This is a genomic window from Pseudonocardia sp. N23 (assembly GCF_002583555.1).
In the GTDB taxonomy this organism is placed as follows: domain Bacteria; phylum Actinomycetota; class Actinomycetes; order Mycobacteriales; family Pseudonocardiaceae; genus Pseudonocardia.
This window is the reverse complement of sequence record NZ_BEGX01000114.1, coordinates 300953-358623: the sequence shown is the minus strand read 5'-3', so window position 1 is coordinate 358623 and position 57671 is coordinate 300953. Positions and strand designations below refer to the sequence as shown.

General features: G+C 73.4%; 49 protein-coding genes, 2 tRNA genes and 1 pseudogene. 17 read left to right on the top strand and 35 right to left on the bottom strand.

Annotation, left to right across the window (positions count from 1 at the left end; genetic code table 11):
• Nucleotides 1–2 precede the first annotated feature (2 nt).
• Entirely contained in the window at nt 3–3464 is a 3462-nt protein-coding gene (locus TOK_RS26075; protein WP_098960597.1) for a lipopolysaccharide biosynthesis protein, read from the top strand.
• A 210-nt stretch (nt 3465–3674) separates the two neighbouring features.
• Here TOK_RS26075 and TOK_RS26070 read toward each other — a convergent pair whose 3' ends face one another.
• The 7 genes from TOK_RS26070 to TOK_RS26040 all read right to left on the bottom strand — a co-directional run bounded on the left by TOK_RS26070 (nt 3675) and on the right by TOK_RS26040 (nt 10625).
• Entirely contained in the window at nt 3675–4487 is an 813-nt protein-coding gene (locus TOK_RS26070; protein WP_098960596.1) for a polysaccharide deacetylase family protein, read from the bottom strand.
• Between the two features lie 24 nt (nt 4488–4511).
• Nucleotides 4512–5573: a glycosyltransferase family 2 protein gene (locus TOK_RS26065; RefSeq protein WP_098960595.1), complete on the bottom strand. Its 1062-nt coding sequence runs from the start codon at nt 5571–5573 to the stop codon at nt 4512–4514.
• Nucleotides 5570–6139 (bottom strand): acyltransferase, encoded by a 570-nt coding sequence (locus TOK_RS26060; RefSeq protein ID WP_098960594.1) that lies wholly within the window; start codon nt 6137–6139, stop codon nt 5570–5572. The genes TOK_RS26065 and TOK_RS26060 overlap by 4 nt, the downstream gene beginning before the upstream one ends.
• A 73-nt stretch (nt 6140–6212) precedes the next feature.
• The gene (locus TOK_RS26055) at nt 6213–7322 is read right to left on the bottom strand and encodes a DegT/DnrJ/EryC1/StrS aminotransferase family protein (protein WP_098960593.1); all 1110 of its coding nucleotides are present in this window, start codon (nt 7320–7322) and stop codon (nt 6213–6215) included.
• The gene (locus TOK_RS26050; protein WP_098960852.1) at nt 7319–8440 is read right to left on the bottom strand and encodes a DegT/DnrJ/EryC1/StrS aminotransferase family protein; all 1122 of its coding nucleotides are present in this window, start codon (nt 8438–8440) and stop codon (nt 7319–7321) included. Before TOK_RS26050 ends, TOK_RS26055 begins: the two co-directional genes overlap by 4 nt.
• A gap of 8 nt (nt 8441–8448) precedes the next feature.
• On the bottom strand, nt 8449–9489 hold the full coding sequence (locus TOK_RS26045) for an NAD-dependent epimerase/dehydratase family protein (protein WP_253258642.1): 1041 nt from the start codon (nt 9487–9489) through the stop codon (nt 8449–8451).
• Complete coding sequence (locus TOK_RS26040; RefSeq protein WP_098960592.1) at nt 9486–10625, bottom strand: Gfo/Idh/MocA family protein; 1140 nt, start codon at nt 10623–10625, stop codon at nt 9486–9488. The genes TOK_RS26045 and TOK_RS26040 overlap by 4 nt, the downstream gene beginning before the upstream one ends.
• A 276-nt stretch (nt 10626–10901) precedes the next feature.
• Here TOK_RS26040 and TOK_RS26035 point away from each other — a divergent pair, with 276 nt between their 5' ends.
• Both TOK_RS26035 and TOK_RS26030 read left to right on the top strand, forming a co-directional pair.
• Nucleotides 10902–11960 (top strand): glycosyltransferase, encoded by a 1059-nt coding sequence (locus TOK_RS26035; protein ID WP_098960591.1) that lies wholly within the window; start codon nt 10902–10904, stop codon nt 11958–11960.
• A 14-nt stretch (nt 11961–11974) separates the two neighbouring features.
• Nucleotides 11975–13048, top strand: coding sequence for a GNAT family N-acetyltransferase (locus TOK_RS26030; protein ID WP_098960590.1), 1074 nt, complete (start codon nt 11975–11977; stop codon nt 13046–13048).
• 18 nt (nt 13049–13066) lie between these two features.
• Here the strand turns inward: TOK_RS26030 and TOK_RS26025 are convergent, their stop codons facing one another.
• The 6 genes from TOK_RS26025 to TOK_RS26000 all read right to left on the bottom strand — a co-directional run bounded on the left by TOK_RS26025 (nt 13067) and on the right by TOK_RS26000 (nt 21615).
• Nucleotides 13067–14026 carry an NAD-dependent epimerase/dehydratase family protein gene (locus TOK_RS26025; protein WP_098960589.1) on the bottom strand — a complete coding sequence of 320 codons (960 nt, stop codon included), beginning with the start codon at nt 14024–14026 and terminating at the stop codon, nt 13067–13069.
• A gap of 9 nt (nt 14027–14035) precedes the next feature.
• Nucleotides 14036–15211 (bottom strand): GNAT family N-acetyltransferase, encoded by a 1176-nt coding sequence (locus tag TOK_RS26020; protein ID WP_172457790.1) that lies wholly within the window; start codon nt 15209–15211, stop codon nt 14036–14038.
• Nucleotides 15212–15445: 234 nt separating this feature from the next.
• A complete protein-coding gene (locus TOK_RS26015; protein ID WP_098960587.1) occupies nt 15446–16621 on the bottom strand; it encodes an FAD-dependent monooxygenase in 1176 nt (391 codons plus the stop codon).
• A gap of 499 nt (nt 16622–17120) precedes the next feature.
• Nucleotides 17121–17834 (bottom strand): phosphatase PAP2 family protein, encoded by a 714-nt coding sequence (locus TOK_RS26010; RefSeq protein WP_098960586.1) that lies wholly within the window; start codon nt 17832–17834, stop codon nt 17121–17123.
• The gene (gene pepN / locus TOK_RS26005) at nt 17831–20407 is read right to left on the bottom strand and encodes an aminopeptidase N (RefSeq protein WP_098960585.1); all 2577 of its coding nucleotides are present in this window, start codon (nt 20405–20407) and stop codon (nt 17831–17833) included. The genes TOK_RS26010 and pepN overlap by 4 nt, the downstream gene beginning before the upstream one ends.
• Nucleotides 20408–20514: 107 nt before the next feature.
• Nucleotides 20515–21615, bottom strand: coding sequence for a class I SAM-dependent methyltransferase (locus TOK_RS26000; protein WP_253258641.1), 1101 nt, complete (start codon nt 21613–21615; stop codon nt 20515–20517).
• 104 nt (nt 21616–21719) lie between these two features.
• Between TOK_RS26000 and TOK_RS25995 the strand changes: the two genes are divergently transcribed.
• The gene (locus TOK_RS25995) at nt 21720–22259 is read left to right on the top strand and encodes a dTDP-4-dehydrorhamnose 3,5-epimerase family protein (RefSeq protein WP_098960584.1); all 540 of its coding nucleotides are present in this window, start codon (nt 21720–21722) and stop codon (nt 22257–22259) included.
• A gap of 21 nt (nt 22260–22280) precedes the next feature.
• On the opposite strand, the gene TOK_RS25990 is transcribed toward TOK_RS25995, so the two are convergent.
• The 4 genes from TOK_RS25990 to TOK_RS25975 are packed head-to-tail and all read right to left on the bottom strand — an operon-like array spanning nt 22281 to nt 26223.
• Nucleotides 22281–23189 (bottom strand): NAD(P)-dependent oxidoreductase, encoded by a 909-nt coding sequence (locus TOK_RS25990; RefSeq protein WP_098960583.1) that lies wholly within the window; start codon nt 23187–23189, stop codon nt 22281–22283.
• A gap of 1 nt (nt 23190) precedes the next feature.
• Nucleotides 23191–24216 (bottom strand): NAD(P)-dependent oxidoreductase, encoded by a 1026-nt coding sequence (locus TOK_RS25985; protein WP_098960582.1) that lies wholly within the window; start codon nt 24214–24216, stop codon nt 23191–23193.
• Between the two features lie 58 nt (nt 24217–24274).
• Nucleotides 24275–24928, bottom strand: coding sequence for a PIG-L deacetylase family protein (locus TOK_RS25980; RefSeq protein WP_098960581.1), 654 nt, complete (start codon nt 24926–24928; stop codon nt 24275–24277).
• Nucleotides 24928–26223, bottom strand: coding sequence for a class I SAM-dependent methyltransferase (locus TOK_RS25975; protein ID WP_098960580.1), 1296 nt, complete (start codon nt 26221–26223; stop codon nt 24928–24930). Before TOK_RS25975 ends, TOK_RS25980 begins: the two co-directional genes overlap by 1 nt.
• A gap of 252 nt (nt 26224–26475) precedes the next feature.
• Between TOK_RS25975 and TOK_RS25970 the strand changes: the two genes are divergently transcribed.
• Nucleotides 26476–27102 (top strand): DsbA family protein, encoded by a 627-nt coding sequence (locus tag TOK_RS25970; protein ID WP_098960579.1) that lies wholly within the window; start codon nt 26476–26478, stop codon nt 27100–27102.
• A gap of 76 nt (nt 27103–27178) precedes the next feature.
• Here the strand turns inward: TOK_RS25970 and TOK_RS25965 are convergent, their stop codons facing one another.
• Nucleotides 27179–27613 (bottom strand): CBS domain-containing protein, encoded by a 435-nt coding sequence (locus TOK_RS25965; RefSeq protein ID WP_098960578.1) that lies wholly within the window; start codon nt 27611–27613, stop codon nt 27179–27181.
• 228 nt (nt 27614–27841) lie between these two features.
• Between TOK_RS25965 and TOK_RS25960 the strand changes: the two genes are divergently transcribed.
• Both TOK_RS25960 and TOK_RS25955 read left to right on the top strand, forming a co-directional pair.
• Nucleotides 27842–29266, top strand: coding sequence for an aldehyde dehydrogenase family protein (locus TOK_RS25960; RefSeq protein WP_098960577.1), 1425 nt, complete (start codon nt 27842–27844; stop codon nt 29264–29266).
• A gap of 156 nt (nt 29267–29422) precedes the next feature.
• Nucleotides 29423–31045 carry a serine/threonine-protein kinase gene (locus tag TOK_RS25955; protein ID WP_098960576.1) on the top strand — a complete coding sequence of 541 codons (1623 nt, stop codon included), beginning with the start codon at nt 29423–29425 and terminating at the stop codon, nt 31043–31045.
• Nucleotides 31046–31068: 23 nt separating this feature from the next.
• On the opposite strand, the gene TOK_RS25950 is transcribed toward TOK_RS25955, so the two are convergent.
• The 5 genes from TOK_RS25950 to TOK_RS25930 form a co-directional block, all read right to left on the bottom strand.
• On the bottom strand, nt 31069–32970 hold the full coding sequence (locus TOK_RS25950) for a S9 family peptidase (RefSeq protein ID WP_098960575.1): 1902 nt from the start codon (nt 32968–32970) through the stop codon (nt 31069–31071).
• The gene (locus TOK_RS25945) at nt 32971–34752 is read right to left on the bottom strand and encodes an N-acetylglutaminylglutamine amidotransferase (protein ID WP_098960849.1); all 1782 of its coding nucleotides are present in this window, start codon (nt 34750–34752) and stop codon (nt 32971–32973) included.
• A gap of 20 nt (nt 34753–34772) precedes the next feature.
• Nucleotides 34773–37334 carry a carboxylate--amine ligase/circularly permuted type 2 ATP-grasp protein gene (locus TOK_RS25940; RefSeq protein ID WP_098960574.1) on the bottom strand — a complete coding sequence of 854 codons (2562 nt, stop codon included), beginning with the start codon at nt 37332–37334 and terminating at the stop codon, nt 34773–34775.
• Nucleotides 37335–37561: 227 nt separating this feature from the next.
• Nucleotides 37562–38332, bottom strand: coding sequence for an MBL fold metallo-hydrolase (locus TOK_RS25935; RefSeq protein WP_098960573.1), 771 nt, complete (start codon nt 38330–38332; stop codon nt 37562–37564).
• A 387-nt stretch (nt 38333–38719) separates the two neighbouring features.
• Nucleotides 38720–40168 carry a hypothetical protein gene (locus tag TOK_RS25930; protein WP_216362106.1) on the bottom strand — a complete coding sequence of 483 codons (1449 nt, stop codon included), beginning with the start codon at nt 40166–40168 and terminating at the stop codon, nt 38720–38722.
• Between the two features lie 433 nt (nt 40169–40601).
• Between TOK_RS25930 and TOK_RS25925 the strand changes: the two genes are divergently transcribed.
• Nucleotides 40602–41180, top strand: coding sequence for a DUF937 domain-containing protein (locus TOK_RS25925; protein WP_098960572.1), 579 nt, complete (start codon nt 40602–40604; stop codon nt 41178–41180).
• A gap of 164 nt (nt 41181–41344) precedes the next feature.
• Here TOK_RS25925 and TOK_RS25920 read toward each other — a convergent pair whose 3' ends face one another.
• On the bottom strand, nt 41345–42013 hold the full coding sequence (locus tag TOK_RS25920) for a DUF429 domain-containing protein (protein WP_098960571.1): 669 nt from the start codon (nt 42011–42013) through the stop codon (nt 41345–41347).
• A 17-nt stretch (nt 42014–42030) separates the two neighbouring features.
• Between TOK_RS25920 and TOK_RS25915 the strand changes: the two genes are divergently transcribed.
• Both TOK_RS25915 and TOK_RS25910 read left to right on the top strand, forming a co-directional pair.
• A complete protein-coding gene (locus TOK_RS25915; protein ID WP_098960570.1) occupies nt 42031–42504 on the top strand; it encodes a ribose-5-phosphate isomerase in 474 nt (157 codons plus the stop codon).
• Between the two features lie 3 nt (nt 42505–42507).
• The gene (locus tag TOK_RS25910; RefSeq protein WP_098960569.1) at nt 42508–43344 is read left to right on the top strand and encodes an Fpg/Nei family DNA glycosylase; all 837 of its coding nucleotides are present in this window, start codon (nt 42508–42510) and stop codon (nt 43342–43344) included.
• Nucleotides 43345–43554: 210 nt separating this feature from the next.
• Here the strand turns inward: TOK_RS25910 and TOK_RS25905 are convergent, their stop codons facing one another.
• Nucleotides 43555–44340, bottom strand: coding sequence for a hypothetical protein (locus tag TOK_RS25905; RefSeq protein ID WP_098960568.1), 786 nt, complete (start codon nt 44338–44340; stop codon nt 43555–43557).
• A 375-nt stretch (nt 44341–44715) separates the two neighbouring features.
• Complete coding sequence (locus tag TOK_RS25900) at nt 44716–45714, bottom strand: hypothetical protein (protein WP_098960567.1); 999 nt, start codon at nt 45712–45714, stop codon at nt 44716–44718.
• A gap of 111 nt (nt 45715–45825) precedes the next feature.
• Between TOK_RS25900 and TOK_RS32960 the strand changes: the two genes are divergently transcribed.
• Nucleotides 45826–45996 (top strand): hypothetical protein, encoded by a 171-nt coding sequence (locus TOK_RS32960; RefSeq protein WP_172457788.1) that lies wholly within the window; start codon nt 45826–45828, stop codon nt 45994–45996.
• 58 nt (nt 45997–46054) lie between these two features.
• Nucleotides 46055–46219, top strand: coding sequence for a hypothetical protein (locus TOK_RS32955; protein ID WP_172457787.1), 165 nt, complete (start codon nt 46055–46057; stop codon nt 46217–46219).
• On the opposite strand, the gene TOK_RS25895 is transcribed toward TOK_RS32955, so the two are convergent.
• Nucleotides 46189–47124 carry an RNA polymerase subunit sigma-70 gene (locus TOK_RS25895; protein ID WP_098960566.1) on the bottom strand — a complete coding sequence of 312 codons (936 nt, stop codon included), beginning with the start codon at nt 47122–47124 and terminating at the stop codon, nt 46189–46191. The two genes, TOK_RS32955 and TOK_RS25895, sit on opposite strands and share 31 nt — an antisense overlap.
• A gap of 44 nt (nt 47125–47168) precedes the next feature.
• Nucleotides 47169–47903 (bottom strand): DUF899 domain-containing protein, encoded by a 735-nt coding sequence (locus TOK_RS25890; protein ID WP_098960565.1) that lies wholly within the window; start codon nt 47901–47903, stop codon nt 47169–47171.
• A gap of 103 nt (nt 47904–48006) precedes the next feature.
• On the opposite strand from TOK_RS25890, the gene TOK_RS25885 reads away from it, so the two are divergent.
• Complete coding sequence (locus tag TOK_RS25885) at nt 48007–48330, top strand: hypothetical protein (protein WP_098960564.1); 324 nt, start codon at nt 48007–48009, stop codon at nt 48328–48330.
• Between the two features lie 20 nt (nt 48331–48350).
• On the opposite strand, the gene TOK_RS25880 is transcribed toward TOK_RS25885, so the two are convergent.
• A complete protein-coding gene (locus tag TOK_RS25880) occupies nt 48351–49124 on the bottom strand; it encodes a helix-turn-helix domain-containing protein (protein WP_098960563.1) in 774 nt (257 codons plus the stop codon).
• 53 nt (nt 49125–49177) lie between these two features.
• Between TOK_RS25880 and TOK_RS33575 the strand changes: the two genes are divergently transcribed.
• Together TOK_RS33575 and TOK_RS33570 are read left to right on the top strand one after the other, a co-directional pair.
• Nucleotides 49178–49936, top strand: a complete 759-nt coding sequence (locus TOK_RS33575) for an MFS transporter (RefSeq protein ID WP_216362105.1) — start codon at nt 49178–49180, stop codon at nt 49934–49936.
• A gap of 12 nt (nt 49937–49948) precedes the next feature.
• Complete coding sequence (locus TOK_RS33570) at nt 49949–50350, top strand: hypothetical protein (RefSeq protein ID WP_216362104.1); 402 nt, start codon at nt 49949–49951, stop codon at nt 50348–50350.
• Here TOK_RS33570 and trpS read toward each other — a convergent pair.
• The 3 genes from trpS to TOK_RS25855 form a co-directional block, all read right to left on the bottom strand.
• The gene (gene trpS, locus TOK_RS25870) at nt 50344–51384 is read right to left on the bottom strand and encodes a tryptophan--tRNA ligase (RefSeq protein ID WP_098960562.1); all 1041 of its coding nucleotides are present in this window, start codon (nt 51382–51384) and stop codon (nt 50344–50346) included. The genes TOK_RS33570 and trpS overlap by 7 nt on opposite strands.
• A gap of 166 nt (nt 51385–51550) precedes the next feature.
• Nucleotides 51551–52264, bottom strand: coding sequence for an alpha/beta hydrolase (locus TOK_RS25865; protein ID WP_172457786.1), 714 nt, complete (start codon nt 52262–52264; stop codon nt 51551–51553).
• A gap of 613 nt (nt 52265–52877) precedes the next feature.
• A tRNA-Pro gene (locus TOK_RS25855) sits at nt 52878–52954 on the bottom strand.
• A gap of 272 nt (nt 52955–53226) precedes the next feature.
• Here TOK_RS25855 and TOK_RS25850 point away from each other — a divergent pair.
• Both TOK_RS25850 and TOK_RS25845 read left to right on the top strand, forming a co-directional pair.
• Nucleotides 53227–53300, top strand: a tRNA-Gly gene (locus TOK_RS25850).
• A gap of 900 nt (nt 53301–54200) precedes the next feature.
• Nucleotides 54201–54578 (top strand): DUF488 family protein, encoded by a 378-nt coding sequence (locus tag TOK_RS25845; protein WP_098960559.1) that lies wholly within the window; start codon nt 54201–54203, stop codon nt 54576–54578.
• 125 nt (nt 54579–54703) lie between these two features.
• Here TOK_RS25845 and TOK_RS25840 read toward each other — a convergent pair whose 3' ends face one another.
• The 3 genes and pseudogenes from TOK_RS25840 to TOK_RS34465 all read right to left on the bottom strand — a co-directional run.
• Entirely contained in the window at nt 54704–55930 is a 1227-nt protein-coding gene (locus TOK_RS25840; protein WP_253258639.1) for a CdaR family transcriptional regulator, read from the bottom strand.
• 261 nt (nt 55931–56191) lie between these two features.
• A pseudogene (locus tag TOK_RS35535) lies at nt 56192–56341 on the bottom strand (DUF3040 domain-containing protein); the annotation flags it as partial.
• 240 nt (nt 56342–56581) lie between these two features.
• A partial coding sequence (locus TOK_RS34465) for a cbb3-type cytochrome c oxidase subunit I (protein ID WP_253258638.1) occupies nt 56582–57671 on the bottom strand: 1090 nt, incomplete at its 5' end.

Below are 57671 nucleotides of genomic sequence, written 5' to 3'. Positions count from 1 at the left end.
GAGTGGCACTCGGGAAGCACCGGGCGAGCATCGCCACCACGCGTGAGGCGACGAGCGACCCGGACATCTCCACGCTGGGCAGCACCCTCAAGCGTGGCGCCATGCTGTCGGCGCTCGCACTCGGCCTGGTGCAGGTCGTCTCGTTCGTCCAGACGCTGATCCTCGCCCGCATCCTCGACCCGGAGCAGATCGGCCTCTACGCGGCGGGCACCGTCCTGATGGGCTTCCTCCTCGGGTTCTCCGAGGGTGGCCTGCGCGGTGCGCTGATCCAACGTGAGGGCGACGTCGAGGACGCCGCCGACACGGTCTTCTGGGTCACCTTCGTCTCCGGTCTCGGGCTGGCCCTGCTGTCGCTGGCGACGGCGCCGCTCGTCGGCATGGTCTTCAAGAGCGATGTCGCGGGCACCATCGCCGCCGTCTCCTCCGGGGCCGTCGTCCTGCACGCGCTCACCAACGTGCCCGACGGCCTCATGCAGCGCCGCTTCAACTTCAAACGGCGTCTCATCGTCGACCCCACCCGTGTGCTCGGCTACGCCGTCGTCACCATCACGCTCGCGGTGCTCGGTTTCGGCGTGTGGTCCATGGTCATCGGCAACTATGTCGGCATCGCGATCTGGCTGTTCCTGAGCTGGCGCTACGCCCGCTGGCGCCCCGGCGTCGGCAAGTTCTCGTTCACGCTCTGGCGCCAGATGGCCGCCTACGCGGCCCCGTTGCTCGTCGAGGGCATCGTCGAGCGGGTCCGCACCGCCGCCGAGACCGCCCTCATCGGCCGCCGCCTCGACGCCAACACCCTCGGCCAGTACCGCTACGGCGTGACCCTGGCGCAGCTGCCGTCCCTGGTGATCGTCCAGATCGGCTCGTACGTCCTGTTCCCGGCGTTCTCCCGGCTGCAGTCCGACCCGCCCCGCTTCGCCCGCGCCTTCGAACGCGCCCTGCAGGTCACCTGGGTCGGTGCCGCGCCCTTCGCCGGGCTCATGATCGCCGTCGGTGAACCCGCCGTCGTCGTGCTCCTCGGCGAGAAGTGGCGTGAGGCCGGCGTGGCGCTCATGGTCATGGCCGGCTACGGCGTCGGGATCGCCCTGCAGGCGGTCGGCAGCGAGGTCATCAAGGCCGTCGGCGCGTCCAAGATGCTCAACTGGACGACCGCCACCAGCCTCGTCCTGGGCATCGGCACGCTGGTCGCGCTGCTCCCGCTCGGCCTCATCGGCGTCGGCATCGCCATGTCGATCACCGAGATCGCCGTCGGCATCGTCGTGCTGATCCTGTCGCGACGCGTCGTGAAGTTCTCCGTCGGACGTCTCGCGTGGATGCTGGTCCCGCCCGCGATCGCCGCCGCTGTCGCCATGGCGGCCACGTGGTGGCTCGACCGCAACACCTTCGGCGCCGACGAGCACGGCGTCATCCTCGGCATCCTGCTACTCGTCCTCGAGACGATCATCTTCGCGATCATCTACCTCGCGGTGCTCACGGCCATCGCCCCGAAGCTCGGCCGCTCCATGATCGGCGCGGTCATGAACAAGGTCCGCCGCGGCGGTGGCGACGAGGACGGCGACGAGGACGACGACGAGGACGACGACGCCGGCGTCGGCGCGGGCCCCGGACCCACCGGCCCGGACCGCGAGCTCGTCGGCGCGGGCGCGGCGCCCGGTGCGTCCGAGATGACGATCCAGCTGCCACCGATGACCGCCAGCGGCATGATCGGGCTCGCGCGCCAGGTCATCTCCGAGGGTCTCGACGACGCGACCGTCCAGATGCGGCTCATCCAGCCGATGCCGACGGTCAAGTCCCGCAACCGCAGCGAGCGCAAGCTCCCGCTCGCTCCGCTGCCGCAGCGCACCTCCGCCGACGACGGTCGCAACGCCACCGACGAGACGATCGTCATGAAGGCCGTCACCGTCGACGGAACGCCCGTCGAGCCGGCGGAGACCGGCGGCGCCGAGCGGACCGTCGCGACGCCGGCTGCCGCCGGTGTGGACCTCTTCTCCGCCCCGGACGACTCGGTCCGAGACGCGACGGTCACCAGCGACGGACGCCGGTGGAGCGGCACCCTGGAGAGCCTGCGCCCGACGGGCGGCGATCGCGCGGACGGTGCTGAGGGCGCTGCGGACGCGGGTGATGCCGCGGCCTCGCTGCCCGCCGATCCCGAGGCGACCCAGGCCCAGCCGCCCGCCCGCGCCGATGCCGAGGCCACCGCGGTCACGCGCTCGGTGACCCCGACCGACCCCGCCCCGGCGCCCCCGGGGGCGGCGACGTCGGGTCGCGACGACGCCCCTCGCCGCCCCTCGCCGCGGCCGCGGCCCACCCCGCTGCCGGAGCCGTCCGCCGCGCAGCCGCCAGGCGACTCGTCGGCCACCACGAAGGTCCCCGCCGCCGGTTCGGCCGGGGGCCCCGGAGCCGGAACGACCGGTGCTCGGGCGAGCACCGGCGGTCCGGCGCCCGCGAAGGCCTCGGGCGGCCCCGCATCGTCCAGGGCCCCTCAGGCCGCCACGAACACAGCCCGGCCCGGCAGCCCGGGGCCGGCGGCCGCCGCGCAGTCCGGTCCGGGGACGACGCCCGGCGCAGGAACGCCGTCCGGCACCGGAACGCCGCCCGCCACGGGCGCGCAGCCTGGGAGCGGCGCGAAGCCCGCCACGGGCGCGCAGACCGGGAGCGGCGCGACGTCCGGTGCGAGCGCACAGCCGGCGTCGACGGGAAGCCCGTCGCCGACGGTGAACCCCGTGAAGCCCGGCGCAGGCACGTCGTCGCAGGCGAAGCCCGCGCAGGGCACGCGGCCACCCGGGGAGCCCGGACCGGGGACAGCACAGCAGACGACGCCCGGAAAGGGCACGCCGCCCGCGAAGCCCGCATCCTCGGGCGCCCGTCCCACCGGTGACGGCAGGACGGGGACGGGCCCGACGACCGGCGCCCCCGCCGGTTCCCCCGCGAAGCCCGGTCCCCTCGACGAGGAGACCCGGAAGCTGACCGCCCGGCCGCCGCAGGCGCCGACCAGCAAGGCTCCCCAGAAGCCCCGGGGCACCGGGGGGCCGGGTACGAACGGGGCCGGCGACAAGGGCGCCGGCGCGAACGGCCGGCCCTCGAACAGCGCGAGTGGCAGCGGTCCGGGTACGAACGGGTCCCCGGGCGACGCCCGGCCCCCGCGCCCCGCCGACCCCCGGCAGCCGGTGCCGTCCGGCTCGGGGGCGAAGCGCCCGGCACCCAACGGCGCAGGCCCGAACGGCGCAGGCCCGAACGGCGCAGGCCCGAACGGGGCACAGCCCAAGAGCCTCGGCCCCAACGGCACGCCGCCGAGGAACACGAACGCAACGCCGGCGACCGGCGGGAACGGGTCGGCTCCGAAGGGTGCGAACGGTTCGGGACCCGGGGGAGGCGACAGCCGCGACGACCGAGGACCTGCCGCGCCGCGCCGCCCGTCCCCGCGGCCCCGGCCCCGTCCGACACCCTCGGACGGGAGCTCCTCGTCGTAGTCCGCGCACCGCTCGCAGCTCCCCGGCCGTCCCGCTGAGCGGATCCTCCGAGTTCGACCTGAGCTGGTCCCGGCGGCGTGCGGACCAGCCTGGTGTCGAGTGCGGCGGGTGGGGGAAGGTGGGTGTCGCGGTCGTCCCGGCGACGGGGCCGCACGCGCGAGTGCCCGCCTCGAGCAGGCGAGACGGGCACCCGGGCAGGTCAGGAGTGGTCTAGTACCACTCCTCCCAGCGGTCGTAGGCGCCGCCGAGGGCGGCGCGGAAGATGCGGTCGTCGTCGAACCGGGTCACGAAGGTGCGGGGGACCGTGCCGGTGGGGCGGCGGTCCATCGACTGTGCGTAGACCGTCGTGTAGCCCGCGTCCGCGGCGGCCTTCCGGGCGGCTTCGGGCCAGTCGCGGGACTGCCCGAAGGGGATGGCGAACTCGGCGGTCTCGATGCCCAGGCGGTCGCGGAGTGCCTTGCGGGAGCGCTCCAGCTCGTCGACGGTCTCGGTGACGGTGAGCGTCGCGAAGTTGGGGTGGGTGACCGAGTGGCTGGCGATCGTGACGCCGCGCTCGGCGAGGCCCCCGATCTCGTCCCAGTCGAGGTAGTCGTCGTGGCCCTTGTCTCCGTCGGCGAGCCCGCTGCAGACGAAGGCGGTCCACGGGATGTCGAGGCGGCGCAGCAGCGGCTCGACGGTCGTGAGGATGCTGCGGAAGCCGTCGTCGAAGGTCAGCGCGATCCGCCGGTCGCCGGGGGTGGGGTCGACGGGCTCGGCGACCAGTTCGGAGGCGGTCACGAACCGGTAGCCGGCGATCTTCGCCATCTCCAGCTGGCGGCGGATGCGCTGCAGGGAGACGTCGTTGAGACCCATCTTGGGCATGCCGACGGTGTGGTACGCGAGAATTCGGCTGGTCGGTGGCTGCGGCGCCCGGGTGCGGGCGATGGCCTGACGCTCGGCGTAGGCGCGGCCGAGGGCGGCGCGGTCGCGGGCCATCTCGGTCCGCCAGGCCAGCGAGTCGCGGACGCGCTCCTGCAGGCTCACATCTCTCCGATCGTGAAGGGGTGGTCAGACGCCGCGGTGCAGCTGCACGCGGTCGCGGGTCTCCTGGCGCAGCTTGCGGCGGGCCGCGGCCACGATGGGCGGTCGCACGACGGCGGCGAGCCGGGGCCCGAGCGTGTGCCGGCGGCGCAGGGCGCGGCCCTCAGGGCTGCGGATCGCGGCGCTGCAGGTCTCGCGGGCGAACTCGGCGAGGGCGTCGGCGGTGTCGCCGAGGGGGATGTTCTTGTCCTCGGCCCGGTCGAGCCGCATGAGGGCGTCGCGGGCCAGGGCGCGGCGCATGCGCCGGCGCAGGCGATCGGCGTCGGGGAGCAGGTCGGCGCCGCGGTCGAGGACGGCGTCGAACGCCAGCAGCCGCATCCGCAGGTCCTCGAGGCCGTGGTCGGACTCGAGGTACGTCGACGACATGTTCTTCTCGTGGACGCGGGTGATCGACTGGTCGACGCCGGCGACGAAGCCGATGTCGGCGTAGAGCGCCATCCGCAGCCACATCTCGAGGTCGCTGGTGTGGAGCATGCGGGGGTCGTAGCCGCCGACCTGCTTCTGCAGTGCTGTGCGTACGACGACCGACGGCGAGAAGACGGGGTTTGTGCCCGACGCGCAGCGCCTCCGCAGCCAGCTGTGGCCGGGGTAGACGATCGGGCGCCAGCGGCCGGTGCGCAGCACGGGGCGGCCCGGGTCCTCGGGCTCCCACATCTGCGAGTTGCCGTAGGTGAGGCCGACGCCGGGGTTGTCCTCGAGGAGGGTGGTGGCGCGCTGCAGGGCGCCGGGGGCGAGCTCGTCGTCGGCGGAGATGAGGAGCGTGTACGGCTCCCGCGCCCACTCGATGACGCCTTCGTTGAACGTGGCGATGTGGCCACGGTTCTCGGGGTGCACCTCCACCGACACGCGGGGGTCGGCGGCAGCGAGCCCACGGGCGACGTCGGCGCTGCCGTCGCCGGACGCGTCGTCGATGATCAGCACCCGGACGTCGACGCCGTCCTGGGCGAGGACGCTGCGTACGGACGCGGGCAGCAGTGCCCCGTACCGGTAGCAGGGGATGACGACGTCGACCTTCGGACCCTCGCTCATGCCGGGACGAGCCCCCTGTCGCTCTCGCGGTAGCGCTCGCCGCACTCGGTGCAGGCGAGCTCGCTGTCGAGACGGGCGCCGCAGCGGCAGACCCATCCCTTGTGGACGGCGGGATTGCCGGCGACGAACGCGTGCGCGGGGACGTCGCGGGTGACGACGGCTCCGGCCGCGGCGAACGCGTACTCGCCGATCTCCGTGCCGCACACAACGACCGTGCCCGCGCCGAGTGACGCGCCCCGGCGGACCATCGTGGTCACGAGGGCGTCGGGGCCGACCTTGTTGGCCGCCCGCGGCCGCAGGTCGTTCGTGAACAGCACGTTGGGGCCGAGGAAGACGTCGTCCTCGCACGTGACCCCGCGGAAGACGAGCGTGCCGTTCTTGACGGTGACGTTGTCGCCGAGGGTGGCGCCGTCCTCGACGAACGCGCAGTCGCAGATGTTGCAGTCACGGCCGACGACGGCGCCGGGCAGGACGTGGGCGAATGCCCACACCCGGGTGCCCTCGCCGACGTCGTCGCTCTCACACAGCCCCTGCGGGTGCACACGCACCCCGGCAGCCGTCGTCATCGCTCGTCCTCGCCTGTGCTCGGTCGGTGCTGCACGTGGGCGCCGTGCCCACTGTTCGCTCGCCGGCGCTCGCTCACTGGGCGACGGCCTTCGCCAGCACCTCGACGACCCGCTCCTGCTGCGCTGCGGTGATGCCCGGGAACAGCGGCAGCGAGAGGATCTCCCCGGCGAGGGTCTCCGACGCCGGGAAGGCGCCGGCACCCTGACCGAGGTGGGCGAACGCGCCGGTCAGGTGCACGGGCGTCGGGTAGTGGATGCCTGCGCCGATGCCCCCGGCATGCAGGTCGGCGAGCACGCGGTCGCGCTCGGCGACGCGCACGACATAGAGGTGCCAGACGTGCTCGTTGCCCTCGGCGGTGACGGGGGCGACGACACCGTCGACGTCGGCCAGCAGGGCCGCGTAGCGGTCGGCGGCGGCGCGGCGCTGGTCGTTCCACTCGTCGAGGCGGCGCAGCTTGGCGGACAGGACGACTGCCTGCAGCGCGTCCATCCGGCTGTTGAAGCCCAGGACGGTGTGCTCGTACTTGCGGGGCGAGCCGTGCTCACCGAGGAGCCGGACGGCGACGGCGAGGTCGGGGTCCGACGTCAGGACCGCGCCCGCGTCGCCGTAGGCGCCGAGGTTCTTGCCCGGGTAGAAGCTGGTCGCGGCGAGCACGCCGAGGGTGCCGGCGGACTCGCCGTTGCGCTTCGCGCCCTGGGACTGCGCGGCGTCCTCGACGATCGGGACGTCGCCCACGGCGGCGCGGATCGCCTCGACGGGTGCGGCCTGGCCGTAGAGGTGCACCGGCAGGATCGCTTTGGTGCGCGACGTGACGGCCGCTCCGGCGGCGGCGGGGTCGAGCAGCGCGGTGGTCTCGTCGCAGTCGGCCAGCACGACGGTGGCGCCGGTCCGGGCCACGGCCTCGGCCGTCGCGATGAAGGTGTTGGCGGGCACGACGCACTCGTCGCCGGCACCGATGCCGAGTGCGCGCAGAGCGAACTCGATGGCGTCGGTGCCGTTGCCGACCCCGATGCAGTGCGTGGCGCCGATGTAGTCGGCGTAGGCGGCCTCGAAGTCCTTGACCGCGGCACCACCGACGAACGCGGTGCGGGCGAGGATGGCGGCCCAGCCCTCGGCGACCTCGTCGGCCACCTGGGCGTGCTGGGCGCCGAGATCGACGAGGGGAACGGGAGTGTCGGTCACGATGCTCCAGTCGGGACGGCGAGTGCGGCGGTCAGCGAGCCGACGACGTGGTCCTGGTCGGACTCGGTCAGCTCGTGGTGGAGCGGCAGGATGATCGTGCGCCGCGTCAGGTACTCGGTCACGGGCAGCGGGACGTGCGGGTGCCCGGCGTAGGCGGGTTCGAGGTGCGACGCCACGATGCCGCGCCGCCCGGAGATGCCGGCGTCTGCGAGGGACTGCAGGACGTCGATCGAGTCTGGCGCGCCGTCGGGCAGCCGCACCCAGTAGGACTGGAAGTTGCTGGTCCCGAACTCGGGGTCGGCGACGGGCCGCAGCCCGGCGTCGGCGAGCAGGGACGCGTAGCGGGCGGCGAGCGCGCGCCGCTGGGCGACCATGCCGGGCAGCCGGCCCAGCTGGACGAGGCCCATCGCGGCCTGCATGTCGGTCATCCGGTAGTTGAACGCCGTCTCGAGGTAGGACTCGATCTTGACGGTGTTCCCGGCGGCGTGCCGGTCGGCCGCCGACAGCGACATGCCGTGTTCGCGCAGCCGGCGCAGCCGCGCGGCCTGCTCGGCGTCGTCGGTGGTGACCATGCCGCCCTCACCGGTGGTGAGCAGCTTGCGGGGATGGAACGACCACGCGGCGAGCGTGGCGCCGGTGCCGACGGGCGCACCGCGCAGCGTCGAGCCCGCGGCGCACGCGGCGTCCTCCAGGACCGGCACCGAGCCCGCGACGGCGCGCAGCGCGGCGATGTCGGCGGGCTGGCCGCCCTGGTGGACGGCGAGCACGGCCTTGGTCCGCGGCGTCATGACCGCCGCGACGGACGCGGGGTCGAGGTTGCCGTTGGACTCCAGCACGTCGGCGAAGACCGGTGTGGCGCCGACGTAGCGGACGCAGTTGGCCGTCGCGACGAAGGAGAACGACGGGACGACGACCTCGTCGCCCGCGCCGATGCCCAGCACGTACAACATCAGGTGCAGGCCGGTCGTGCAGTTGGAGACGGCAACGCCGTGCCCGGCACCCACCGATGCGGCGAACGACTTCTCGAACTCGGCCACCTTCGGCCCCTGCGCGACCCACCCGGAGCGCACGACGTCGGCGACAGCCGCCGCCTCCTCCTCACCGAGGAGGGGCTTCATGACGGGGATCACGCGGGCGCCCCCGCGGCAGTCGCGGTGGATGTCACTGCGGTCTCGGCGCGCCACCAGGCGACCAGGTCGCGCAGGCCCGGGATCAGCTCGATCTCGGGACGCCAGCCGAGGTCGCGCTCGGCGGCGGAGATGTCGGCCAGGCGCCGGGTCACGTTGTTGACCTTGCGCTCCGGGCCGAACTCCGGCGCCAGGTCGGAGTCCATCGCGGCGAGCAGCGCGTCGGCCAGGCCGCGCAGGCTGGTCTCCTCGCCGCTGGCGATGTTGTAGACGGTGTCGGTGACGTCGGCGCGCGCGGCGAGCAGGTTGGCCCGCGCGATGTCGTGGACGTGCACGAAGTCCATCGTCTGGGTGCCGTCGCCGAAGATCAGCGGGGTCTCGCCGCGGGCGACGCGCTCCATCCAGCGGATCAGCACCTCGGTGTAGACGCCGTAGGTGTCCATCCGCGGGCCGTAGACGTTGAAGTAGCGCAGCGCGACGTAGTCGAGGTCGCGCATCGACTTGAAGCTGCGCAGCATGCCCTCGTTGAACGCCTTCGCGGCGCCGTAGAAGGTGTCGTTGTTGTACGGGTGGTGTCGCTCGGTCGTCGGGAACGACTCGGCGAGCCCGTAGACCGACGCCGACGAGCTGGCGACGATCTTCTTCACGCCCGCGTCGGCCGCGGCCTCGATGATGTTGAAGGTGCCGTCGACGAGCGACTCCAGCGCGGTGCGGGGCTCCTCGGCGCACTGGGTGATGCGCAGCGCGGCGAGGTGGAACACGACGTCGACGCCTTCGGTGAGCGAGGTGACGAGCGCGCGGTCGTTGATGTCGCCCTCGACGACGCGCAGCCGCTCGTTCGCCGCCTCCGCCGCGCCGGCCAGGTTCTCCCGGCGGCCGCGCACGAAGTTGTCGACGACGATGATCTGTGCCGCGTCGGCCGCGACCAGCTGGTCGACGATCGCCGACCCGATGGTGCCCGCGCCCCCGGTGACGAGGATGCGCTGACCCGCGAGCGGCTGGCCCACGTTCTTGTCGGCGCTGTTCTTGTCGGCGCTCACACCGTCACCTCTCCGCGGCCGCGCCGCGATTCGTCGATCGTGGCGGCGGCCGCGCCGCCGATGGGCTGAACGGTCCGCTCGCGGACGATGTCGGACACCGGGATGTACGCGCCGTCCTTGGCCAGGCTCGTCGCCGCGGCCTCGAGCAGCGCCAGCACCCGCAGGCCGGCGCGGCCGTCGGTGAGGGGTGCGCGGTTCTCGTTGATCGAGTCGCGGAACTCGACCATCACGCTGCGCAGGGCCTCGGTGTTGGCCAGCGCGGGGGCGACGGTGTCGCCGGTGCGATAGGAGACGATCGTACGGCCGCGGTTGTCCGGGCCGAGCGTCGCCGGGTCCGAGGTGTCGACGCCGCGATCGTGCACCGACAGCCGCTGCGTCGGGTTGAGGTCGTCCCACACGATCATCCGGTTCGACCCGCCGACGATCATGGTGCGGATCTTGGTGGGGGACAGCCAGTTCACGTGCACGTGGGCGAGCGCCCCGTTGGACAGCTGGATCGTGAGATGCGCGACGCACGCGTGGCCCGCACCGACCGGGTCGGACCCGTGCGCGGAGACCGCGACGGGGAACAGGTCGTCGGGCAGGATCGTGTCGAAGATCGACAGGTCGTGCGGGGCGAGGTCCCACAGCACGTCGACGTCGGGCTGCACCAGCCCGAGGTTGATCCGCACCGAGTCGAGGTACTGCAGATCGCCGAGCTCACCGCTGCGCAGCCGGTCGCGGATGTAGCCGACCGGCGAGGTGTAGCAGTAGGTGTGGTCGAGCATGAGGATGCGGCCGTGCCGGTCGGCCGTCTCGACGAGCGCCTTGCCCTCCTCGAACGTCGGCGCCAGCGGCTTCTCGACCAGCACGTGCTTACCGGCCTCGAGGGCGGCGGTGGCGACGGCGAAGTGGGTGGCGGCGGGGGTGGCGATGGCCACCGCGTCGACCGCGGGATCGGCCAGCACCTCGTCGAGCGACGGGGTCGTCGTCACCGTCGAGTACTCACCGAGGACGGTGCGGGCCCGGTTCTCGTCGATGTCGCACAGGTACCGCAGCCGCAGGCCCGGCGTCGCCTGGGCGTTGCGGACCAGGTTCGGCCCCCAGTACCCGGCTCCGACGACGGCGATCCCGATCTGTGGGTTTTCGGTGGTCACGTTGGTCCTTCCTACGCCAGGCCCGGTCCAGGGAGCGAACGGGGTCCGGGGTGGAACCCCCGCCGTGCGGCGTCGGCGTCGACGGTCCAACGATAGGGTGAGGGTCGGAGATGCCGACCGGCGGGCCGCACGGCCCGGCGCCGTCGTCTTCGCCCGCAGCGGTGACCCGAGGCCGCACCGGCGGGCCCGGGCGTGTCGCGGATGCCGCGGGACCCCCGGGTCGCTCCCCGCTCCCGCCGGTGCATCCCGCCGGGTCCCGCCACGAGCTACGGAGGAATGTTGGGACTCCCGACGGTCGACGTCGCCGTTCCGTGCTACCGGTACGGCGCCATGCTCCCCACGGCTGTGCGCAGTGTTCTCGACCAGGAGGGCGTCGAGGTCCGGGTCAGGATCATCGACGACGCGTCCGGTGACGGCAGCGCCGACGTGGCGCGTGAGCTCGCAGCCGCCGACCCGCGCGTCGAGGTCGTCGAGCACGAGGTGAACAAGGGCCACATCGCCACGTTCACCGAGGGCGTCATCGACTTCCCGACAGGCGACTACACCCTGCTGATGTCGGCCGACGACGCGCTGACGCCCGGTGCGCTCCGCCGTGCGGCCGACCTGTTCCACGAGCGCCCCGACGTCGTGCTGGTCTACGGCAATGCCGTCGACTGGGACGGCTCGGACCCGCTGCCGCCCGCTCGCACGGGCCCGGCGCGCCACGTCGTGCACGACGGCCGGGACTGGCTGCGCCGCCGGTTCGCCGTCGGCGCCAACTGCGCGGCGTCGCCCGCGGTGATCACGCGCACGGAGACGCAGCAGAAGGCCGGCGGGTACGACGCGGCGTGCCTGCACACCAGCGACTTCGAGATGTGGATGCGGCTGTCGCTCTACGGCTCGGTGGGTTTCCTCGCCGACGTCGACCAGGCCTACTGCCGCGGCCACGGCGAGAACATGTCGGTGCAGTACGAGGAGCGCAACGCGGGCGTCGGCGACCTGCGGATGCGGTTACTGGCTTGCACGGTGCTGCTGGACAAGGCGGGGGACATGCTGCCCGACGCCGACAGGCTCGACCGCACGGTCCGCCGCCGGCTCGCCGCCGACGCCCTGCTACGCGTGTCCCGGTCCTACGACAAGGGCACCCATGACGACGAGGCCAACCGCCAGCTCGTCGAGTTCGCCAAGGAGACCGTCGACGACGTCGCGTCGCTGCCGGAGTGGCACACCCTCAGGCTGCGCACGATGCTCGGCCCGAAGGTGTCGCACGCGGTGAGCCCGCTCGTCGTCACCGCGGCGGGCCGCCGGGTCCGCCAGATCTGGCGCGATCGCCGGCTCGATCGCGCCGGCGTGTGAGGCGGATCGCCCCGATGGATCTCACCGACCGTGCGCTTGCCGAGGAGTGGGACGACCTCGCGGCGCGCACCGCGTCCACACCGTTCCACCGGCACGGCTGGTACGCCGCGTGGTGGGGGTCGTTCGGCCCGGCCGCGGGCCGGCTGGAGATCCTCACCGCGCGCCGCGACGGCAAGCTCGTCGGGGTGCTGCCCGTCGTCGACCGGCACGGTGTGCTCGGCGCCCCGGCCAACTGGCACACGTTCGTCCACGGGCCGCTGGCCGAGGACGACGACGCGGCCCGTGAGCTGTGGTCGCGCTACCTCGACCGGTGCCGCTTCACCGCGCATGTCGAGCACCTGCCGGCGGCCGACCGGGCGCAGCTCGTCGGCGTCGCCGAGGACCGCCGGTTCACCGCGGTCCCGGACACGATGCAGCGCTCGCCCTACATCGCGATCGACGGCTCCTTCGACGGCTACGCCAGGACCCGTGACACCCGCTGGCTGCGCCAGCTGGAGTCGCGGCGCCGCAAGCTCGACCGGGCGGGGGAGCTCGGTCTGGAGGTCCACGACGGCTCGGCGGGTGCGCGCGACCTCGACCGGGTCCTCACGGAGCTGTTCCGCGTCGAGGCGCTGGGCTGGAAGTCCGAGGCCGGCACCGCGATCGTGTCGCGGCCGGACACCCACAGCTTCTACGCGGCGCTGGCCCGCTGGGCGGCGAGCGCGGGCCTGCTGCGGGTCGCCCTGCTGACCCTCGACGGCCGCACCATCGCCGCCGACCTCGCCCTCGAGGACGAGCGTTCGCACTACTTCCTCAAGACGGGGTTCGACCCGGAGCTGCGCACGCTCGCGCCAGGGCTGATCCTGCGCCGGGACATGGTCGCCCGGGCGTTCGAGACCGGTCTGGCGACGTACGAGTTCCTCGGCTCGGCCGACCGCTACAAGCTGGACTGGACCGACACCGTCCACGAGATCGACGAGGTCAGGCTGTACCCGCGCAGCGCGGGCGGGCTCGCGGCCCGCGGCGCCCGCCAGGGGGCACGCGTGGCCCGACGGGCGGCCGTGGAGCTCACCAGGCTCGCCCGCCGGTCGCCGGAGCAGCCGGAGTAGTGGCCACAGCCGCCCGGCTCACGCGCCGGGTGTGACGGTCCGGACCCAGTCGAGGGTGGCGCGCAGGCCCTGCTCGAGTGGCGTCGGCGCGTCGAGGCCCAGGTCGGTCCGGGCGCGGGTGACGTCGAGGCAGCTGCGCTGCACCTCGCCGGCGCGGGCCTCGACCAGCTCGGCGGTGAACGCGCCCGGCGCGAGCCCGGCCGCGGCACCGACGGCTGCGACCAGCTCCAGGACACTCACCTCGGTGCCCGTGCCGACGTTGTAGCGGTCGAACCCGGGCACCTGTGCGCGGGCGGCGGCGAGGTTGGCGGCGACGATGTCGCCCACGAACACGTAGTCGCGGGTCTGCGAGCCGTCGCCGAAGACGGTGGGCCGGCGGCCGGTGAGCACCCGGTCGCAGAAGATCGCGATGACGCCGGCGTCGCCCGCCGGGTCCTGGCGCGGCCCGTACACGTTGCCGTAGCGCAGCGTCACGGTCTCGAGGCCGTGCGCGGCCCGGAACCAGGCGGCGTACTCCTCGACGGTCCGCTTCGAGAGCCCGTAGGCCGACAGCGGTTGCGCGGGCTCGGTCTCCGGCGTCGGCACCGTGGTGGTCTCGCCGTAGATGGCGCCACCGGTCGAGGTGTTGACCACCCGCTGCGCCCCGGCCTCCAGCGCGGCGGACAGCACGTTGATCGAGCCGACGACGTTGGTCGTGGCGTCGAGGGCGGGTTCGCGCATCGAGACGCGCACGTCGATCTGCGCGGCGAGGTGGAACACGACCTCGGGGCCGAACGCGGTGACGGCCTTGGTGACGGCGGCGGCGTCGCGGACGTCGACCTGCTCCAGCCGTGCCCCGGCGGCGAACGCCGCGGCGAGGTTGCCCTCGGAGCCGTGGCTGAGGTCGTCGAGGACGAGCACCTCGTCGTCCGCGGCGACGAGCCCGTCGACGAGGTTGGACCCGATGAACCCGGCACCGCCGGTGACCACTGCGCGCACGTCGGCAGCCTACGAGGACGCGGACCCGGACCCGTCGGCGGCCGGAGGAGCGCAGGGGTCGGCCGAACGGTTGGCACGGCCCACGGAGCCGCCCAGCGCCCGCACGGTGGCGACGGGGCGGTCGGCGATGCGTCCCGCCACCGACCCGGCCCTGCGCCCGGCCTTGGCGCCGAGCCCGGCCAGCCGCGCGGCCCGGCCGCCGACGGTGGGCGGGAAGAGGCGGACCTGCTCGATCGCGCGGGTCTCACCGGTCCAGCGCAGCTTCTCCTCCGACGCCGACCCCATGAACTCGAACGTCGACAGCCCGCGGGAGAAGGAGCGCTCGATGAGGTCGTGGGCGAGGATGAAGCCGGGCCCGGCCGAGCGGAACTCGGGATCGATGCCCATCTTCAGGCCGTAGTGCGACTGCCCGTCGACGAGCGCGAGCTCGGCGGCGATCGTGCGGCCCCCGAGGGTCAGCAGCGAGACCTCCAACAGGCCCGCGGGTGCGGCCCAGCCGACGATCGAGCGGTAGAAGCGGTGCGTCGAGTCCTGGGCGACGATCGAGGACCCCTGCTCGGCCTTCCAGCCGAGGTTCTCGATGCGCAGCAGCTCGCGCAGGGCGCCGTCGACGTCGCCCGGGTCGGTGTGCACCCGCAGCGTCAGCTCGCCGGACTGCTCCAGCTTGCGGCGCCGTGAGCGGATCCGGCCGAGGAACTTGGAGCTCAGGCCGCTGCGGTAGGTGTCGAACGTGCCGTCGAGGGCCACGAACGGTGAACGCTGGATCATCGTCCGGCGCACCCGGCAGCCGCGGTCGGTGGCGAGGCCGGCGACGTGGTCGGCGTCCTCGGTGCTCAGGTGCCCGATGTCGGCCGACAGGCCTGCGGCGCTGATCGCGCGGTCGACCAGCGACGACCGTGTCGCGGCGTCCTCGGCGAGCGGGCCACACAGGAAGCTGTGCCAGTTGTCCAGTGTGGTGACACGGCCCCAGCGCCGGGTCACGGGCAGGACACCGGCGAGGCGCCCGTCGCGGCGGACCTGGACGAGGCGGACCGTGCTGGTGCCGAACGCCGACCACCACGCCCGGTACCACCCGGGGCGCTGGAACGGACCGGCCCCGACGCGGTCGGCGAGGTCGTCCCACTCGGCGAGCAGGGCGTCGTCGGCGAGGACGGCGGTCGGGGCGGCCACGAGCGCGGCGGTCACCGTACGTCCACGACGCGCTGGGCGCAGCCGGACCCCGCGGTGCGGCACGGCGTCGGGAAAAGGCCGGTCAACGTCTGGTGGAGCGGCAAGCCTGAACTCCTCGGTCACGAGAGCGGATGGCTCGCTTTTCGCTGTGCCGTGCATCCGGCGTTACCGCGGAACGCACAGCCCACACACAGGATCGACCACCGCGCAGACCTGTGCGTCGAACGGTTGAGGTGACGGGTGGTCGGGTCAGCGGCCCCGCAACGCGTGCAGCGCGGCGCGGGCGGGGCGGGCGACCGGCGCGGCGGCGGCCGCGCGGCGCAACCGTCCGTAACCGAGGTAGGCGGCGGGGAGCCGGCGCACCATCGGGCGGCGCCGGTTGATGAGCAGGCGGGCGAAGTCGGCTGCCGGGTGCGCGATGTGGCGCTCGACGTCCTCGAACCAGCGGGCGCTCCCGCGGGCCTCCTGGACCAGCGGGGCGATCTCCGCGGTGCGGCGCAGGCCGTAGGCGGCGAGGGCGGCGGGGACGGTGTCGTGGCGGGCGATCTCGGCCGCAAGCGCGATCGAGTCCTCCAGGGCCAGCCGGGTGCCGGAGCCGATCGTGAAGTGCGTCGTGTGGGCGGCGTCGCCCAGCAGGGCGACGTTGCCGTCGTACCAGCGCTGGTTGCAGACGGTGCGGAACCGCAGCCACGGCAGCGTCTCGCCGGTGCCCTGCGGCGCCCGCAGCGCGTGGCCGTCGAGCTGCTCGGCGAACAGGCCGGCGACGAGGTCGAGCGCGTCGGCGGTCGCCATGGTGTCGAGCCCGAGCGCCGCGTGGGTCGCCGCGGTGGTCTCCACGACGAACGTGCTCGCCCTCGCGGTGTAGCCGTAGGCGTGGGCCCACAGCCAGCCGTGCTCGGAGCGCACGAACGGGAAGGTGAAGGAGTCGAACACCTTGCCGGTGCCCAGCCACACGTAGCGGTTGTCGCCCGCGGAGACCGTGGTGCCGAAGTTGCCGGCCGAGCGGACGGCGCTGCCCACCCCGTCGGCACCGACCACGACGTCGTACCCCTCGAGAGCGGCGGGGCAGGCCTCCTCGCCGAACCGTACGTCCACACCGACATCGCGGGCCCGTGCGGTGAGGAGCTCGCGCAGCTCGGCCCGGCCGGTGCTGTGCCCGTGCCCGCCGAGGTTGACCGGTCCGCGGCCCTGGACGTCGATCACCTGGTCGCGCCAGGTGAACGCGATGGTGCGCAGGGCGTCGGCCGTCGGGGCGTCGGCCGCGGCGAGATCGTCGAGCAGGTCGTCCCAGAACACGACGCCCCACCCGTGGGTGATGCCCTCCGGGGACCGTTCGAAGACCGTCACGTCGACACCGGGCCGTTGCGCGGCGAGGATTGCGAAGAACAGCCCGCCAGGGCCCCCACCGATGGTTGCGATGCGCACGCGGTGACGTTAGGAGATCACGGAGGGTGATGGATGTGGGCTGAGGTCGTACCTGTGGTTGCCGGCTCTGCTCTCCGGTAACCCTTTGCGTCGCGAGGCCTTACATCGATCGGACCAAGGTCGGTGGTATGACAGTGGCCGAAGCGGACAACCCGGTACAGGGTGCAAGTCCGTCACGGAGTGTGAATCCGGTCCGTCCGGGGCCGACACGCCGAGTGGTCGCGAATCTCGTGCCGCGCCGAGTCCGCACGATCGTGCGCCGCACGGGTGGCGAGCTGCGCTCGGCGGTCACCAAGGTGTCGCTCGTGGGCGCTGTCACCGCGCCGCGCCGGCCGCGGATGGCGTCGCTCGTCGCGAGCACCCTCCTCGTCCCGGAGGCCCGCAGGCCGTCGTTCCGGTCGGCCCGCCACCGTCGTCGAGGCCGCGGTGTGGCACACCGCCGGCCCGCTGTCGTTCGGCTGGCATCCGGCGTCCGGCCGCGGCCCACACGACCTGACGGTCAGCCCGGTCCCTCGCCCGCCCGTCGGGCCAGCAGCCGGTCGGCGACCCGGTCGATCAGCAGCCCCACCCCCAGCACCGCGACCAGCGCCGTGCACGCGCCGCCGACGGTGTCGGTCGGGTAGTGCACGTGCTGGACGACCAGCGCGGTCGCCATCGTCGTCGCCACGACCAGCGTGAGCACCACGACGATCAGGGTCCGCGCCGCCGTCGCGCGAACCGCCGACGCCAGCAGAAGTGCCACGACCAGGGCGAACGCCGTCGCCGCCCCCGTGTGACCGCTCGGGTAGGCGTCGGCGCCGTCGATCGTGCGCCCGATCAGCGGCTTGAGGACGACCGACGTCAGCACCCCGGTCAGGGCGGGCCCGAGCAGGGCCAGCAGCGCGATCCGCGGCCGGCCCACCGCGAGGCAGACCGTCGCCAGCACGACGACGAGCACCGCCATCGACGTCACGTCGCCCAGCGCGATGACCACCGGGAAGGAGCCCGCCCGGCCGGCCCGCACCATCTCCAGCGCGAGCTCGATCCGCTGGTCGAGGGCACTGCCGTAGTCGTGTCCCGCGACGAGCACCGCGCCCACGACGAGCACGACGAGCGCGGGCACGATCACGGCCATCGCGATCACGTCCATGGGGCGGGGCAGGACGGACCGGTCCCAGCGCAGGGTCTCCACGGCCTCCCGCGCCTCGGACCGGAGCCGTGCCGCCCCGGTCACGACCGGTCGAACTCGCGGGCGGCCAGCGCCCGAACGATCCCGGCCCGGCCCTCGGAGACCAGGCGGCGCAGCGCGGGTGGGTGCGACTCGTCGGCGAGCCAGGCGTCGGCCGCGTCGACCGTCGACTTCTCGACGGCCCACGAGGGGAACAGCCCCAGCACGACCGACTGCGCCCGCTCCGAGGTCCGCCGCTCCCACACGTCGGCGACCTCGGCGAAGTAGCGCTCCGCGTAGGGCGCGAGCAGCGGCCGCTGGCCGGGGTGGGCGAAGCCGCCGATGATCGCCTCGTTGACGGCGTTCGGGATGTCGTCGTCGTGCACTGCGCGCTCCCACGCCGTGGCCTTGGCCTCGGCCGTCGGCACCAGGGCCCGGGCACGCTCCGCCTGGCGGCGCCCGGTGGAGGTCGGGTCGCGCTCCAGCTCCTCGTCGATCTCGGTGCCGGACGCCTTGCCGTGCGCCGCGAGGGCCTGCAGCAGCCGCCACCGCATGTCGGTGTCGACGCTCAGCCCTTCCGGGACGTCGACGTCGAGCAGCCAGCCACGGAAACGCTCCAGCGTTGCGTCGTCGAGTACACACGCCGCCAGCGAGTTGACCACCGACAGCTGCGCGTCCGACCCGGGAGGCGCGGTGTCGAGACGGAACCGCAGCGAGTCGACGAGCAGCGGCCAGCCGCGGTCGGCGGCCCAGCCCTCGTCGGCGTAGGACGCGACGGACGTCTGCGCCTGCATCAGCAGCCGCTGCACGACACCGATCTCGGACTCCGAGCCGAACCCGCCCGCGACGAGCGCGACGAAGTCGCGGGCCTTCAGCTCGGCCTCGCGCGTCATCTCCCAGGCCGCCGACCAGCACAGCGTCCGCGGCAGCGGCTCGGCGATGTCGCCGATCCGGTCGACCAGCACCGTCAGCGAGTCGGGGTCCAGACGCAGCGCGCAGTAGGTGAGGTCGTCGTCGTTGACCAGCACGAGCTTGCCGCGCGGCACCCCGATGAGGCCGGGGACCGGGGTGCGTTCGCCGGTGACGTCGACCTCGACGCGGTGCGTGCGGACCAGCCGGGGGCTGCCCTTGGCGTCGTCGTCGCGGGGCTCGTCGTCGTAGACGCCGACGGCGATCCGGTGCGTGCGCAGCTCACCGGCACCCGGGCGGGCGCCGCCCTGCACGACCTCGAACCGCACGATGCGACCGTGCTCGTCGACGTCGAACGACGGGCGCAACATGTTCAGCCCCGTCGTGCGCAGCCACTGCGCGCCCCAGTCGGACAGGTCGCGCCCCGACGCCTTCTCCAGCGCGCCCAGCAGGTCCTCGAACGTGGCGTTGCCCCACGCATGCGCGGTGAAGTAGGCGCGCAGGCCGGTGAGGAACGCGTCCAGGCCCACGTAGGCGACGAGCTGCTTGAGCACCGACGCGCCCTTGGCGTAGGTGATGCCGTCGAAGTTGACCTCGACAGCCTGCAGGTCGGGGATGTCGGCGGCGACCGGGTGCGTCGAGGGCAGCTGGTCCTGGCGGTAGGCCCAGGACTTCTCGACGTTGGCGAACGTCGTCCACGCATTGGTGTACTCGGTGGCGTCGGCCTGGCAGATCACCGACGCCCACGTCGCGAACGACTCGTTGAGCCACAGGTCGTTCCACCAGCGCATGGTCACGAGGTCGCCGAACCACATGTGGGCCATCTCGTGCAGGATCGTCTCGGCCCGCCGCTCGTAGAGGAACCGGGTCACCCGCGACCGGAAGACGTAGTCCTCCAGGAACGTGACCGCACCGGCGTTCTCCATCGCGCCCGCGTTGAACTCCGGCACGAACAGCTGGTCGTACTTGCCGAACGGGTACCGCACCCCGAAGTTGCGGTGGTAGAAGCCGAAACCCTGCTTGGTCTCGGTGAACATCCGCTCGGCGTCCATGTGCTCGGCCAGCGACGCCCGGCAGTAGATGCCCAGCGGGATGTCCGGGCCGTCGCCGTCGGAGTAGGTGTCGGTCCACACCGCGTACGGGCCCGCGATCAGCGCGACCAGGTACGTCGACATGATCTCGGTCGTCGCGAAGCGGTGCACCCCGCCCTCGACGCTGTCGGCGACCGCGTTGGACACGACCTTCCAGCTCTCCGGAGCCGTCACGGTGATCGTGTAGCGCGCCTTGAGGTCGGGCTGGTCGAAGCAGGCGAACAGCCGCTTCGCGTCGGCCGTCTCGAACTGGGAGTAGAGGTACACGCCGTCGTCGACGGGGTCGACGAACCGGTGCAGGCCCTCGCCGGTGTTCATGTAGCGCCCGGTGGCGACGACCGTCAGCTCGTTGTCGGCGGCCAGATCGGGCAGCGCGATCCCGTCGTCCTCCCGGTAGCCCGAGACGTCGAGCGCGGTGCCGTTGAGCGTCGCGGACGTCACCGACTCGCCGACGAAGTCGATCCAGGTCGAGCTGCCCGGCTCGCGGCCGCGGAACCGGACGGTCGTCGCCGACGCGAACGTCGTCTCGCCCGGGGCGCCCGCGCCGTCGGTGAGGTCGAGATCGACGGTGTAGGAGTCGACCTCGATCGCGGATGCGCGCAGCTCGGCGTCGGCACGGGTCAGGTTGGGCGGGGCCATGCGGTCTCGGGACTCCTCCGGGGGGCGGATCGGACGGGTGCGATCCAATCACGGAACCGACGCGGCGTCGCGCGCGATCCGACCCCGCTCGCCGGCCGGGGACGCGGTCAGAGGGTGGCGTCGGCAGGCACCCAGCGCCCGCCCGCGGCCTCGACCTCCGGCAGCGCGGCGCGGACCTCGTCCATGAGGTCGGGGACGAACAGCACCACGACGCCGGGCGTCGCGGCCACCAGCTCGTCGGGCGGTACGACGGGGATCGCGGATCCGGGCATCCGGCAGCCGTGCTTGGCGGGGGAGGCGTCGGCGACGGCGGTCAACGTGTCGGGCCCGATCCCGGCGATCCGCAGCAGCGCCACGGCGCGCGACGCGGCGCTGTAGCCCATGACGCGCCCACCGTCGGCGACCGCGCGGTCCACCGCGGCCCGCAGAGCCGTCGCCGAGGTGCCCACCGCGTCCTGCAGCGCCGCCGACCGCACCGGGTCGTGGACGCCCGCGGCCAGCTCGGCATCGACGACCCGGGACACCGACGGTCCGGCGCTGCCCCCGCGCCGTGCCGCGAGCAGTACCGTGCCGCCGTACAGCGGGAAGGTCCAGGCGTCGGTGACGGTGAGCCCGCGCTCGGCGAGCATCGCGACGGCCGTCGGCGTCGAGTAGTAGGCGAAGTGGCCGTGGCGCACCGCGTTCCACTGCCCGTGGCGCAGGATCGCGGCGAGGCTGTGGAACTGGAACAGGAAGACGCCGTCGTCGGCGAGGCGGGCCAGCAGCCCGTCGAGGGCGGCCGCCTGGTCACGGGCGTGCATCAGCCCGAACGACCCGTCGACGACCACGTCCGCGCGCTCGCCGGCGGCCGCCGGGTGGATGCCCAGCCCGGCCAGCCCGGGCAGCCACGACCCGCCGTGCGGGGTCGGGCCCTCCACGACGGTTCCCCCGGCGGGCAGCAGCCCCACCGCCGCGGCGGCGGCGACGGCGTCGCGGCGCTGGTCGGTCAGTGCCCGGGGCTCGATGCCCTCCGGCTGCTCGGGGACCTCGTCGTCGTCGGGCAGCTGGGCCAGCCCACAGCCGGCGCAGAGCCAGAGCCGCAACGGGAACAGCGGGTCCGGTCCGGGCTCGTCGACGGGCGGGAAGTACTCGGACGCGGGTTGCGCACCCAGGTCGAGGACGAGGTCACCACGGTCGCCGCCACACCATCGGCACACGATCAACGGCACGTGGCCCGTCCCTTCACTCCGGCGCCCGGCGTCGGCCGGACACCGGATCACTCGGTGCCCGACCCCACCGTGTTACCGGCGTACCGGTGGAGCAGAGTGGACCCGTGGACGTTCGCACCTGCGCAATCGAGGGCGTGCTGCTGTTCGTGCCGACGCCGTTCCGCGACGACCGTGGCCTGTTCACCCGCACGTTCGACACCGCGATCGGCGCGGCGCACGGTGTCGACCTGGGGCCGGCCGCGCAGGACAGCCAGTCGCGGTCGCGGCGCGGCACGGTGCGCGGAATGCACGGCCGCCACGGTCGCGGCGAGGCCAAGCTCGTCCGTGCGGCCCACGGCGCGGTGCACGACGTGCTCGTCGACGCCCGGCCCGGGTCCCCGACTTTCGGCACCGTCGCGTCGTTCCTGCTCGACGACGAGGGCTTCCACCATCTCTACGTCCCGGCGGGCCTGCTGCACGGCTTCCAGGCGCTCACCGAGGTGGCGGACGTCTGCTACCGCATCGACCGTCCGCACGAGCCGTCCGAGGACGTCTCGGTCGCCCACGACGACCCGGACCTCGCCATCGCGTGGCCGCAGCCGGTCACGGCGATCAGCGACCGGGACCGGGCCGCGGGGTCGTGGAAGGCGCTCGTCGCCGGCTGACCGGGAACGGCTCCCGGGCGCTCAGGAGGCGGCGGCGCGCAGGGCCGCCGCGGTCATCCGGAGGCCGTCGTCGATCGACACCGTGGCCTTCCACCCGAGCAGCCGCTGCGCCGGTTCCAGGACCGCGACGTGCTCGGTCTCGCCCTGCCGGTCGGGCAGCGCCCCCCACAGCGGTGCCACACCGGTGGCGAGGTGGTCGAGGAGGCCCTCGACCATCTCGCGGTTGGACCGCAGCTCACCCTGGCCGAACTCCAGCTCCGAGCCGGCGGGTGCGGTCGCGGCCCCGAGCATACCCTCGATGACGTCGGCGACGTAGACCCAGTCACCGCGTCGGCGGCCGCTGGACAGCCGCGGCCGCTCGCCCCGCAGTGCCGCGGTCCCCGAGTAGGGCAGCAGCTTCGACGAGGCCTGGCCCGGACCGAAGACCTCGGTCGGGCGCACCATGACGACCGAGCACCCGAAGCGCTCGACGTAGAGCCGGCCGTAGGCGGCCATCGCGGCCTTCGCGGCGGCGTACGGCGACGCGGGCGGCAGACCCGTCTCCATCTCGTCGGACGTCGAGATGAGCACGACGCGGTCGGCGAACCCGCGCTGGGCCGCGTCCAGCAGCGCGATGCTGCTGGCCAGCAACGAGTGGAACGTCGGCCACACGAGACCGGGGTCCGGCGCGCCGGACACCCGGCCTCCCAGGTGGTAGACGACGTCGGGACGCACCTCCCGCAGCACCGCGGCGAAAGCGTCGGTGTCGACGAGGTCGCAGCCGACGTGCCGGACACCGTCGCCGAACAGGGGTGTTTCCGACCGCGCGAGTGCGACGACCGTGGCGCCCTCGCCCGCGAGCCGCCGGACCAGGTGTGCGCCGAGGAACCCCGCCGCCCCCGTCACCAGGACGGTGCGGCCGCTCCAGCACCGGGGGGCGGACGGGTCCATGTCAGCCCACCGGGCGCAGGGTCGCGTCGAGCGTGCCGGCGGCCTGCCGGTCGGCGAGCACCGCGAGGCGGGTGAAGCGGCGGTCGAACGCCTCCTGGGTCAGGCCGTGGGTGCGGTAGGCCTGCGCGAGCTCGGCGGCGCCGTCGGCGACCGACCACTCGGCCCGGAAGCCGGGCAGCAGCTTGCCGATCTTGGTGAAGTCGACCCGGTAGGAGCGGGGGTCGCCGCCGGTCTCGCCGGTGATCAGCAGCTCGGCCTCGGGGATCACCTTCGCGACCTCGTCGGCGATGTCGCTGACCTGGACGTTGTTGGCGGTGCTGCCCACGTTGAACGCCTCGCCGCGCACGACGTCGGCCGGTGCGGCGAGCGCGGCGACGACGGCACCGGCGATGTCGCGGGCGTGCACCAGCGGCCGCCACGGCGTCCCGTCGCTCATCACCCTGATCGCGTTGGACAGCAACGCGTGCCCGACGAGGTTGTTGAGCACGATGTCGGCGCGCAGCCGCGGCGAGAACCCGAACGCGGTGGCGTTGCGCAGCGAGACCGGCACGAAGTCGGCGTCGGCCAGGTCGACGAGGTCGCCCTCCACACGGACCTTGGACTCCGCGTACGGGGTCACCGGCCGCATCGGGGCGTTCTCGTCGAGGATGTCGTCGGTGCCCGACGCGCCGTACACCGAGCAGGTCGAGGCGTAGACGAAACGGCCGACGCCGGCGTCCTTGGCGAGCCGGGCGAGCCGCGTCGACGCGTGGTGGTTGATGTCGTAGGTGTGCTGCGGCGCGAGCGAGCCGAGCGGGTCGTTGGACAGCGCCGCGAGGTGCACGACGGCATCGAACCCGGCGAGGGCGTCGGCATCGACGTCACGCAGGTCGACGGCGATCCCCGTCGGGTCGGCGGGTGCCGGGCCGAGCACGGACGACGCGTAGAGGCCCGAGTCGAGCCCGACGACGTCGTGGCCGGCGTCGGTGAGGATCGGGGCCATCAGCGTTCCCAGATAGCCCAGGTGGCCGGTGAGCAGGACGCGCATCGCGCGGTTCCCCCTTCGGGAGTCGTTCGGGGTCGATCAGGAGTCGATGGGTCCGGGGTCAGTCCGCGCCCGGGGCGCCGACGACCATCCGGGTCGTGTGGAAGCCCTCGGCGTAGCGCCGGCCGCACTGCACACCGCGGATCCGGGCCAGGCCGCGGAAGGTCTCGTCGTCGAACCAGTGCCGCGCCTTCTGCGACGGGTAGTGCTCGTGGAGCAACCGCACCTTCTCGTCGACGACGTCGCCGTCGAGCGGCCACAGCACCGCGGGCTGGGCCAGGTCCGGTTCGGTCTTGAGGATCTCGTAGCCGAGGATCAGGTGGTCGCGGAAGACGGTCGGCGCGAGCCGGGCGAGCTCGCGGTGGTCCTGGTGGTCGTCGTGGCGCGAGGTGCACAGCACCAGGTCGGGCTCGCAGCCCCGCCGGAACTCCTCCAGCGCCTCCTTGGCCCGGTTCCAGTGCGCGGGCAGCCGCCCGTCGGGGACGTCGAGGATCGTCACCACGAGGTCGGCACCGGGGCAGAACGCGGCGAGCGCCGCGCGCTCCTCGTCCTCCCGGGCGGTGTCGGCGCCGGACAGGACGAACGCCCGAACCCGCAGCCCCGGCGCCGACCGGCACAGCGACAGCACGGTGCCGCCCGCGCCGATGGCGATGTCGTCGCAGTGCGCCCCGAGCACCACGAGCTCGTCGAGGACCCCCGGCTGCAGGCCGCGCATCAGGACGGCGCGCCGGGGTCGACGACCTCCAGCGCGGGGATCGGGAACACGAGCTTTCCGCCCCATTCGCCGACGACGGGCGCGAGCTGCGCGGTGATCTCCTCGCGGAGGTTCCAGGGCAGCACGAGGACGTAGTCGGGCCGGTCGGCCTCGATGCGCTCGGGGGCGTGGATCGGGATGCGGGTGCCCGGGGTGAACCGGCCGTGCTTGTACGGGTTGCGGTCGACGGTGTAGGCGAGCAGGTCGGGCCGGATGCCGCAGTAGTTGAGCAGCGTGTTCCCCTTGCCGGGGGCGCCGTAGCCGACGACGGTCTTCCCCGCGTCGGCGGCGTCGATGAGGAACCGCATCAGGTCGTTGCGGATGCGGGAGACGTCGCGGGCGAAGCCCTCGTGGCCCTCGACCGTGTCCAGTCCGGCGGCGGCCTCGGCGGCGAGCACCTCGGCGACGGCGGGGCCCGGGGTGGCACCCAGCTCCGTGGGCCGGGCCCACAGCCGGACCGACCCGCCGTGGGTCGGCACGAGCTCGACGTCGACCAGGTCGAGCCCGCCCGCTGCGAGCGCCCGGCGGGCCGTCGCGACCGTGTAGTACTGGAAGTGCTCGTGGTAGATGGTGTCGAACTGGCGCAGCTGCACCAGCGTCAGGAGGTGCTGCACCTCGACCGACACCCAGCCGTCGTCGGCGACCATGGCCCGCAGACCCTGGGCGAACCCGACGACGTCGGGGATGTGGGCGAAGACGTTGTTGGCGACGACGAGCCCCGCCTGCCCGTGCTCGGCCCGCACCCGGGCACCCGTCTCGGGGGACAGGAACGCGGTCAGCGTGGGCACACCCTTCTCCCGGGCCGCCTCGCCGACGTTGACGCTCGGCTCCACCCCCAGGGCGCGCATGCCGCGCGCGACGACATGTTGCAGAAGGTAACCGTCGTTGCTCGCCGCCTCGACGACGAGCGAGCCCCGACCGAGACCCGCCCGTTCGACCGCGGCGTCGACGAACCGTCGCGCGTGCTCCACCCAGGAGGAGGAGAACGAGGAGAAGTAGGCGTACTCGGTGAAGGTCTCACCGGGGTCGATGAGCGGCGGCAGCTGGACGAGCAGGCAGCCGGCGCACACCCGCGCATGCAGGGGGAACGTCGCCTCGGCGCCCTCGAGCGCAGCGGCGGTGAGGAACAGCTCGCACGGCGGCGTCGCACCCAGGTCGACGAAGCTGCGCAGGTCTGTCGAGCCGCAGAGCCGGCAGCTCAGGGCGACGTCGAGCGCGGGTGTGCCCGCCACGCGCTCACTTGTCGACGACGTCATCGATTCCTCCGGTCGGCCGAACGAGTTCTACGTCTGGACTCGGATCGGACGACGATTACGTTTCGTGAGCACGGCCGGTAGTGGCGACGGTCGCGTGCGTGACCGGTGGACGGACCCGGTGGCCGCCGGGGGAACAGGGTGCGGGGCCGGGTGGTTGTGCGCCGTGGGGAGGCACGTCCAGGTCTCGGAGCTCCGCATCCCGGCCGTTCGCGGACCCCCGACGAACCCAGGAGATCGACGAACGGAGTACACGTGAGCAGCACGGAGTCCGCACGGGCACGCGTCGAGGTCTGGTTCGACCCGCGGTGCCCGTGGGCCTGGCTGACGTCGCGCTGGATCCTCGAGGTCGAGAAGGTGCGCGACATCGACCTGAGCTTCCACGTCATGAGCCTGTCGGTCCTCAACGAGAACCGCGAGGACCTGCCCGAGCAGTACAAGAACGCCCTGGAAGCGGGCTTCGGCCCCGTCCGGGTCTGCATCGCCGCGGCCCGCGAACGCGGCCAGGACATCCTCGGCCCGCTCTACACCGAGATGGGCGAGCGGATCCACAACCAGGGCAACAAGGACCTCGACGTCGTCGTCAAGGAGTCGCTGGCGGCGCTGGACCTGCCCGAGTCGCTGGCCGAGGCCGCCACCAGCACCGAGTTCGACGAGGAGCTGCGCGCCAGCCACCACCGCGGCATGGACCCGGTGGGCATGGACGTCGGCACCCCGACGATCCACGTCGACGGCATCGCCTACTTCGGCCCGGTCATCTCGCGGGTGCCGAAGGGGGAGGACGCGGGGAAGGTCTTCGACGGGGCGCGGCTGCTCGCCGAGTACCCCTACTTCTTCGAGCTGAAGCGGACCCGCACGGAGAGCCCGCAGTTCGACTACTGAGGCACGCAGGACGGTCCGCCACGTCCTCGTGGCGGGCCGTCCGTGTGGTGTCGTGGTGGTGCCTGGCGGGAGGGCGTCAGCGCGCGGCGATGTAGGCGTCGCGCAGCACGCCCGTCTGCAGCTCCATCTCGCGGACCCGGTGCTGCACCAGGTCGCCGATGCTCACCATGCCGCTCAGCTGCCCGTTGTCGACGACCGGCAGGTGCCGGTAGCGGCCGCGGGTCATCTGGGCCATCGCGTAGGTGAGCGACTCGGTGGAGGACACGGTCGCGACGTTGCGCGTCATGATGTCCTCCACGTTGCAGGACAACAGCCGTTCGCCGCGCCGGGCCAGCTCCCGGATCACGTCGCGCTCGGAGACGATGCCGCGGATGCGGCCGTCGCCGTCGCTGACGAGCAGCGCCCCGACGCGGTGCTTCTCGAGGCGTTCGACCGCCTCGGCCACGGTCGCCCAGGGCACGACGCTGTGCACGGTCCGGCCCTTGGCATCGAGGACGTCGGCGATGTTCATGGATACCTCCTCGCAGTGGCGAGCCCCGATCGTGAGGCGGAGTTCACTCTGGGGCTCAGCCGCGTGAGCCACATCACCGCAGCGGGGGAGGTCGCGGGCGGACCTCCGCCGCCGGGGACCGCCGCGACACCCCGGCGGCGGCGCGCCGTCACCCCGGCGCCGCCCCCCAGCGGCACGAGCGCGGCCAGGCCGAGCACGACGTCGTGCAACCGTGTGAGGATCGGAGCCATGGCAGCACCGACGCTGAACACAGCCGGACACTGGATCGCAGGAGAGACGGTCGCCGCGACGGGCGAGACGATCGACATCGTCAACCCGGCGACGGGCGAGGTCGTCGGCACCGTGCCCGCGGGCACCGCCGACGACGTGGACCGCGCCGTACGCGCCGCGCGGGCCGTGCAGCGGGAGTGGGCGGACGTCGACGTCACCGAGCGCGCCGCCGTCGTGCAGCGCATCTCCGACGGGCTCAAGGCCCGCGCGGAGGACGTCGCGTCGTCGATCACCGCGGAGATGGGCTCGCCCATCACCTTCTCGCGCAAGGTGCAGGCCACGATGCCGGTCGGCTCCTCGCGCGGGTTCGCGACGGTCGCCGCCGACTTCCCGTGGAGCGAGGAGATCGGCAACTCCCTCGTCGTGAAGGAGCCGATCGGCGTGGTCGGGGCGATCACGCCCTGGAACTACCCGCTGCACCAGATCGTCGCGAAGGTCGCGCCCGCCCTGCTGGCGGGGAACACGGTCGTCCTGAAGCCGACGGAGATCGCGCCGCTGACGGCGCAGCTGCTCGCGGAGGTCGCCGCGGAGGCGGGCCTGCCGGCGGGGGCGTTCAACATCGTGCACGGCACCGGCCCGGTGGTCGGTGAGGCGATCGCGGGGCATCCGGATGTCGACATGGTGTCGTTCACGGGGTCGACGCGGGCCGGGAAGCGCGTGTCGGTCGTCGCCTCGGAGACGGTGAAGCGGGTCGCGCTGGAGCTGGGCGGCAAGTCCGCCAACGTGATCCTGCCCGACGCCGACCTCTCCAAGGCCGTGAAGCTGGGCATGGGCAACGCCTGGATCAACGGCGGCCAGACCTGCACGGCGTGGACGCGGATGCTCGTCCCGGCCGACCGCCAGGACGAGATCCTCGAGATGGTCGAGGCCGCGGCCGCGAAGTACACCGTCGGCGACCCGGCCGACGAGGCCACCCGCATCGGCCCGATGTCGTCGACGGCGCAGCAGCAGCGCGTCGCGGGCTACATCGACCGGGGCATCGCCGACGGCGCCCGCGTGGTGTTCGGCGGCGCGGGCCCGGTCGAGGGCCTGGAGAACGGCGCCTACGTTCGGCCGACGGTGTTCGCCGACGTCGCGCCCGACGCCGTGATCGCCCGCGAGGAGATCTTCGGGCCGGTCCTGTCGGTGATCCCGTACCGCGACGAGGAGGAGGCCGTCACGATCGCGAACGACACGGTCTACGGCCTCGCCGGCGCCGTGTTCGGCGAGCCCGAGCACGCGCTCGCCGTCGCTCGCCGGATCCGGGCCGGCCAGGTGGACGTCAACGGTGGTGCGTTCAACGTCATGGCGCCCTTCGGCGGCTACAAGCAGTCGGGCAACGGCCGTGAGCTGGGCCGCTACGGCCTCGAGGAGTTCCTGGAGACCAAGTCCATCCAGCGCTGACACCCGTGTCGGGCGACCGCCGATCGGGCGACCGACGGCATCGCCGACCGTGACGAACCGGTCCGAACCGGGCGGGGCGCAGCCCCGCCCGGGCGGCTCGGCGTCGCTCGATAGGATCGCGGGAAGCCGAACCGCGACCCTCCACGCTGGAGTTCGATGAGCCCGCCCGAGTCCGACGTCCGCTCCGAGTACGCCACGGTCCGGCGGATCGGGAACCGGTACCGGCTCGACGAGCGGATCGCGGCGGGCGCCATGGGCGCGGTGTGGCGCGGCACCGACGAGCTGCTGAACCGCACGGTGGCGCTCAAGGAGCTGCTCGCGGCGGCGTCGCCCGGCGAGGAGGACACCCTCGAGGAGTCCCGCCAGCGGATCCTGCGCGAGGGCCGGATCGGTGCGCGGCTGCAGCACCCGCACGTCATCAGCATGTTCGACGTCGTGGTCCACGACGACCGGCCGTGGCTGGTCATGGAGTACCTGCCGTCGCGGTCGTTCGCGGCGGTCCTGGCGGAGAAGGGCCCGATGGGGGCTCGGGAGGCCGCGGCGGTCGGCGAGCAGGTGGCCGACGGGCTGGCGGCGGCGCACGCCGCGGGAGTCGTGCACCGCGACGTCAAGCCAGGCAACGTCCTCATCGCCGAGAACGGCACTGCCAAGATCACCGACTTCGGGGTGTCCCGCGCGGTCGACGACGTGCAGCTCACCCGCACGGGCATGATCGCGGGCACCCCGGCGTTCCTGGCGCCGGAGATCGCCCGCGGTGGGCAGCCCACGGCGGCGTCGGACATCTTCGCGCTCGGCGCGACGCTCTACACCGCCGTCGAGGGCCAGCCCCCGTTCGGCCTGGACGACAACGCCTACGCCCTGCTGCACAAGGTCGCGACCGGTGCGGTGAAGCCGCCGTCGTCGGCGGGCGAGCTGACGTCGCTGTTGTCGTCGTTGCTCGCACCCGACCCGGAGAACCGGCCCACCGCAGGGCAGGCGCGGGCAGCACTCGCGGCCATCGCCGCGGGCCGCGAGCCCACCGGGCTGCCCGCAGGTACCGCGTTCGCCACGGGTGCGGCCGCCGCGACCACCAGCGCCGCGACCGACGAGCCGGACGCCGACGCGACCCGGCCCGCCACGCCCGCAGTCACCCCCGCCGTCGTGCCCCCGCCCCGCCCCGGCGCCACACCGACGCTGACCACCCCGCCCGCCCCACCGTCCATCGCGTCGTCCGCCCCGTCGTCCGCAGCGGGTGACGGACCGTCGGGCGACGGCGGCCGTCGTCGGCCGCTCGTCGTCGCCGTCGTCGCGGTGCTGGCCGTCCTCGTCGTCGCCGCCGGTGTGATCATCGGGCTGGTCCGGTCGTCGGGCGACGACACCGAACAGGGGGCGCTCGGCGGCACCTCCACCGCCTCGGCCGCCCCGCCCAGCGCGGCGGAGCCGACGACGACCACCCCGCCGCCGCCGACGACCACGGCGACCACCCCGGGCTCCGGGATGGCGTCGGTGGAGTTCGTGCAGCAGTACTACGCGATGCTGCCCGGCGACATCGACGGCGCGTGGAACCAGCTCGGCCCCCAGGCGCAGGCCGCGTCCGGCGGCCTCGACCGGTTCCGGTCGTTCTACTCCGGGCTGACCAAGGTGTGGGCGGAGACGCTGCGCGCCGTCGATGCCGACACGGTGACGGCGACGATCGTGTTCCTGCGCCCCGACGGCACGACGACCCGCGAGCCCTACCGGTTCGAGGTGTCCGGCGGGCCAGGGTCGCAGAAGATCGAGTCGTTCACCAAGACGGGCTGAGCCGGGCCCGGCGGGCACCGGGCTCACGCCGTGCGGGTGCCGACCTCCGTGAGGTGCCCGCCGACCCAGCTCACGACCTCACGCACGAACGCGGCCCGGTTGCCCAGGTCGTGCACCTCGTGGCCCTCGTCGTCGAACAGCAGGTAGGCGTGCGGGACGCCGCGCTCGCGCAGCGCCGCGACGACCTGCTCCGGCTCGCTGATCGGGACGTTCGTGTCGTGGCGGCCGTGCACCACCAGCAGCGGGGCGGTGAGCCGGTCGATGCGGTGGATGGGGGAGAGCCGGCGCAGCAGCTCCGCGTCGGTACGCGGGTCGCCGTACTTGCTGGTCGCGGCCTCGGCGATCCACGGCTCGGTGGCGGCGTAGAACGTCTCCAGGTCGGCCATGCCGCACACGTCGACACCCACTCGGAACAGCTCCGGGTACCGCACCAGCGCCGCCAGCGTCAGGTAACCGCCGTACGACCGGCCGGAGACGCCGATGCGGGCCGGGTCGGCCAGCCCGGACCCGGCGAGGAAGTCGACGGCCGCGCGCACGTCGGCGATCGCGGCGAACCGCAGGTGCACGTCGTCGGCGTGGGAGAAGGCCTGGCCGAACCCGGCCGAGCCGCGGACGTTGGGTGCGAACACCGCGATCCCCGACGCCGCCAGCGCCTGGAACAGGGGCTGGAAGACGGGCCGCTCCTGCGCCTCCGGGCCGCCGTGCAGCCAGATGAGCGTCGGAGTGGGGCCGAAGGTGCCGCGCGGGCGGAACAGCCAGCCGGTGAGGGTCAGCCCGTCGTCGGCGCGGAACTCGTGCAGTGTGGGGGTGACGAGGACGTCGGCGGCGTCGTCGTCCGGGTCGTCGGGCTCCGGCGGTAGCACCGCGGGCGCCTCGGTCCCGGGTAGCCCGTCGACGATCGGCACCAGCGAGACGTGCGGCGCCACGGTCGGCCCCTCGCTCGCCAGCAGCAGCCCGCCGCCGTCGCGGGTGAACGCGGCGTCGGTGACGACGTCGCCCGCCGCGTCGGGCAGCGGGGACAGCATGCCGCTGCGCAGGTCGAGCATCTCGGCCTCACTGCGGCCGTCGACGTTCCAGACCAGGACCGCGCGCGCCCCGGCCGGGTCGAGCGCGACCAGGTCGAGGTCGTCGTGGGAACGCTCGGCGACCACGGTCGCGATGGCGGGGGCACCGGCCTGCAGCGACACCGCGAGCAGCGCCGCCCGGTCGCGACCCGCGTCGGTGTGCAGGTAGACGAGCCCGCCGGTGACGCCGAACCGCGCGTCGGCGACGGTCGCGCCGCCGGGGACGAGCTCCGAGCGGCGGCCGGTGCGCAGGTCGATCAGCTCGAGATGGCGGTCGCCGCGGCGGCCGCTGCGGACGACGACGCGGTGCCCGTCGCCCGACACCGCGCACACCACCGCGGCCGGACCCGACGCCAGCACCGTCGACGTACCGTCGCGCACGTCGACCAGGCAGGCCTGGCCGTCGCCGCGGCCCTCGCCGTAGATCGTGACGCCCAGGTGCGACCCGCTCGGCGACCACGACCCCAGCACGACCGCGGCCGCGCCGGGCGCGATCTCGCGGCGCCGCGACCCGTCGGGGGACACCAGCAGCACGCGGGTGCGCTCGCCACCGCCCGGGGCGAGCTGGCAGGCCAGCCACGACCCGTCGGGCGACCACGCGACCGCGGAGACGTCGGCGGGTGGGAGGTCGGGGTCGTCGAGCTCGGTGGGGACGGACCCGCCGGGCTGCACGACGGGCTCGGCGCCCGCACCGAGCTCGCCGACGTAGAGCCGGGGCCGGCCGTCGAGATCGGAGATCCAGGCCAGCAGGCTGCCGTCGGGCCCGGGACGGGGTGCCCGGAACGACGGGGCGCGCAGCACGTCCGCGGCCGGCCCGTTGTCGGCCACGAGACGCTCCCGGCGACGGTCCGCCAACGTCATCTACACCCCCCTCTCCTGCAGCCACATCTCCAGCAGTGCCACCTGCCACAACGCGTTCGAACCCAGGTTGGTGCGCCGCGCGTTCGGGTCGGCCAGCATGGCGTCGAGCCAGTCGCTCCTGACCAGACCGCGCGCCTTCGCCACCGGGTCGGTGACGGCGTCGCGGACCCGTTCCAGGAACGGCCCCTCGAGGTGCCTGATGGCCGGTACCGGGAAGTATCCCTTCGGCCTGTCGATCACCGCGTCCGGGACCACCCCGCGCGCCGCCTCCTTCAGCACACCCTTGCCGCCGTGGGCGAGCTTCAGCTCCGGCGGACAGGCCGCGGCGAGCTCCACGAACTCGTGGTCGAGGAACGGCACCCGCGCCTCCAGCCCCCACGCCATCGTCATGTTGTCGACGCGCTTCACCGGGTCGTCGACGAGCATCACCGTCGAGTCGAGCCGCAGCGCGGCGTCGAGGGTGTCGGTGGCGCCGGGCCGCCGGAAGTGGTCGGCGATGTACGACCGGCTCGGGTCGTGGTCGAGCAGCCACTCCGGTTCGAGGATCGCGGCGAGGTCGCCGTGCGGGCGGTCGGTGAAGACACGCGCGTACTCGGCGACCGCGCGGTCGCGGGGCACCCCCGCCAGCGGCGGGTACCAGTTGTAGCCGGCCAGGACCTCGTCGGCGCCCTGCCCCGACTGCACGACCGTGACGCTCGTCGCGACCTCCTCCGACAGCAGGTGGAACGCGACGCAGTCGTGGCTGACCATCGGTTCGGCCATCGCCGCGATCGTGTCGTCGACGGCCGGCAGCATCCGGGCGGGGTCGACGAGGATCTGCCGGTGGTCGGTGCCGAACTCGGCGGCGACGATGTCGGACCAGCGGAACTCGTCGCCCCTCTCGCCGCCCGCGGCGTGGAACCCGACGCTGAACGTCTTCAGTCCCGTCTGGCCCTCCTGCGCGAGCAGCCCCACGATCAGCGACGAGTCCAGCCCGCCCGACAGCAGCACCCCGACGGGCACGTCGGCGACCATCCGCCTCCTGACGGCGGTCCGCAGCGACTCCAGGACCGCATCGCGCCAGTCGGCGGCGGTCATGCCCGCGTCGGCGCCGCGCCGCTCGTGCACCGGTGACCAGAACTCGCGGTCGGTCGTCGTGCCGTCGGCGAGGATCGTGCGGACCGTCGCCGGGGGGAGCTTGCGGATACCGGTGAGGATCGTCCGCGGCGCCGGGACGACGGAGTGGAACGTCATGTAGTGGTGCAGCGCAACGGGGTCGATCGAGGTGTCGACGTCACCGCCCGCCAGCAGTGCCGGCAGCGACGACGCGAACCGCAGGCGCCCCGCCCGCTCGGCGGTGTAGAGCGGCTTGATCCCCAGCCGGTCCCGGCCCAGCACCACCGTGCCCGAGTCACGCTCGTGGACGGCGAAGGCGAACATCCCGAAGAAGTGCTCGACGCACGCGTCGCCCCAGCGGTGGTAGGCCTTGAGCAGCGTCTCGGTGTCGGAGTCGGAGAAGAACCGGTAGCCGTGGCCCTCCAGTTCCGCGCGCAGCTCCCGGAAGTTGTAGACGCAGCCGTTGAACACCGCGGTCAGCCCCAGCTCGGGGTCGACCATCGGCTGCGCACCCCGCTCCGACAGGTCGATGACCTTGAGCCGGCGGTGGCCCAGCGCCACCGGACCCGACGCGTGCACCCCGTGTCCGTCCGGGCCGCGACGGTGCATCGCCTCGGTGATCCGGGCGACGGCCGCGACGTCAGCGCCCCTGCCGTCGAACCGGATCTCACCGGCGATACCGCACATGCACATCTCCTGCCGTTCGGTTACCTCAGCACCCAGGTGTCCTTCGCCCCGCCGCCGCGTGACGAGTTGACGACGAGGCTGCCCGCCGGCGCAACCCTCGACAGCGCCGCAGGCGCCACGTCCACCCGGGTCCGGTCGCCCACCCGGGACTGGAACGCGAATGCCCGCAGGTCGACGGCCCGCGGCTGCAACCCCGTCCCCGTGAACGTCGGATGCGTCGACAACCGGATCACCTCCTGGGCGACCCAGCCGTCCGGACGGGCCCGGATCGCCGCCGCCGCCTCCGCCAGCTCCGCCCGCGTCGCGTCCGGCCCGATCACGATGCCGTGCCCGCCGTAGCCGTCGACCGGCTTCACGACGAGCTCGCCCAGCCGGTCCAGCACCTCCGCGCGCTGCTGCGGGTCCGCACACGAGTACGTCGGCACGTTCTCCAGCAGCGGCTTCTCACCCAGGTAGTAGTCGATCATTGCCGGCACCCAGGCGTAGACGAGCTTGTCGTCGGCGACACCGTTGCCCGGCGCGTTGAGCAGCCGCACCGTGCCCGCGGCCGCCGCCCGCAGGATCGCCCGCCCGATCGGCCGCTCGTCCGCGCCCGTCGCGTCGAGGAGCTCCTGCTCGTCGAGGCGCCGGTACAACGCCGACAGCCGCCGACGGCCGCCCGGCCCCACCTGGAACACACCCTCGCGGGTGACCTGCAGGTCCCGTGGCGTCACCACCGGAACACCCATCCTGTCGGCCAGCAGGGTGTGCTCGAACCAGGCCGGATCGACCGGGCCCGCCGACAGCAGCGCCACCTCGTCGGCACCCGCTGCGACCGGGTCGGGCACCGCCGAGAGCAGCGCCGCCTTCAGCGCGCGCGGCACGTCGTCCACCCCGACGACACCCGCCGGGGGCTCGAGGTCCGGCAGCACACTGCGCACCAGCCGCCGCGAGATGATCGAGAACCCGATGCCCGACGGCACCCGCAGGTTGTCCTCCAGCACGAACCACCGGTCCGCGCGGTCACGCACCAGGTCGATCCCGGCGACGGTGATCCGCACCGCGTCCGCGGGCATCAGCGCGCCGGTCCGGCTCCGGCCCGGTGCGCCGTCGACGACCCGCGCCGGGATCATCCCGTCCGCCACGATCTCCCGCGGCCCGTAGACGTCCCGCACGAAGAGCTCCAGCGCCCGCACCCGCTGCGCCAGCCCCGTCGACAGCACCGACCAGTCCTCGGCCGTCACGATGCGCGGCACCAGGTCCAGCGGGAACAGCCGGTCCGGCTCGTCGCCCACCCTGAACGTCACCCCGCGCGCCCGCTGCTCCGTCCGCAGCGCCGACTCCGCCGCCGTCATGCCCCGCGGGCCCAGCCGCTCCAGCACCCGGAACATGAACCCGTAGTGCGGCAGCACCTGCCCGCCCTCGCTGACCGCCTCGTCGAACGCCGACGGCCGGTACCCCGCCAGCAGCTCCGGCGACGGCGGCGCCACCGGCACGGAGATCGCCGCGTACTCGCGGCCCTGCGTCGTCTCCACCAGGCTGTCGACGACGTCGACCAGCTCCCCGCGCAGCCCGAACGCCCGCCGCTGCCGCGCCGCTCCGCTGCCCCGGGCCAGCGTCTGGCGCGACAGCTGCAGCACCTGCTCCCAGTCCCCGGCCGCCTCCAGGTGCCCGCGCAGACCGTCGACGAGCTGCCCGATCATCAGCTCCGGCGACACCAGCGCGGGCCCCACCAGGTCGACCAGGTCCCCCTCCAGCCCCGACCGCGCCGCCCGCCAGTTCGCCGACCGCAGCAGCTCGTGGCGCGGCGTCGGCAACGGCGCACCCGCAAGCGCCTCCTCCGAGGCCCGCGCCACCAGCGCCCGGAACAGCCCGGCGATCAGCACCACGTCGTCCACGTCGGGGCAGGCATCGCACACCCGCAGCTCCACCGTCGGCAGGTGGGCGCTGGGGCGGATGTCGAAATAGACCATCCCCGGGTCGCTGATCGTCCCCGACGCGATCAGGTCCTCGACCATCCGGTCGTAGTCGTCCGCGGTCTCCACGTCGCCGGGCGGGCCCGCCGTCGGCCACCGTGACCACACCATCGACCGGAAGCTCGCGTAGCCGGTGTCCTCACCCCGCCAGTACGGCGAGCTCGCCGAGATCGCCAGGAGTGCGGGCAGGTGCGGCGCGACCCGGCGCACCACCTGCACCGCCATGTCCCGGTCCGGGACGTCGACGTGCACCTGCGCCCCGCAGATGTGCTGCTCGCGCACCAGCATCTGGTACTCGTGCTGCATCCGCTCGTACCGCGCGCCCGCCGAGATGTCGGTGCCCGAGAGCTCCACCAGCGGTACCGTCCCCGCCGCGACCACCCCCAGCCCCAGCGGGTGCGCCACCTTCTCCAGGGTGCCCCGCAGCCGCTGGATGTGGTCGCGCAGGTCGTCGAGCGTCCGGCACGGTGGGGTGTTCGTCTCGACGAGGGAGCGTTGCAGCTCCGGCGCGAACTCGTCGCCGGCCAGCTTGCCCAGTAACGCGTCGACCTCCGGCGCCGCTCTGCGCGTCTCCAGATCGACGACGTGGAACTCCTCCTCCACGCCCAACTGCGGCAGGTCGCCCATCGGCCCGACGGTAGGGGCCTGCTGTTACGAACACTTGTCCTGAGCGTCACCTCCGCCCACCTGCCGTAGTGACTCACCCTCCCGCTGAGCCGTTCGGTCGAGCCGCACGCCCGCCGATGCCCCGTCGATGCCCCGCCCCCGGCCCCGGCCGCGGCGCGGCCCGGGATCCGGCGACCTCCCGGGATCCGGCGACCTCGCGGGGCCGTGACCCGGGGTCGGGGGACCGGTCAGGACGGCCAGGGGACCGCGGGGAACGGGGACCGGGCGGTCGCGATCACGGCGTCCAGATCGCCGCGCGCCACGGCGGCGTGCAATGCCGCGACCTCGACCATCTCGTCACGCTGCGCCTCGACCTCCCGCCGAGACATCGGGTCGCCATGACCCGGCACGAACGTCCTGGCTCCCAGGGCGAGCACCGCCGCCACCGACGCGGGCCACTCGGCGACGACCGCGTCCCCGTAGTCCGGGGGAGCCCCCTGCTCGACGAGGTCGCCCGCGAACACCACGTCCCCGGCGACGGCGACGACGTCGTGGTCGGTGTGCCCGCGACCGGGGTGCAGCAGCCGGACCGTGCGGCCGCCGAGATCGACGTCGAGCACCGGGTCGACCGTCGCGCCGGGAAGCAGGGGATCGGTGGCGGCCAGGGCGTCGGCCGTCTCGTCGTCGCCACGGTCGCGGTAGTAGCGGGTCCACTCCTCGCGCTGCAGCCGTGCCGTCGACGCCACCGCCGCCCGGCACCGCGGATGCGCGTGCACAGCCACCGGGGGGAATGCGCCGGTCCCGAAACAGTGGTCGAAGTGCGCGTGCGTGATCGCGACGACCAGCGGCAGCGCCGTCACCTCGCGGACCGCCGCGAACAGCCGGGCGCCCTGCGCATGGTCGCCCCCGGTGTCGACGACCAGCGCCCGCTCCCCGCCGACCACCAGCCCGGTCGTGAGATCGAGCTCGTCGTGCCGTCGCGCCAGCACCCCGTCCGCGACCTCGGCCCAGCGATCCACCTCCCGAGTGTGCCGGGCCACCCCGCTCTTCCTCGCGCGTGGTGATCGCCGACCGGGGACATGGGCGTCGGAGGTGACGCTCATGTCCCGAGAACGGCCTGATCCTGGGGCTGGTCCGTCCTGCCCTGGCCATCCTCGAGTACGGACACGAGCGTCGGGGTGACGCTGACCCCGCACACAACCCGACCCGGACCGGCAGCCGGCACCTGGGCGGGAGCCGGTGCTCGATCGAGTGCAGGGAGCGACGGAAACGTCGCCTCGGCACCGGATCGCGCCTGCCACCGTAGCGGGCCCTACGGCGTCCGTCCGCTCGGCACACCCCGAAATTGCAGGAACGGCCCTTCCCTGCAACCGGGCTGCAGGAAAGGGCCGTTCGTGCAATTCGGGTCAGCCGACGGGCGCCCCGCCGGGGACGGGGGGCGGCGCGACCGGAGCGGTCGTCGGTGGCAGCGCGCCTGCGGTCTGCGGAACCACAGCGGTCTGGGGAACGACGGCGGTCTGGGGAACGACGGCGGTCTGGGGCACGACGGCGGTCTGGGGCACGACGGCAGGCGCCGACGGGACGGCAGGCGGCACGGTCGGGGGCACGACGGTGGTCGGCGGGACCACCGGGGCCGTGGGCGGGACGGGGGCGGGCTGGACCACGGCCGCGCCGCTGCCCGGAACGCAGTCCGCGGGCGGAACCTGCTCGGCGCCACCGGAGCCGGAGTCCCCGGAGCCGGAGCCGGAGCCCGGGCCGGCGCCGGAGTCGGACGGGTCACCGGGCGTCGGCTGTGTGCCACCGCTCCAGTCCGAGAGCACCCGCAGCTTGTCCCACGGGATCGACTTGAGACCGACGTAGTCTCCCGACAGCCCGGCCTTCTCGTAGGCGTCGGAGTCGGGGGCGTACTCGGCGATGAAGGCCATCCGGGCGCCGCCGTTGTCGCCGACGTAGGCGCCGTACTCCTGCAGCGCCTTCGCGATCGTGGCCTCGCCCTTGCTGATGCCGGGGATGGCCTCGACGTCGATGGAGGGGTCGAGCTGGACGCGGGCGCCCTCGGGGATCGGGGAGCCGGCACCGTCCATGTTGGAGCCGTCGGTCTTGGTCGCCGGGTAGCGGACCTCTTTCGGCTTCACCACGTTGGTGGAGAAGAACAATGCGTGCGGGATGTGCCCATCGGCGATCTCCTCGGCCCGCACGACGGAGGCATAGCGCGCGATGCCCGCGCCCGTCGAGGAGCCGTTGTACTCGCGGCCGTCACCGTCGAAGGGGACGGCGGCACCCCAGTTGGCACGCAGCCCGTCGCCGGACTTCTTCGTGACCCAGAGGTTGACCACGGTGTTCGACGTGGCGTCGGCGATCGCGACGTGTCCGTCGGAGCCCGGGGGGATCTTCAGGTCGGACGGGACGGGGACCTTCAGCCCGGCGAGCGGGTCGGGGCCCCAGTTCTCGGAGACGGGGACCGCGGAGCGCGGCGCGTCGGCGGGGATGTCGTCGGGGTCGACGAGGGCGACGCCGAAGTCGCCGGTGTTGAGGATGTGGTCGCCCGAGGACAGCTCCTTCGCCATCGACGACGACTGCGGGTCCAGTTCAGCCTGCTCCGGGATCGGGTTCCAGAGCCAGTCGGCCTTCTCGAAGAAGGGTCGCTTCGTGACGGTCGCGGTGCCGGGGCAGGCGACGGCGCCCGGCACGGTGGCGCTGCCCGCGCCGGCCGACGAGTCGCCTGCGCATGCGGGAGCGGTGACGGTGGTCGGCGTGGGGCAGGCCACGGGGACCGCGGGCATGGTGGCCGCGGGCGCGAAGCCGGCCGTCACGAGCGCGGCGGCGGTGGCGGCGGCGAGGACGGTCAGGCCCATCGGGTCACCCCCGCGAGACACGTGGTGGGGACGGGGGCGGTCGGCCGGGCACGGAACGGCCCGCGGTCTATGGTGAGCATGGCAAGGCCCCTTTGTGGCAGGAGGGGAGAAGCCCCGGTTCGTCCGGGGCGCTGTCGTCCTCAGGGGTGCGACCCTGGTGACGGTGCGACGTGATGGCGGGGCGGTTCTTGGCGGAACCGCCCCGTCTCGCATTCGGAGCGCCTGACGGACCTCCCGGGCTGTGACAGGTGGTGCTCTTGTTGTCTGTGGGGACCGTATCCCCGTTCGGGCTCTCTTGGTCACGTCACGGAGTCACGCCACCCACATCGGGCGCAATCAGCCCTCGTCCGGGTGACGAGATTCCGGGAGCGCCGCTCCGAGCAGCCACGAGGCGTGTCTGCTTCGGACGTCGAAACGGCGCTACGCTCCGGCCATGAGTCCGGTGGACGAGATCCTGTCGCAGATTCCCTTGAGCGACCTCGCAGCCCAGTTGGGCACCGACGAGGCCACGGCCGAGCAGGCGACCCGGCAGGCCCTGCCCGCCCTGCTGGGCGGCATCCAGGCCAACACCGATGACCCGGGGGGCGCCGCGTCGTTCGCCCAGGCCGTCGACCAGCACAGCAGCTCGCTGCTCGACGGCGGCGTCGACCTGGGTGACGTCGACACCGGGGATGGGCAGAAGATCGTCAGCCACGTCTTCGGGTCGAACCAGGACCAGGTGATCAACCAGCTCGGCGGTCTCGGCGGCGGGAGCGGCGGGCTGATGAGCAAGCTGCTGCCGCTGCTCGCCCCGATCGTGATGTCCTACCTGGCGAAGAAGCTGGGCGGGGCCGCGGCGGGTGGTGGCGGTGCCGGCGGCGCGCTCGGTGGTGGCGGGGGCGGCCTCGGCGACCTGCTGGGCGGCATCCTCGGCGGAGCCGGTGGCGGCCAGGGCGGCAACCAGGGCGGGGCCCTCGGCGGCGGCCTGGGCGATCTCCTGGGCGGCCTGCTCGGCGGCGGCACCCGGCGCTGAGCCCCGGCGGCGCCCGGCGTCGAGCTCGGAGGCGCCCGGCACCGAGCCCCGCGTTCGAGCCGGGCCCTCGACGTCGTCTCGTCGAGTTCGGCACGAGCCCGGTCCCGCCCGCGTCGGAACCGGTCCCATGTCGGACCCGGCAGGGACGGGCCGGCCGACCGGGCTCAGACGACGACGCACATGGGGCGGCCGCGGTCGTCGCGTTCGGGGCCCAGGATCTCGGCCTCCCCGCGCGCGAAACGCTGCGCCGACCAGGCGGCGGCGAGGGCGTCGAGGATGTCGTCGAGGCGGGCGCCCGCCGGCAGGTCGGCGAGCGCGAGGGCGGGGTCGACCCAGCGGGCGAGGGCCGCGATGCGTTGTCCCACACCGCGCGCGGTCTTCTTCGACGTGAAGGTGACGTCGGGGGCGAGGGTGCGCAGCGCCAGCTCGGGGTGCACCTCGACGACGTTCGCGGGGCGGTCGAGGACGGCGTCCCAGTCGAGGATGCGCGGCGCGATGTGGAAGGTCTGCAGGCTGATGGCCTTGCCCGTCAACGCCCGCGCCCGTTCGCAGGCGGTGGGGTGGTCGGGCGCGGTGAGGACCTCGCGTGGTGGAGCGGGGAACACCGACGAGCGGGCCCGGCCGAGCCGGCGGGCCGTGACGTCGTCGCATGCGCGGCGGGCGGCGGTGGCGTGCACACCGAGCGGGATGTCGACGCCCACCGCGGCGCACCCGGCGGTCCCGGCCAGGACGGCGGCGGCGTCGGGCACCACGTCCCACCGGACGCCTCCCGGCCGCACGCGGGCGACGACCCAACCGCCCGGCGACCCGTCGACACCCGCGACCTCCGTCATGGGGCAGGATTCTGCCCGTGCGCGTGTATCTCGGTTCTGACCATGCCGGTTTCGAGCTCAAGACCGTGCTGATCGAGCACCTGTCGGGTGCCGGTCACGAGGTCGTCGACGTCGGGGCCCTGGCCTACGACGCCCAGGACGACTATCCGGCGTTCTGCCTGGAGACGGGGCGGCGCGTGGTCGCCGACGAGGGCTCGCTGGGAGTCGTGCTCGGCGGTTCGGGCAACGGCGAGCAGATCTCGGCCAACAAGGTGCCGGGCTGCCGGGCAGCACTGGCCTGGAACGTCGAGACGGCGACGCTGGCGCGGGAGCACAACAACGCGCACGTCGTCGGCATCGGGGCGCGGATGCACTCGGAGGACGAGGCGAAGGCGATCGTCGACGCGTTCGTGACGACGCCGTTCTCGAACGAGCCGCGCCACCAGCGCCGCATCGACATCCTGGCCGAGTTCGAGAACAACCACGACTACCCGCCGCTGCCGAGCGCCTGACCGGTGCCGGAGGGTCACACGCTGCACCGGCTGGCACGGCGCCACGGCCGGCTGTTCGGGCGGGCCCCGGTGCGGGTGAGCAGCCCGCAGGGGCGGTTCGAGGCGTCGGCGGCGCTGCTCGACGGCGAGGTCCTGACGAAGGCCGACGCGCACGGTAAGCACCTGTTCCACCGCTACGGCCGCGACCGGGTCGTGCACGTGCACCTGGGCCTGTACGGGACGTTCGACGAGAAGCCGCTCGACGAGCCGGGCGGTGCGCCGCCGGAGCCGTGGGGTCAGGTGCGGATGCGGATCGTCGGCGCGACGCACTGGGCCGACCTGCGGGGGCCGACGGCGTGCGAGCTGATCACGGACGCCGAGGTGCGCGCGGTCAGGGCCCGGCTGGGCCCGGACCCGTTGCGCCGCGACGCCGACCCGGACCTGGCGTGGGCCCGGATCGGGCGCTCGTCGTCCCCGTTGGCGACGTTGCTGATGGACCAGAAGGTCGTCGCCGGGGTGGGGAACGTCTACCGGGCAGAGCTGTTGTTCCGGCACGGGATCGACCCGCAGCTGCCGGGGAAGGCGTTGCCACGGGAGACGTGGGACGCGATGTGGGCCGACCTGGTGGTGCTGATGCGTGACGGGGTGCGCAAGGGCCGGATCGACACCGTCGCCCCGCAGCACGATCCGCGGCGGCGCGGGGAGCCGGGGCGCAAGGACCGGCACGGCGGTGAGGTCTACGTCTACCGCCGGCAGGGGATGGCGTGCCACGTGTGCGGAACGCCGGTGCTGCACTCCGACCACGCCGGCCGCAACCTGTTCTGGTGTCCGACGTGCCAGCCGGCGACGTCGGTCCGGTAGCCACGACCTGCTCACCGAGTTCGACGTCGGACCGGTTCGGTCATGGTCCGGACCGGTCCGGCGCCGGGATCGGCGGCGAGAAGAGGCCCCGGACATGCGTCGACCGGCTCGGGTCTGGTGCACCGAGCCGGTCGACGGGGAGATCCGGACGAGTCCGGTTGCTGTGGGGCGGGAGCGTCGTCGGCCCCGCGATCATGGACTACCCCAAGATCAGAAGTCGAAACCCCCGCCGCCGAAATCGCCGCCGCCGAAATCGCCGCCGCCGAAGTCCCCGCCGCCGAAGTCCCCGCCGCCGTCGCCCCCGAAGTCCTGGCCACCGGCGTCGCCCCCGTCGCCGTAGTCGCCGCCCCCGTCGGCGGCCGCGCCGTCCGCGTACCCGTCGGCGTAGGCGACACCGGACATCCCGGAGAACATGGCGCTGAACAGCATCATCGAGCCGAAGCCCCACGCGCCGGCCACGAGCGCGGGCTTCCACCACGGCTCGGAGTACCAGCCGGCGGGCACGGGCCGCCCGGCGACGTCGCCGCCCGGGTAGTAGTGCGGGTTGCGGTTCGACGGATCGGGCGAGGCGCTGTAGGAGTGCCCCTCGACCTCGACGTCACGCTCCTCGGAGACGGCGCCGGCGCGCTGCTGGCCGGGCAGCGGCGGCAGCTCGGGTCCGGGGTCGATGCCCATCGCGGTGCGGGCGGCGCGGACGTAGTAGAGGCCTTCGTAGGCGGTCTCGGTGACCTGCCGGCACTGCGCGGCGGTGCGGGCCTGCTCCATCTGGGACCCGGCGGCGTTGTAGCGCTCGGCCGCGTCGGCGAGGGCCTGCTTGGACGCCTCGTCGGTCCCGACGAGGTTGAGGACCTGCCCGCCGAGCCGCTCGACCCAGCGACGTGCCTCGGCCTTAGAGTCCTCGAGCTCGCGGGCCTGGGACGCGGTGCGCTGCCGGACGAGCCAGACCACGCCGGCGACGATCGCCACCAGGACGATGATGGTCACGACCGTGCCCATGAGCCCTCCTCGTCGTGGGTCCGCCGTCGGCGACCCGATCCTACGGAGGGAACGGACAGCACGGGACGATCGTTCCCGCAGGCCACGGCGTGGCGCACCGTCCGGGTCGTGGGCCGCGTGCACGAAGTGTGACGAGCGTGACCTCGAGGTCGCCCGGTGGTCCACGCCGGCGGGCACGCCGGCGTGGACCGTGGGTGCTGGCGGGAGGGCACCATGCGACCCACGGACGGGCCGGTCGACCGTGCCGCCCGCGATACCACCAGCGCACCGCGGAACCAGCGTCCGATCTGGGCTTTCCCGTCCGCGGATGCACTCGGTGAATCGCCGCTGTTCGTTAGCGCGCGCGGCGCGGCCGGAGCGACGCGCCGTTGATGTTCAGCCGTCCGGATGCAGCAGCCCGGCATCCGGCGGATGCCGGGCTCTCCAGACGTCCAGGGTGGGGGAGGGCCCGTCGGTGTGGAAAAGCTGACGGAGCGTCACTGCGACGGCGGCGCGGGACGCCGGGTCGCGCGGCAGCATCGTCAGGTCGGGGCCGACTCCCTCGCGGACCGCGGCGATGGTCATGGCCTTGTGGGCACCCGCGACGGGATCGCCGAAGACGTCGAGAATCCGCTGGAAGGCGGCATGTCTGGCCTCGTCGAAGTCGACGGCGTGCCCGTTGGCGTCGGTGACGGGATGGGCCGGGTGCAGGGTCATGCAGGTGACCAGCCCGGGCCCGATCGGGGCGGCGCCGGGGTGGGTGCGCTCGGGACGCAGCAGCTCGGGACGGACGTGGGTGTGCGGGCCGTCGGGGGTGTCGGTGCCGGGCTGGGCGATGCGGGCGAATACCTCGACCCGCCCGCAGGCGCTCTCGAAGACGCGGTGCGGGCTGCGCCGGATGACCGACGTCACGGTCTCGGAGTCGAGCGGTTCGCCGCACACCTTGTCGAGGGCCTCGCGCAGGACCGGGTCGGCGGTGCGGACCAACACGTCGACGGTGGGGATGTCGAGGCCCAGGTCGTAGAGGATCGCGGCCCGGTCGCGGGGCCGGATGGCGGCGTCGTCGGGTCCGACGCGGGTCACGACGTGGCGGGAGGCTCGCTGCGCCGCGTCGGGCGGCAGGCAGAACGAGATGGCGTGGTTCCAGCGTTGGCCGGGGCCCGCCGGGGTCTCGTAGGCGACGACCTCGACGCCGTCGGGAAGGTCGAGGCGCACCCCACCGCGCGCGGTGACGACGCAGCGCGGCCCGCGGGCGACGGGTTCCGCGGGGCGGCGTCCGAACTCGGCGAGCGCACCACCGACTCCGACGGTCCACGTGGCACCGGCGTCCGCGAGCTGGGACTCGACGAGGTCGGCGACGGCGTCCGGTGCGTCGGCTGCGTCCTGGCCTGCCATCGGAAAAGCGTCGCAGCCGGGGGGACGTCCCGGCAAGACGGACGCGTCCGACGACACCTCCCGCGCGTGGCGGGGTGGCGAACCACACACGTGTAGTTACCATCGACGGTCATGGATGCCGGAAAGAGCGCGATCGGATGGTGGACGTGCGTCCGCTGCGAGGTTGAGGCCGAACTGCCCGGGATCGACGGCCTGGGGTTCCTGGTGCCGTGCCCGGAGTGCGGCGACGAGATGACCGAGCAGTGGCTGTGGGACGGGGCGCCCGCGCACTCCGCGGCCTGACCCGGGACCCTCCGACGAGCCTGGTCCGCACCTGCTCGTCGGGACAGGACCCGCCCCGGTGCGCGCACCGATCGGCTACGTCGGCCCGGCGACGTCCGCCCGGCTGCTCGCGGCGAGCGCACGGCCCGAGCGGCTCGTCGTCGTCGCGTTCGTGCCCGCCGCTGCCGGGTGTGGTCGTCACGGCAGCAGGCCTCACGGCGCCAGCGCCGCGGGCAGCCCGTGATCGGCGAACCGTGACGGCCCGAACGTCGTGATCTCGGCGATCCGGCCGTCGACGATCCGCAGCACGTCGAGCTTGTACGGCAGGTACTCGGTTCCCCCTGGCGGGCGCAGGTAGCTCGCCGCGGCCGGCATCCGGTTGGCCGCGGTGGGCAGCAGCCGCCAGTCGCCGTCGAAGCCGGACGTCGCCCGCTCGAACAGCGGCCACAGCTCGTCGAGGCCGTTGTACTCCATGGGTGCCGGGGGCATGGTGACGCGGATGTCGTGGCGCACCAGCGCCACCAGCTCGTCGGGGTCGCCCGTGGTGTGCGCGCGGACGAACCGCTCCAGCAGCGCCTGCTCCTCGTCGGTCGGCAGCGGCGCCTGCCAGTCGCCGTGGTCGGCGGGCAGCCGTTCCCGCAGCGTCGCGCGGGCCCGTTGCAGCGCGCTGTTGGCCGCCGGGACCGTCATCTCCAGCAGGTCCGCGGTCTCGGCGGCCGACCACTCCAGCACGTCGCGCAGCACCAGCACCGCCCGCTGCCGGGCCGGGAGCAGCTGGATCGCGGCGAGGAACGCCAGCCCGATCGTCTCCCGGGCGACCGCGACGACGTCGGGCCGCTCGTCGCTGGGCGCCACCGCGTCGAGCAGCTGGTCCGGGTAGGGCTGCAGCCACGTGACCTCGGCCGGGCTCTCCGACTTCGGGACCGCGCGCTTCCTGCGCCGCAACGCGTCCAGGCAGGCGTTCGTCGCGATCCTGTAGAGCCAGGCCCGCAGGTTGGTGGCCTCATCGAACTGCCCGCGCGCCTTCCACGCCCGCAGGAAGGTCTCCTGCACCAGGTCCTCGGCCTCGTCGAACGAGCCGAGCATCCGGTAGCAGTGCACGTGCAGCTCGCGGCGGTGCTCCTGCATCCGCGCGCTGAAGTCGCTCATGTCCGTGTCAACGACGCGGGCCCCGCGGAATCATCGGTCGCCGCTCACGACGCGAAGTCCGGCTGGGTGGTCCGGGCGAGATCGGCGCGGCCCTCGGGCATCTCCCAGTCCTCCTGGCGGCCCAGCGCCGTCAGGTCCAGGAAGTAGTACGACCCGCCCGTCGACTCCGCGCCCCGCGCGTACTGCGAGTACGTGTGGAAGACGCGGTCGCCGTCGCGGAGGAAGCAGCTCAGGCCGGGCATTTCGAACGGCTGCGTGTCGCCGGTCCAGGTCGGTCCGTACTCGGCGGCGGGCCGGTAGTTGTACTCGGCGGGCTGCACGGAGTCGTCGAGCGTGACGTGGAAGTCGTAGTTGAAGTCGCTGCCGCCGGAGGAGTACCAGCGGAACGTCCAGCCCTTCTTCGCCTTGTACCGCTCGATCTTCTCCAGTGGCGCCCGCGACACGTAGGTCAGCGAGGTGTCGCGCGTCGCCAGGTGGTCGAGCAAACCCTGCGACATCTCCTCGGCGCCCGCCGTGCAGCTGGGGCAGCCGTCCTCCCACGACGGGTCGAACATGAAGTGGCCCACCATGAGCTGGCGCCGTCCCTCGAACAGGTCGAGCAGGCCCACCTCGCCCTCGGGGCCGGTGAACCGGTAGTCCTTCTCGATCTCGACCATGGGCAGCTCGCGGCGACGGGTGTTCAGCGCGTCGCGGGCCCGGGTCAGCTCCTTCTCCTCGGCGAGCAGTGCGGTGCGTGCGGCCAGCCACTCGTCGCGGCTCGCGATCCGGGGCAGTGCCATGAGGTAGTCCTCTCCCGTCGTCCGGTGTTGCTGTCCGGAGTGCCGACCGCTGTGGCGTCGCAGACTCATCGGTCGTGTCGGGGGCCTGTGGTGTGCTGCGCGGGTGGAGACGGTGGAGGAGCTGTTCGAACAGCTGGTCGACGAGTTCGTGGGCCGCCCCGGCGTGACCCCGCCCGGGTCGACGGGCCGGTTCGGCTCGCACGCCCTGAAGGTCGACGGCTCGATCTTCGCGATGCTCGTCCGCGGCGCCCTCGTCCTGAAGCTGCCCCGCGACCGCGTCACCGGGCTCGTCGCGACAGGGGAGGGCGGGCCGTTCGACGCCGGCAGAGGCCGCCCGATGAAGGAATGGGTCACGGTCCACGGCGCCGACCCCGACGCCTGGCGCCTGCTCACGCAGGAGGCCTACCGGTTCGTCGGCGCCCGATGAGCCACGACCTCCGACCATGATCACAGCAGTCTGAGATCGAGCTCGCCGGCGTGCGGGGTGAGGCGGTGGGCGCCGGGGGTGTGGCCCATCGTGCGGGCGAAGGTGTCGACGAAGGCACTGGCCGTCGCGAAGCCGCAGCGGTGGGCCGTCGCGGTGACCGTCGCACCCTCGGCGAGGTGGATCATCGCGTGGAACACCCGGATCGCGGTGCGCCACTGCGGGTAGGTCATGCCGAACTCGGTACGGAACAGCCTGGTCAGGGTGCGTTCCCCGGCACCGACGGACCGCGCCAGCTCGGTGAGCCCCACCGGCTTGCGCAGGTCGGACTCGACGAGCCGGCAGGCGTCGACGAGCCGGGGGTCGGTGGGCGTCGGCAGTACCAGCGGCTGCACGACGGCGCGCCGGAGCCGGTCGGCGAGCACCGCGCGCAGCCGCTGCGACTCGGGCACGGGCAGGCCGGGCTCGGTACAGGCGATGAGCAGCTCCCGCAGGAGCCCGCCGACGGCGAGGACCGTCGGGGAGTCGTCGGGCAGGGGAGCGTCGTCGACGGGGAAGCCGAGCGAGTGCAGGGACGTGCGCCCGTAGAAGCGGTGCTCGTGCCAGATGCCCGCGGGGACCCAGACGGCGCGGTCGCTGGAGGCGACCCATGCGCCGCGGGCGGTACGGATCGCCAGCACGCCGGTGCTGACGTAGATGAGCTGGTGGTCGTCGTGGCGGTGGCGGTCGATGACGTCGCCGGCGACGTGCGACTCCACCAGGGTGGGCGCGTTCGGCGAGTGGCGGATCTGCGACATCGAACGGCAGATTATCGGAAGCCCGTCGCCTCGTGGGACGTGATCGTGGTCGGGTGAGCACTTCCGAGACACTCGCGCCGGTCGCGGCCTCGCCGTGGCGACGCATGCGGCTGTGGGCCACCGCCCATGCCGTCGACGACTTCTACCAGGGCATCGTCCCCGCGGCCGTCCCGTACTTCGTGCTGCAGCGCGACGTCGGCTACGTCGGCGCCTCCGGGCTCGCCCTCGCCGCGACGCTGGGCAGCGCGCTGCCGCAGATCGCCGTCGGCCTGCTTGCGGACCGGCGCCGGCTGCCGTGGATGTCGCCGCTCGGGCTGGCACTCGCCGGGATCGGCGCGGGCGTCGCCGGGCTCGTGCCGTCGTACCCCCTGATGTTCCTGTCGTTGCTGGTCTCGGGGCTGGGCGTCGCGATGTTCCACCCGCCCGCGGGCCGCGACGCCCGCATCGCCGCCGGGGGCAGCGCCACCGCGATGAGCTACTTCGCCGCGGGCGGCAGCGTCGGCTTCTTCGTCGCCCCGGCGCTCGCGACGCCCGCCCTCGACGCGTTCGGCGTCGGTGCCACGGCGCTGTTCATCCCGCCGGCGGTGCTGATGGCGTTCGTGCTGTTGCGCCACCAGCGCCGCACCCTCCCGCACGCCGCCACCGCGGCGGTGCGCACCGGTGTCGACAGGCCGCGGCTGTTCGCGACGCTGACCGCCGTCGAGGTCGTGCGGTCGACGGTGGCGTTCGGGGTCAACACCTTCATCGCGCTGTACTGGATCCGCGACCTCGGCGCCACGCCCGCGCTGGGCGGGACCGCGCTGACGCTGTAGCTGGCCGGGGGAGTGCTCGGCACCCTGACCGGTGGCCGGATCGCCGACCGCATCGGGATGGTGCGCACGGTCCGGCTCGGCAACGTCCTGCTGATCCCCGCGCTCGTCGCGATGTTGTGGTGCGGCAACCAGTACGGAGCACTCCCGCTGGCCCTGCTCGTCGGGCTGGTCACCAACATCCCGTTCGCCGTCCTCGTGAAGCTGGGTCAGGACTACCTGCCGTCGCGCCCCGGCACGGCCGCCGGTGTCACCCTCGGGCTGGCCGTCAGCGCGGGCGGGCTGTTCCTGCCGTTGCTCGGCCTGGTCGCCGACGCGCACGGGCCGCGCGGCGCGCTGGTCGCCCTCGCCGTCGTGCCCGTCCTCGCCGTCGTCCTGTCGGCGTTCCTGCGCGAACCCGCTCGCGACGCTCAGTAGCGCATCCCCATCGCGCCGCGCACCTCGTCGAGGGTGGCCTCCGCGATCCGGACGGCCCGGGCGTTACCGCGCCGCAGGACGTCGTCGACGAGCCCGGGATCGGCGGCCAGCTCGGCACGCCGGGCCCGGTGCGGGGCCAGGAAGGTGTTGACGGCCTCGGTCGTCACCTTCTTGAGCAGGCCCGCGCCGCCGTCGCCGATCTCGTCCGCGACCTCGGCCGGCGCGCGCCCGGTGCAGAGCGCGGCCGTCGACAGCAGGCCCGACACCTCCGGGCGGTCGTCCGGGTCGAACGTGATCCGCCGGTCAGTGTCGGTGCGGGCCTTGCGGATCATGGCGGCGGTCTCGTCGGGTGACATGCCGAGGACGATCGCGTTGCCCCGCGACTTCGACATCTTCCGACCGTCGAGGCCGGGGATGTCGGGGGCGTCGGTGAGCATCGGCTCCGGGGCCCGGAAAACAGGGGCGTACCGCTCGGCGAAGCGGCGCGCGATCACCCGGGTCAGCTCGACGTGCGGCAGCTGGTCCTTGCCGACGGGCACCAGGTCGGCCTTGCAGAACAGGATGTCGGCGGCCTGGTGCACCGGGTAGGTGAGCATGAGCCCGGACAGCGCACGGCCCGACAGCTCGTGCTCGGCGCGGACCGTCGGGTTGCGGTGCAGCTCGGCCTCGGAGACCAGGCTCAGGAACGGCAGCATCAGCTGGTTGAGCGCCGGGACCGCGGAGTGCACGAAGAACGTCGTGGCCTGCGGGTCGAGGCCCGCGGCGAGCTGGTCGAGCACCGCGCCGCGGACGTGCTCGCCCACGTGCTCGGCGGTCTCGCGATCGGTGATCACCTGGTAGTCGGCCAGGATCACGAACGTCTCGACGCCCGAGCGCTGCAGCCGGACGCGCTCGACGATCGTGCCGAGCAGGTGACCCAGGTGCAGCGGACCGGTCGGGCGCTCGCCCGTCAGCACCCGGTGTTCGTGCGGCGCTGCGGCGACCGCGCCGCGCAGGGCGGGCATGCGGGCGACGGTGGCGGCGTAGGAATCCATGGTCGTCTCCTCGGGGATCGGGGCCGCACGCGCAGCCGACCGGTCTCCGACGAGGAGGGGCGCGGGCTGCTCGTGCAGCCCGCGGACGTGCGTCTATCCGGCTGCGACGAGCAGCCGCCACCAGGTGAGGCGAGTGGAACGCACGGTCCGAGCATAGGCCCTGCGCTCACAGGGCCGCGAGCACCGCCGCGGTCTCGACCGGGTGGGTGATCATGGCGTCGTGCGGGCCCGCCACCTCGACGTAGCTCCACGCCGGATCGGCCTTCGCGCGCGCCGCGATCTCGGTGAACAGGTCCACACGAGGCTTGACGGTGCAGTAGACGTACGTCGCGGGGATGCCCGGCGCCGTCGCCGACCGGCACATCACGGCCTTGTCGGTGAACGTCGCGAGCGGCTGCGGGCTGGCCCGGCGGCGCACCCATTCCCGGTCGCCCGGCTCGGCCAGGCCCCACCGGTCCAGCGACTCCTCGTCGAGCGGGATGACACCCGCGTCGACGTCGGCCCGGTCGAGGAAGTAGCCGCCGGCGGACCCCAGCAGGTCGATCACCGACCGGCCGTCCTCCGGGACCAGCGCGTCCAGGTAGACGACGCGGCGGAACGGCTCCGGCCGCCGGTCGATGACGCTGCCCACCACCACGCCCGCGTAGCTGTGCCCGACCAGCACGACCTCGGTGAGCTCCTCGGCGTCGACGACCGCGAGGACGTCGTCGACATGGGTCTGCAGCCCGATCCCCGTCGACGTCGTCAGGTGCGCCCGTTCACCCATGCCGGTCAGCGACGGCGTGAACACCGTGTGCCCGCGGTCGCGCAGCAGCGTCGCCGTGCGCGGCCAGCACCATCCGCCGTGGAACGAGCCGGCCACCAGGATGAAGGTCGTCACGATCCCGATCATAGGTCGGTCATCGGCGTCAGCCCGTCATCAGCGCAGCGTCAGAGCCTCACGCGACGCTGCACCCGTGACACGACAGCTGACCCTCCCGACCCGCACCGGGCGGCGCCTCGGCCTCAGGTCCCTCGGCTTCCTCGCGTTCCCGGCCGCAAGGATCGTCGGTGGCCTCCCCGGTCCTGTCGACGACATGCCCCCTCCGCCCTGCTCGGCGGCGCCCTGACCGGCCTCGTCCTCGGCGCCGGGCATAGCCTCGCGAGCCTCGGCGTGCTGCGCCCGGCCCGCTGGATCCCCGCGTCGACGATCGCCATGGCGGCGGGTCTCACGCTCGGAGGCGCAGCTGTCGGCCACCGGACGGGTCTCGCCGACCTCGCCCTCATGGGCCTGCTCAACCGGCATCCCGCTCGGCGCCGTCCAGGCCGCGGCCCTGCCCGCCGGCCCGCGCCACCGGATCGGGTGGGCGCTGCCCGTCCCGGTGTCGTGGGCGCTGGGCTGGACCGTCACGACGCTCGGCCGTTCTGAGGAGGACCACGCCAGGACCCGACGAGACAGACGTCGTGGACGGAAACGACACGTGCCGACGGCGCCGCCGATCGCGCGCCGGTTCTGGTCGGGGTGGCGGGATTTGAACCCACGGCCCCTCGCTCCCAAAGCGAGTGCGCTACCAAGCTGCGCCACACCCCGTCGGCGGAAGTGTAGGCCCCGTCGTCGCAGGCGGGGCAGCCGGACGTGGACGCGCCGCGTCCGCGCCCCGCCGGAGGCGGCCGTCGGCGGCGCTCGGGACACGGCCGTCGGCGGTGCCCGGGCCCGTCGATCCGCGCGTTCGGGACCAGGAGACGATGGCCGGACCTGGCAGGACGGCCGGCGGGACCCGACGACCCGGTGACCTTCGACCGGGGACGCGGTGACCGTCGCAGGCGGTCCGCTACGCTGAAGGGGGCCGGGAGACCGGCCACGCGGGCGTAGCTCAATGGTAGAGCCCCAGTCTTCCAAACTGGCTACGCGGGTTCGATTCCCGTCGCCCGCTCCAGACCTCGCCGGACGAGGTGTCCACCGCCGCGCCCCCCGCGGGTCCACGCGGGCACCAGCCCGGTGACGACGACCCGGCACGACCGCGTCATGGCCGTCGGTCGCCGGTCACCCCATTCGTCCGAGCTCGATCGACGGGGTGAACGGGGTCGACGCCCGGGACGGACCACGGCCCGCCGCCGACGGGCGTCCGACGACGGCCGGGCGCGTTCAGGACTGCCGCCGCGGCACCGGGGCCCGGGCCGCGAGGAGCGTCGCACGAGATGTCGAGCGAGTTCGACCGCGGCGCGGCGCACCGCTGTCGGGATCGACGGCCGGTCGGCCTCCGGCGCGCGGCTGACGGCGATCAGCAGCCGATCCATCGGTGGGCCCCGGTCCTCTCCGTCGGGGCTGGCCGCGCCCGCCCGGAGCAGCAGCGCCGCCTCCCGGCACAGCAGTGCATCGTCGGCTCGGGTGGCAATCTCCGTCACGTCGTGCGACAACACGCGCCTCCTGGTCGGTGACAACGGGCCTCCGGGACGGGGACGATCGGACGTCGGTCCGGGCATCCACCCCGCTGTCCTGCCGGGCGTGCTCCGCAGCGCGGGCCGGCGTCGTCGGACGTCCGAGGCCGGTGGTGGGCCCCGACAACCACCGTGCGGTGGGCCCGGGGAAGTACCGCCGCCGCGTCGAGGGCCGGACCTGGCGTCCGGGTGGCGGTCCGCGTGCAGGCCCGTCGTCCCGGACGGTCGCCGGGGCTGCCCGGGCCGCGACTGCGCCGTTTCCGGTGCGGTCCTGACAATCTGGGGAGACGCCGGAGAGCGGCGTGCCGTCCGCGGGCTCGGCCGCCGGCCGTCGAGGCCGATCGCCGGCTCGCGGGCGTCGCCCTGGGACCGGCGTCGACGAGGAGAGGAACGCGACGATGTCAGGGCTGCCGCGCATACGGGCGGGACGGGTGTACGACCCACGGGCTGCGGGGGACGGCGCCCGGATACTGGTCGACCGCCTGTGGCCCCGTGGTCTCACGACGTCACGGGCCGATCTGGACGGGTGGTGCAGACAGGTCGCCCCGTCGGCGGCGCTACGTTCCTGGTACGGCCACGTTCCGGCCCGGTTCGCCGAGTTCGGACGTAGGTACCGGACCGAGCTCCGCGAGCCCGAGGGGGCCGCGGCGCTGCAGCGTCTGCGTGACCTGGCGCAGCAGGGGCCGTTGTGCCTGCTCACCGCCACCCGGGCGGTCGGGATCAGCCAGGCGGCCGTGCTGGCGGACCTCCTCGCCGAGGAGCCGGGCAACGGCTGAGGGTAGGACGGCTGCCGGCGTCGGGGCCGAGGCGGCGGCCGGAGAAGGGCCGTGGCCGGGACGAGCCCGCGCCGGCGGCCGGGCCGGGGATCGCGACACAGGTCCCGCCCGCGCGGTAGACCGACTCAGGGTGACACGGTCAGGTCCTTGTCCGGCCAGCCGAGCAGTCTGGCGCCGAGGACCGCGGCATGGATCGCGAAGCGTTGTGCGGGATCGGCGGGGTCGTGGCCGGTGAGCGTCTTGACCCGGTCGAGGCGATAGGTGACGGCGCGGACGGAGAGGTGCAGGCGACGCGCGGTTTCGGTGGCGATGCCCCCGCTGGTGAAGTACGTGTCCAGGGTGGCGAGGAGCGGTTCGGCCCCGCCGCGGGCCTGGACCAGCGCGCCGAGGACGTCCTGGACGAGATCGGCGATGGCGGGCTGGTCCCGCAGCAGCACGCGGTAGATCAGCAGCTGCCCGGCTTGGATGACCGGGGCGTCCAGGTGGAGCCGCACCGCCAGGGCCAGCCCCTCGCGTGCCTCCTCGTACGAACGGGGGATTCCGTAGGACCCCGGATAGGGCCGGCCCACGGCGACCCGCCATGGACGGCCCCGCGGTGCGCGGCTCAGCTCGGCGTGCAGGAACTCGCCGAGCTCGGTCCGCGGCGTCGCCGATCCCGCGGTGTCGACGGGGGCCACGACGACGATCCACCCGTCCTTGGTCGCGACCAGGACGTCGCGATCACCGAAGTGATCGACCACGGCGTGTTCCACGGAGCTGATCACCGGGTCGACCTCGTTCAGCCGCCCGGTGGGGGCGGCCAACGCCACCTGGTGGGCGCGGGCCATGTCCAGCCCGAACGGTTCGGCCCGTTCCACGAGGCGTCCCACGTCCGCGTCACCACGGAGCAGGTCGTCGATGAACTCGCGCCGCAGCGTCTCCTCCCAGCGCACCATCTCGCGGCGCACCTCGTTGTGTCCGTCGGCCAGCCGCGCGACCGCGGCGTCGATCACGTGGAGCACGGCTGCGGCCGCCTCGCGCACGGCTGCGCTGTTGCGCGAGCGGATCACCATCGGGAGCTCCGCCCACAGCTGTTTGGCTGCCGAGAGGTAGAGCTGCACGGCGTTGCCTGCGGACACGCCGAGCTCGGCTGCCCGCCGGCCCAGCACTTCCACCGCGTCGAGTTCGAAGGGGGCGGGTCTGCGTCCCGTGGTGGCGGCCTCGGCGAGGAGCGTCAGGTAGTCCCCGAGAAGCTCGACCGGAACCCCGCCGGCCTCGCGGCTCGCCGCCCGAGCCACCTCTACCAGCCACAACTCATCCGCCGCCGGCGTCACGACCTGCGGACGCGGCCCCTGCTGCCCCTGGTCCGTCACCACTTCGATCTCCCGTCTCGACGGAGAGTAGTGCGGCGCCTCGACCTGGCAAAGCAGTCTCAGCAGGGGCAGTCGCCGCAGACACCATCGCATCACGTGCGGGCCGGGTGGTGTCGGGCGCCGTGCTGGACGAACGGAGTCGAGAAGCACGTCACCGTCCTGAACCTGCCGGGCCAGCACTCCTGCAGCATCGACAAGGGCTCGTCGGGCGGGGACTCCGGCGGTGGCGCGGCGGGGCTCATCAGGGACCCCCACGGCACCACGAGCGACGGCGAGGGCGGGGCCCCAGCCGTGGTCGGCAGCTCTGATGCGGTGTGTCGGCGCGCCGAAGGCGCGTAGGAGCGCCGGGTCCTCGATCAGGAGTCGGCGTTCGATCCCGGCGAGCATCCTCTCCTCGTGCTCGCTGAGCACCCCACACCTCCGTCGTGTCCTGCCCGATCGCCGTGCGAGGCAATGCCTGCGCCGGCGTGACTCATCGCACGTCGGACGGTGTCGGCGGGAGCCGGATGGTCGTGCCGGGTGCCACGTTCCTGTCCCGGGGCGGGGGCAGGGTGGCGGCTGGTCCGGTCCGGGGCCGGTGGGCCGGACGCAGGCGCAGCTGACCACCCTCGTTCTCCCAGACCAGCTCTGCTTCGGGCGTCGGGTCGGAGTTCATCGCGGGCGCTCCTCGGAGTCGTGCTGCACCGTCGCCGCCGCGGCCTCCGACACGGCGGTCCGGCCGGACCGCCTACCGCCGCCATGGGCTTCCCGCCGGAACTGCTCGACGAGGTGCGGGTGGTGCAGCTCGAACGCCGGGCGCTCGGAACGGATCCGGGGCAGCTCGGTGAAGTTGTGCCGCGGCGGCGGGCACGACGTGGCCCACTCCAGCGAGTTGCCGAAACCCCAGGGGTCGTCCACCGTCACGACCCGCCCGTACCGGTAGGACCGGAACACGTTCCAGATGAACGGCAGGGTCGAGGCCCCCAGGACGAACGCGCCGATCGAGGAGATCGTGTTCAGCGTGGTGAAGCCGTCGGTGGGCAGGTAGTCGACGTAACGACGCGGCATGCCCTCGTTGCCCAGCCAGTGCTGCACCAGGAACGTGGTGTGGAAGCCGATGAACGTCAGCCAGAAGTGGACCTTGCCGAGCGTCTCGTCCATCATCCGGCCGGTCATCTTCGGGAACCAGAAGTAGATGCCGGAGTAGGTGGCGAACACGATCGTCCCGAACAGCACGTAGTGGAAGTGGGCGACGACGAAGTAGGTGTCGGTGACGTGGAAGTTCACCGGCGGCGAGGCGAGCAGGACGCCGGTCATCCCGCCGAACAGGAAGGTGGCGGCGAAGCCGATCGCGAACAGCATCGGCGTCTCGAACGTGAGTTTGCCGCGCCACATCGTTCCGATCCAGTTGACGAACTTGATCCCGGTTGGCACCGCTATCAGGAAGCTGGTCAGGGAGAAGAAGGCGAGCAGCACTGCGCCGGTCGCGAACATGTGGTGCGCCCACACGGCCGCGGACAGCACGGCGATCGTCAGGGTCGCGAAGATCATTCCCTTGTATCCGAACAGGGGTTTGCGGCTGAAGACGGGGAACACCTCGGTCACGATCCCGAAGAACGGCAGCGCGACGATGTAGACCTCGGGATGACCGAAGAACCAGAACAGGTGCTGCCACAGGATCGCGCCGCCGTTGGCGGGATCGAACACGTGGGCCCCGAGGTGCCGGTCGGCCAACAGCCCGAACAGGGCGGCGGTGAGCACG

Excerpts from the sequence above, each read along its gene's own strand:
- TOK_RS25905 (WP_098960568.1), bottom strand. The coding sequence starts at position 44,340 with ATGGGCACGGTCGTGACCATCATCGTCCTGGTGGCGATCGTCGCCGGC.
- TOK_RS25955 (WP_098960576.1), top strand. The coding sequence starts at position 29,423 with ATGAGCCCGCCCGAGTCCGACGTCCGCTCCGAGTACGCCACGGTCCGG.
- pepN (WP_098960585.1), bottom strand. The coding sequence starts at position 20,407 with ATGGCCCCGCCCAACCTGACCCGTGCCGACGCCGAGCTGCGCGCATCC.
- TOK_RS25940 (WP_098960574.1), bottom strand. The coding sequence starts at position 37,334 with ATGGGCGACCTGCCGCAGTTGGGCGTGGAGGAGGAGTTCCACGTCGTC.
- TOK_RS25930 (WP_216362106.1), bottom strand. The coding sequence starts at position 40,168 with ATGGGCCTGACCGTCCTCGCCGCCGCCACCGCCGCCGCGCTCGTGACG.
- TOK_RS25975 (WP_098960580.1), bottom strand. The coding sequence starts at position 26,223 with ATGACGTCGTCGACAAGTGAGCGCGTGGCGGGCACACCCGCGCTCGAC.
- TOK_RS25900 (WP_098960567.1), bottom strand. The coding sequence starts at position 45,714 with ATGGCAGGCCAGGACGCAGCCGACGCACCGGACGCCGTCGCCGACCTC.
- TOK_RS25960 (WP_098960577.1), top strand. The coding sequence starts at position 27,842 with ATGGCAGCACCGACGCTGAACACAGCCGGACACTGGATCGCAGGAGAG.
- TOK_RS25920 (WP_098960571.1), bottom strand. The coding sequence starts at position 42,013 with ATGACGGAGGTCGCGGGTGTCGACGGGTCGCCGGGCGGTTGGGTCGTC.
- TOK_RS25945 (WP_098960849.1), bottom strand. The coding sequence starts at position 34,752 with ATGTGCGGTATCGCCGGTGAGATCCGGTTCGACGGCAGGGGCGCTGAC.
- TOK_RS25985 (WP_098960582.1), bottom strand. The coding sequence starts at position 24,216 with ATGCGCGTCCTGCTCACCGGCCACCTGGGCTATCTGGGAACGCTGATG.
- TOK_RS26035 (WP_098960591.1), top strand. The coding sequence starts at position 10,902 with ATGTTGGGACTCCCGACGGTCGACGTCGCCGTTCCGTGCTACCGGTAC.
- TOK_RS25950 (WP_098960575.1), bottom strand. The coding sequence starts at position 32,970 with ATGACGTTGGCGGACCGTCGCCGGGAGCGTCTCGTGGCCGACAACGGG.
- TOK_RS25980 (WP_098960581.1), bottom strand. The coding sequence starts at position 24,928 with ATGCGCGGCCTGCAGCCGGGGGTCCTCGACGAGCTCGTGGTGCTCGGG.
- TOK_RS26060 (WP_098960594.1), bottom strand. The coding sequence starts at position 6,139 with ATGACGACGGCTGCCGGGGTGCGTGTGCACCCGCAGGGGCTGTGTGAG.
- TOK_RS25880 (WP_098960563.1), bottom strand. The coding sequence starts at position 49,124 with ATGTCGCAGATCCGCCACTCGCCGAACGCGCCCACCCTGGTGGAGTCG.
- trpS (WP_098960562.1), bottom strand. The coding sequence starts at position 51,384 with ATGGATTCCTACGCCGCCACCGTCGCCCGCATGCCCGCCCTGCGCGGC.
- TOK_RS25965 (WP_098960578.1), bottom strand. The coding sequence starts at position 27,613 with ATGAACATCGCCGACGTCCTCGATGCCAAGGGCCGGACCGTGCACAGC.
- TOK_RS25845 (WP_098960559.1), top strand. The coding sequence starts at position 54,201 with ATGTCAGGGCTGCCGCGCATACGGGCGGGACGGGTGTACGACCCACGG.
- TOK_RS25890 (WP_098960565.1), bottom strand. The coding sequence starts at position 47,903 with ATGGCACTGCCCCGGATCGCGAGCCGCGACGAGTGGCTGGCCGCACGC.
- TOK_RS25925 (WP_098960572.1), top strand. The coding sequence starts at position 40,602 with ATGAGTCCGGTGGACGAGATCCTGTCGCAGATTCCCTTGAGCGACCTC.
- TOK_RS26030 (WP_098960590.1), top strand. The coding sequence starts at position 11,975 with ATGGATCTCACCGACCGTGCGCTTGCCGAGGAGTGGGACGACCTCGCG.
- TOK_RS32960 (WP_172457788.1), top strand. The coding sequence starts at position 45,826 with ATGGATGCCGGAAAGAGCGCGATCGGATGGTGGACGTGCGTCCGCTGC.
- TOK_RS26050 (WP_098960852.1), bottom strand. The coding sequence starts at position 8,440 with ATGAAGCCCCTCCTCGGTGAGGAGGAGGCGGCGGCTGTCGCCGACGTC.
- TOK_RS25895 (WP_098960566.1), bottom strand. The coding sequence starts at position 47,124 with ATGAGCGACTTCAGCGCGCGGATGCAGGAGCACCGCCGCGAGCTGCAC.
- TOK_RS26065 (WP_098960595.1), bottom strand. The coding sequence starts at position 5,573 with ATGAGCGAGGGTCCGAAGGTCGACGTCGTCATCCCCTGCTACCGGTAC.
- TOK_RS25990 (WP_098960583.1), bottom strand. The coding sequence starts at position 23,189 with ATGGACCCGTCCGCCCCCCGGTGCTGGAGCGGCCGCACCGTCCTGGTG.